Raw genomic sequence first — 56,260 nt, forward strand, 5'->3', positions numbered from 1 at the left:
GCCCGGTCCGGCGGTGTCCGATTCGCCGGTCCGGCGGTGTCCGAATCGCCGGAGCCGCCGGTGTGCGCGACGCCCGCCTCCGAAGTTCCGCGGCGCGGGTCCGCCAGGCGGCGCCGACGAATCAGCCGACGGTCAGCGGCAGGGCCGACACCTGGTGTTTCGGTATCCCGTAGGTAGTGGTGCGCTCCCGCACCGGGCGACCGATCCCGGCGCCGATCTCGACCAGTTCGGCCACCGACTTCGCCGAGCCGTGCTCCGATCCGGCCATCCGGGAAATGGTCTCCTCCATCAACGTACCGCCCAGATCGTTGGCGCCGCCGTTGAGCATCACCTGGGTGCCGGTGATGCCCAGCTTCACCCAGCTGGTCTGGATGTTGGCGATGCGCCCGTGCAGCATGATGCGGGCCAGCGCGTGCGCGGCGCGGTTGTCCCGGATCGTCGGCCCCGGCCGCGACGCGCCCGCCAGATACAGCGGCGCGCTCTGGTGTACGAACGGCAGCAGCACGAATTCGGTGAACCCACCGGTCTCGTCCTGGATGCCGCGCAGCACCCGCAGGTGGCCGACCCAGTGCTTCGGATTGTCGACGTGGCCGTACATCATCGTCGAACTCGACGGAATGCCGAGTTTGTGGGCGGTGGTGATGACGTCGATCCACGCCGAGGTGGGCAGCTTGCCCTTGGTGAGCACCCAGCGCACCTCGTCGTCGAGAATCTCCGCCGCGGTGCCCGGAATCGTATCCAGCCCGGCCTCTTTCAGCGCCGAGAGCCAATCGTGCACGCTCTGCCCGCCGCGCGAGGCGCCGTTGACGATCTCCATCGGGCTGAACGCGTGCACATGCATCGACGGCACCCGCTTCTTGACCGCCCGCACCAGATCGGCGTACCCGGTGACCGGCAGGTCGGGGTCGATGCCACCCTGCATGCACACTTCGGTCGCGCCTTCCACATACGCTTCCCAGGCGCGTTCGGCGACCTCGTCGGCGGAGAGGGTGAAGGCGTCGGCATCGCCCTTGCGCTGCGCGAACGCGCAGAACCGGCAGCCGGTGTAGCAGATGTTGGTGAAGTTGATATTGCGGTTCACCACGTAGGTCACGTCGTCGCCGACGGTGTCGCGGCGCAGCTGATCGGCCAGCGCGGCGATGGCGTCGAGTTCCGGGCCGTCGGCAGTGGCCAGCGCCAGGTACTGGTCGTCGGTGAGCCCGGCCGGATCCTTCTCCGCGGCGCGCAGGGCGCTCAACACGTCGGTGTTGAGCTTCACCGGCGCGCTGAGTGAAAGTACTTGTTCCCGAACGGTTTCCCAGTCGCCGAAGGCGCCGAGGCCGTCGCTGTCGAGCCCGGAATCGCTGCGCGACTCGGTATTGCGGCCCTCGGTGTCGATGGCGGTGTTGAGATCCACCCGGCCCAGCGACTCCCAGGACTGGTCGGGTTCTTGCCACGGTCGACCGGACGGATACACGTCGCGGGCCAGTCCGGTGCGCGAATCCGCCAGTGCGCCGACATGTCCCAGCACGCGCGGGTCGATCCAGGGATTGCCGGCGAGTACATATTTCGGATGGGCCGTGAGCCGCTCGGTCAGCACATAGCCGGCCTGCGCGGTCACCTCGGCGAGCACCTCGAGGTTCGGCCACGGCCGCTCCGGATTCACATGGTCCGGGGTCAGTGGCGACACCCCGCCCCAATCGTCGATACCGGCATCGATCAGGGCCCGGCACTCGTCGAGCGACACCAGATTCGGCGGGGCCTGAATCCGCATCTTGGGCCCCAGCAGCAACCGGGTCACCGCGATGGTGGCGCGGAACTCCGCGAGATCCGCATCGGGGGTGTCGCGCATGGCGGTATCGGACTTGGCCAGGAAGTTCTGCACGATCACCTCCTGCACATGCCCGAAAGCCTTGTGCGACTTGCGGATCGCCAGAATCGAGTCGACGCGCTCGGCGTAGGTCTCACCGATGCCGACGAGGATGCCGGTGGTGAACGGGATGCTCAGCCGTCCGGCATCGGTGAGGGCGCGCAGCCGGACCTGCGGATCCTTGTCCGGGCTGCCGTAATGCGCCTGACCGCGCTCGGTGAACAGGCGCTCGGAGGTGGTCTCCAGCATCATGCCCATCGACGGGGCGACCGGCTTGAGTCGCGACATCTCCGCCCAGCTCATCACCCCCGGATTCAGATGCGGCAGCAGGCCGGTTTCCTCGAGCACCCGGATCGACATGGCGCGCACGTAGTCGAGAGTGGAATCGTAGCCGCGCTCGTCCAGCCACTGCCGCGCCTCCGGCCAGCGGTCCTCCGGGCGATCGCCCAGCGTGAAAAGCGCTTCCTTACAACCCAATTCGGCGCCCTTACGGGCGATCTCGAGCACCTCGTCGGGTTCCAGATACATGCCGTGGCCGTCGGCGCGCAGCTTGCCGGGCACCGTCACGAATGTGCAGTAATGACATTTGTCGCGACACAGGCGGGTGAGCGGAATGAACACCTTGCGGGAATAGGTGATGGGCAGGGTGTCCCCCGAATACGTCTCCCGCAACCCGGCATCCCGCACCCGCGCCGCGGAGGCGGCCAGATCCTCGAGATCCGCACCGCGCGCGTGCAGCAGCACCACGGCCTCGTCGAGATTGAGCGTCGCCCCGTCGCGCGCACGCCGCAAGGCTCTGCGCATGGCCGAAGAACTCGGCGGAACGGGCGGTACACCAGGAGTCGGTAGCCCAGTGTGCGGTTGTTCGTTCACGCCGTCGATCATGCGCCAACCATCCGAGTGTTCTCCCTTCGGTGCCCTGTGACGTGAGACAACCCGGGGGCCTTCACGGGTTATTCCTGCTTCGGGCGACCAGTTTGCGCCCGGAACGACGCCGCCGACGAGTGCGCTGGTGAGAGCGTCGACAGGTGGCGGGCGCGTTAGGCTGCCGGTCACACCGGATACATACGAGGCGGCGATGCCATGCGATTCGGGTTACGCGGATTGGGAATCGGCTCCGGCTCCCGGCCGGAGATCGTCCGGGCGACCGCCCGGCATGCCGAACGCCGCGGTTTCGCGACACTGTGGTGCGGCGAGCACGTGGTGATGGTCGACGACTCGTCGTCTCCCTACCCCTACTCCGACGACGGCCGGATCGCCGTCCCGGCCACTGCCGACTGGCTCGATCCGTTCGCCTGCCTGACCTACGCCGCCGCGGTCACGTCGACCATCCGCTTGGCCACCGGCATCGTCCTGCTGCCCGAGCACAACCCGGTGATCATGGCCAAACAGGCCGCATCACTGGACCGGCTCAGCGGCGGCCGATTCGGTCTGGGCATCGGAATCGGCTGGTCCAGGGACGAGTTCGACGCACTCGGCATCGCATTCGACGGGCGAGCGGCCCGCACCGCCGACTACGTGCACGCCCTGCGAACGCTGTGGCGCGACGACCCCGCGACCTACGACTCGCACTACGTCTCCTTCCGCAGCATCCGCGTCAACCCGAAACCGACCCAGCCCCATCTGCCGATCCTCGTGGGCGGAAACAGCGACCGAGCGCTGCGGCGGGTCGCCGACTGGGGAGACGGCTGGTACGGCTTCAACCTCGACGGCGTGTCCGCGGTTGGCAACCGGCTACAACTCTTGGCCCGGTTCTGCGCGGACGCCGGACGCGATATCGCCGACCTGTACCTGGCCGTGGCCCTGCGAAACCCGGCCCGCGCCGACGTCGCCCTGCTCGGCGATCTCGGCATCACGGAACTGGTGCTCGTCGACGCCCCACCGGACAGCGCCGAGGAATGTCCCGTTTGGGTCGATCGGCTCGCCGACCGATGGATCACCTGAAACATGTCACGATGGCTGGTATGACCCGGTCGCCGGAAGTCTCGCCCGCGCGCACGATATCGGCCGCTCCGGCGTGGCGGGCCAGTCGGCGGGCACCGCTGTTGTGGGCGGCCGGGCCGGCGATCTTCTGGGCGTTCGTGCTGGTGGGTGAGCTGGTGTGGGTGGTGCTGGACGGCTCGCATCGGGCGTGGGCGCTCGCTCTGGTGGCGGCGACGGTGGTCGCTGCCGGGTTCGGCGTCGGGGTCGTGCCGGTGTGGCGATACGCGGTGCATCGGTGGGAGGTGACCGACACCGCGGTCTACACGCGGACGGGGTGGTTCAACCAGGAGAGCCGGGTCGCGCCGATTACGCGGGTGCAGACGGTGGATACGCATCGGGGGCCGTTGGAGCGGATGTTCGGGTTGGCGACGGTGACGGTGACCACGGCCTCCTCGGCGGGCGCGGTGCGGATCGCGGCGCTGGATCTGGAGGTCGCCGAGCGCACCGTGAACCGGCTGACCGATATCGCGTCGATTCATCGGGAGGATGCGACGTGAGTGATCCGCAAGTGGGGGCAACCGCCGACTGGCGCCGGCTGGATATGCGGATGCTGCTCGTGCATCCGGTGCGGGAATTGTTCAAATACATTCCCGTGCTGCTGGGCGCGGTGATCGTGGGGACCCAGAGCGGCGGGCCGGCGTGGAGTCCGGTGGCGGTCGCGGTGGTGATCGTGGCGTTCGCGTTGACGCGGTGGTTCACCACCAGTTACCGGATCGGCGCCGACTCCGTGCAACTGCGCCGGGGCTTGCTGCAGCGACGGACCCTGACCGTGCCGCGGACCCGGATTCGGTCGGTGGACGTGCACGCGGACCTGATGCATCGGCTGCTCGGATTGGTGGTGCTCGTCATCGGCACCGGGCAGCACGCCGATCGGGAGAAGCGGTTTCACCTCGACGGGGTGGATGCGCGGCAGGTTCCCGAACTGCGGGCCTTGCTGTTGCGGCCGGCCGAGAACACGGAGCCGGGCACCGGTGCGGCAACCGGCACGCCGAACGCGAATCCCGGGTCTTTCGGTCACACGGCCGACAGCGGATCGGCGACCGAACCTAGGATCCGTGCCCATTCGAATACGCCCGCACATCAAGGCACTTCGGTCCACAACGGGATCACCGCCGGCCGGTCCGCACTCCAGCGAGCCCTGAGCGGCGATACCGACGATCTCGCGGACGAAGCGATCGAGATCGGGCATTGGCAGCCGCGCTGGGTTCGGTACGCACCGTTGTCGCTGACCGGCCTGGCCATCGTCGGGCCGGTGATCGGCCTGGCCGCGAAGGTCGGGGTCGCCGATGTGCTGGTGCGTTCGCACGCCGTGCAGGACTTGACCGAGCACAGTGCGGTTTTCATCGCCCTCGCCGTGACGGGGGCGGTCACGGTGCTGCTGGTGATCGCCGCGATCGCCGCCTGCGTCCGCTACCTCACCACGTATTTCGGGCTGCGGGTACTCGACGACGGCGCGGCGCTGCATATCCGCGGCGGCCTGTTCACCACCCGTCAGACCACGCTCGACCTGTCCCGACTGCGCGGTGCGACGGTCAAGGAACCGCTGCTGCTCCGGCTGGCCGGTGGCGCCGAACTCGAGGCCATCATGACCGGCACCAGCCCGCGCCAGAAGCTCCTCCCCCAAGCGCCGCGCGCCGCCGTCGACCGCACCCTCGCCCAGCTCCTCACCAGCGGATCCCGCCGCACCGACGCCACCCCGGCGGGCGGCGCTGCGATCACGTCCGCCGCCGCCCCCGCGTTGGTGGCGCTCGAACAGCACGGCCCGCGCGCACGGCGCCGGCGCTACACTCGCGCTTTCATGCCCGTGTGGGTCCTGCTCGCCCTCCTGGTCGCGATATCCCTTGCCGGACTTCATGTTCCGCTGTGGGCCTGGATTCTCCTCGCGGTCGTCGCGCTCTTCGCGGCGGCGCTGGCACACGATCGATATCGCGGACTGGGGCATGCGGTGATCCCGTCGGACGGCGCGCGTCCGGTCTGGCTGATCACCCGGCGCGGATCGCTGGATCGCGACCGTGACTGCCTGGAGGCGCCGGGTGTGATCGGGTGGACCGTGCGGCAGACCTTTTTCCAGCGGCGGGCGGGACTGGCGACCGTGATCGCGGCCAGCGCGGCCGGGAAGAAGAAGTACGGCATCGTGGATCTGCCCATCGAACGGGCGTGGGCGCTGATCGACCAGGTGACGCCCGGGCAGCTGGGCGTGCGTGCGGAACACGAGACGACGCCCGTTCCGACACCGGACCACACCGTCGCGAAACTGCGTGCAACCTGACGCCGATGCTGCTGCGCGGCACCGATCACCGAACTGCATGTGACCGGCAGTTCTCCCGTCAAAACTCGGCGTCGCACCCGGAAAATGAGCCATATCTGCGTGTATGTGGCAGATAAGTAAGCGCGGATTCACGCATCGTGATACAACTCACCCCAGTGTTGTGAAAGGTGAGCTTTTATGGATCCGACAGCGAAGCAGCGCGCAGCCCTGGGCCTGATCTGCGATACGTTCACACCGGGCGACGGGCTGAGTTTGCCGTCGGCGACCGAATTAGGTTCCGTGGCTACGGTTTTCGACATCCTGAGCCGCAACCCGCGCCCCTCCGAGGCGAAACAGCTCGCCACCCTGCTCGATCTGTGGGATTCCCGATTGGCGGGGGTACTGCTCGGCAACCGGGGCCGGCGCTTCTCGGCGCTGACCGCCGACGAGCGCGAGCGCACCCTGCTCCGCCTCGGCGATTCCCGAATCGCGCTGAAGCGCAAGCTGTTTCAGGCGCTCAAGCAGGCCGCTCTGCTGTCCTACAACGTCACGCCGGGCCCCACGGGTAGCCACCCGCTGTGGAAGGCCATCGACTATCCGGGCCCGCCCGGCACGCTCGCCTCGGCGCCGGCGCCCGCCCTCTCCGTGCTGCGTCCGACCGCAGCGACCACACTGACCTGCGATGTCGTCATCGTCGGTTCGGGGGCCGGCGGTGGCACCGCCGCCGCCGTACTGGCCGAGGCGGGTCTCGACGTCATCGTGCTGGAACGCGGAAACTATTACGACGACCGGGATTTCGGCACCGGGGAACTCGACGCCCTGCTCAATCTGTACGCACCCGGCCCGCCCGCCACCAGCGAAGGCCAGATCACCCTGGTCGCGGGCACCTGCCTGGGCGGCGGCACGGTGGTCAACTGGAGCACCTCGCTGCGCACGCCCGACGAGGTGCGCGCCGAATGGGCCGGACTCGGTGTGCCGCAGTTCGCGCAGGACGAATTCACCGCCGCCCTCGACGCGGTGACCGGCCGTCTCGGCGTCAACGACCGCCACTCCCCGCTCTCGGCGCGCGACAGCGTGCTGGAACGCGGCGCCACCGCTCTGGGCTGGCATATCGACACCCTGCCCCGCAATGTCGGCGACGCGTGCGACGCCGGGGTCGAATGCGGTCGCTGCCCCTACGGCTGCCGCATCGGCGCCAAGCAGTCGGTCACCAAGACCTGGCTCGCCGATGCCGCCGAGCACGGCGCCCGGTTCGTCGTCGACGCGAATGTGCGGCGCATCCTCGTGAACAACGGTCGCGCAGAGGGAGTCTCGGCCGTGAGCTCGAACGGCGCCCCGATCGAGGTGCGGGCCCGCGCCGTGGTCGTGGCCGCCGGTGCGGTGCAGACCCCGGCGCTGCTGAAGCGATCGGGTCTGGGCAACAAGAACATCGGCGACTATCTGCGACTGCATCCCGCCGCGGCGGTCTTCGGTGTCTTCGACGAGCCGATCCGGCCGTGGGAGGGCGGTATGCAGGCCCGGATCAGCCGTCAGCACCGCGATCTGGACGGCAACGGCTACGGCGTCATCTACGAGACCGGTCCCATCCATCCCGGCATGGGCGTCGGTTTCATGAACTGGCGCGGCGCGGCGGCCTACCGGACGAATCTGCTGGAACTGAACAAGTCGGTGGCCCTCGGAGTGATCACCCGCGACCGCGACCACGGCAGTGTCGGCGTCGACAAGAACGGTGAACCGGTGGTCTCCTATCGGCTCTCCGACCACGATCGCGGCCATCTGCACACCGGAATCCTCGGCGCCGCACAGATTCTCGAGGCCGCCGGGGCACGCCGCATCTATTCCGGCCAGCAGGCCGGCCCCGCCTACGAGCCCGGACGCACCGGGTCGCACGCCGAATTCGCCGCCGCGTGCGCCGCCGCCGGCTACGAACCCGGGCAGTGCGCGATGGGCGCGCTGCACATCATGGGTTCGGCGCGGATGGGCGGCTCCCCGGACATGTCGGCGGCCGACCCCGACGGCGCCACCTGGGACGTGCCGAACGTCGTCGTCGCCGACGCGTCCTGCTTCCCCACCGCGTCCGGGGTGAATCCGATGGTCTCGATCGAGGCGATCGCCCATATGAACGCGAAACGCCTTGCGGCGCGGTTGCGCTGAGCAGTGCCGGCGGTACTCCGCCGTGTCAGAGCCCGCGAATACCGTCCAGCAGCGCCTGCAGCAGGCCTACGTCGGATGCCTCGTCCTGACGAGGCTGGCGGTATTCGAGGCGGCCGTCGTCGATGAGGTCGCCGATGAGCACCTTCGTCATTGTCAGCGGAAGTTCCAGCCGCGCAGCGACTTCCGCGACCGACTGCGGTGTGCGGCACAACTCCACGATGGCGGCGTACTCGGGTTCGTGGCGGCGCAGCGCCGCGCCCCGGCCGATATCGACCACCAGGGTCAGCATGTCCAGCTCCGGCCGGTTGCTGCGGCCACGCCCGTGCGTGACCGCGTACAACCGGACCAGCGGTCCGGCCTCGTCGTCGAACCAGGCGTCACCGTCGTTCACGGTGACTCATCGTCGGTCGACGGCGAGATGTGAACCGACCCGCTGCACGGTCTGGTTCATCGCATACGCGACCATGCCCAGATCGGCGTTGTCCGCGGCCAGCAGGCCCAGGCAGGCGTTGTCGCCCGCGGCGGTGATGAACAGCACCGCCCGGTCGAGTTCCACCATGGTCTGGCAGACACCGCCGGCGTCGAAATGGTGTCCGGCGCTGCGGGCCAGGCTGTGCAGCGCGGAAGCCATCGCACAGAACCGCTCGGCATCGGAGTTCTCGAGCTCCGAGGAGTTACCCAGCAGCAGTCCGTCGGTGGACAGCAGGACCGCGTAGCGCACGCCGGTGAGACCCTTCACCAGATCATCGAGCAGCCAGCCGACGTCACTTCGGTTGGGATTAGCCATCTTCACCCTCGTCTGTGTCGAATTGTGATGCCGTGGAGCCGGTTTCGGCAGCGGGTCGGCGGCCCTGCCGAGTGCCCTGCTCGACGGCGCTGATCAGGTTGCGAGCTTGATCGGCGGTGCGTTGCCGAACGGTATTCGAGCCGGCCGCGGGCGTATCGGCGCGATCGGCCGAACGCACCCGGCGCGGCAGCGGCGGGCGGCCCTCACCGGCGCGAACCACGCCCGGAGTGGTCACGGGCGCACCGAACACCCCGGTCGCGGGCGCGGAATCGATGTGCTCGGAGGCCGAGGTGAACCAGGCCGAGCGTCGTGTGCCCGGGTCCGGATCGGTCGCCGGTGGCGTGGACACTTCGGTCACCGGAACATCCTCGGCGACAACCACTTCGGCACGGACGGCGGAAGCGTTGGTCGCCGGTCCGAGCACGGCGAACTCACCGGTGGCGGGTCCCGGATCCTCGAACTCCGTACCGTTCACGTCGCCGGCTTCCAGCACCGGCGTTCCGATCAGCACCACCGCGCGCACGCCGCCGTACACCGATTCGCGCAGCTTCACCGAAATACCGTGGCGGTTGGCCAGTTTCGCGACCACGAACAGTCCGAGCCGGGTGTCGCTGGAGAGTGCGGCCACACTGAACTCCGGCGGATGCGACAGCATCTCGTTGCGCCGGTCGAGCTCGTCGGCGGTCATGCCCAGGCCCTGGTCGACGATCTCCACCGCTACCCCGCGACCCACCACCGCGGCATGCACCTCCACCCGCGCCTGCGGCGGCGAATACGAGGTGGCGTTGTCCATCAGCTCGGCCAGCAGGTGGATCAGGTCGGCGACCGCGGTGCCCATCACCCGGGTGCGTGGAATGCGGCCGATGCGAATTCTGGTGTAGTCGAGGCTTTCCGCGACCGCGCCGCGAATCACCTCGATCAGCGGCACCGGATTGCGCCAGCGCCGGCCGGGCTGCTTACCGCCGAGGATGATCAGATTCTCGGCGTTGCGGCGGGCGCGCGTGGCCAAATGGTCGAGCTGGAACAGCAATTCGAGCTGGTCGGCATTCTCCTCGCGCCGCTCGGCCTGGTCCAGCAGCGCCAGTTGACGATGCACCAGCGCCTGGCTGCGATGGGCGATATCCAGGAAGATCGTGTTGATACCGGCGCGGGTATTCGATTCCGCGACCGCGGCCGATACCGCCGCCACCTGTGCCCGGTTGAACGCCTGCGCGACCTGGCCGAGTTCGTCGGAACCGAAGTCCAGCCGCGACACCTCCAACGGGGCATCCACCGTCTCGCCCGCCGACACCCGGCGCATGATGTCGGGAAGCCGTTCATCGGCCAATTCCAGTGTGTCGCGGCGCAATCGGCGCATCCGGCCGATGAACCGGTTCGCCAGCACCAGCGAGGCGAGGAAGGCCAGAACCGACACCAGCAACACCGCACCGCCGCCGGCCAGCGATCCGATGGCGGTGCGGTCACCCTGATCCCGCGCCTCGGCATGCGCGTCCCGGCTCTTGTCCTGCCACAGTGTCAGCAGTCCGGACGCGATCTGCGCGGAACCGTCCTGCCAGGCCTGCAGGGTCATCGGCAGCGGTTTCGCGGTCTGCCGGGTCGTACGCGAACGCGTGGTGTCGCCGGCCCGGGTACTCGAGTCGGCATCGTCGGTGCCCGGTGTCGGACCGCGCGCGGCGATCGCATCGGCCATCTCGTTGATCTGGGCCCACGCCGGGCTGTTCACGATCGCGTCGAGCTGATCCGCGCGTTGGCCCTTCAGCACCGAGAGCGAATAGGCGATCTGGCCGCGGTATTCACCCAGATAGTTGATGTACTGGGTCCACTGCGCGGGCGTCGACGTGTTCGTCACCAGGAACAATTCACCGAGTGTCGTGGCTTCGGACAGCGCCTCCGCGGCCCGCATCACCTGGACGGCATAGCCGAGTTGCACGGCGATGCCGGCGTCCGGTGCGACCCGGGCAGCCAGCATCGAGGCATCGATGATCGCCGCGGTGAAGCGGCTGAACAGTCCGAAAACCTGATCGGCCGGTGCCTGGCCGGAATCGATGCCGCGACGCACCAGCGGCAACTGTGCGAGCAGCTGGCCGTAGGCGGCGATATCGGCTCCGGAGTTGTCCGGATTCATCTTCTGCGCCTCGTCGCCCTTGGCGGTGAGGGCGGCCAGCGCCGCATCCGAGCGCTGCCGCGCCACCGTCAATTGTGCTGTGGCGCTGGGATCACCCGCCAGTTGCAGCATCGAGAGCCGGCGTTCCTCGCCGAAGGTCTCCATGATGGCGACCGCGGGAGCCGCGGTGCTGCTGGCGAGTTCGGCCCACTGCCGGGCATCGCGGCCCGACCGCACCAGATACGACGCCGCGCCCACGCCGATGGCGAGCAACGTGACGCTGGAGATCAGCACGATCGCGAGCAGGCGCACGCGCACACTGACCCGCCCGCGCACACCCCGGCTCATCAGGCCGAGCCAGCGCGAATCCTTTGTGTTCACAGGCAATCCAGGAAGCTTCGACCACTCAACCACGGGTGATCTTCCTGTTGTCGGGCGATGTCCGCGCGCATTCGGATCTCGGCGCACCCGAGCCAACCGGCCAGCTGAGCAACCGGCCCCCACTTCCTAACCACACCACCCGCCGGGCGGCAGAACCACAGATAACGCCTGAGAGACTAACCGACCCTCCGGCCCGCTACAGCCGTTCGCCGATATCTCTTTCCGGCAATGCCTTTCCCGCGACCGGCACCGGTTCAGAGCGTGGCGGGCGTGGCCTTCGGACGCAGGAACGCGCGGCGGAACAGATAGAAACCCACCGGCACGATGCCGCACGCCAGCAAGAGCGGAGAGGTCCACGAATCGGTCAGCAGCACATCGCCGCCGGGCCCGGTGGTCGAGCAGATCAGGAATCCGAACAGCCACGCGATCACCGGCAGCCCCATCGCGGCCGGGCGCGACACGACCACACCCATTCCCCGCACCAGCAGCACGTTCACCACCGCGGCGACCAGGGCCGCGATCGGGAACGGCGTGGCGCCGATGTAGAGCGGCAGATAGAGCACCTCGAGCACGACCGAGAGCAGCCCGTCGAACACCAGCACCGCCGCCAGCACGCCGCCGAGCACCGGCCAGGCATACTTCGACCCGCCGGGCACATACGCGGTCCGGCTGGTCGTCGCGGCCGTCACGGTACCGGCGGGAAGCCGAGCAGGGTCAACAGATGACTCTGCATATCGACGAATCCGTAGAGCACCGACAGGTACAGATCGTGCTGCGCCTGCCAGTTCGGCTTCTGGCTCTCGACGAACGCGACGATGGCGTCCTGCAGGCTCCAGTTGTACATGCCCAGCAGTCTAAGCCGAAGCACCCACGATCAGGCCAGCCCCGGTGCAGGCTCCCACGGTCGATCCAGCCCGGCGAACAGATCGTCCTCGTGTCCGTCCGGGCCCACCGGCCCGAGACGACCACGCACCAGCACGTAGTGCTCCTCCGGCAACACCGGCTGGGCGACATTGTTCGACAGCGCGAATTCGCGGCCCGAGGGCGCGACCGTCACCTGAGTCGCGTGCGCGCGCAAGGCGGCGCGCTTGGCCGCCAGCACATCCGAGACATCGACCGTGGTGGTCACGGTCTCACTCGACACACAGGCCAGCTCGCCCACCGCCGGCAACCGCCATCCGCTCGGCAGGGCCCCGGGCAGACGATCGACCGTGCGGCGGGCCAAGGCCTCGGTATGCCGGCGCAGCACGTCGGCGTCGGTCACCGTCCAGTACACCTTCGGTGTATCCCAACCCTTTTCGGCCGCCGCGGCCACCGCGTCCATGGTGACCCGATGGGCACGCATATGGTCGGGATGGCCGTAGCCGCCGCGCGGGTCGTAGCCGACCACCACGCGCGGGCGCAGCCGCAGCAGCACCTCGCTCAACTCCGCCACCGCGGCCGGCCCGGAATCGACGAAGGCACGCGGGTGCGTCGGCACCAAGGGCTTGGGGTCGGCGGTCGTACCGGTCATCCCGGAATCCCGCCAGCGACCCGCCCCGCCGAGAAAATGCGGCGCATCGACACCGAGGGCGGCCAGCGCTGCGGTCAGCTCGTGGATGCGGAAGCCGCCCAGCTGATCGGCGTGGGCGCTGGTCAGCTGTTGCCAACGCTCCCCGATGACCTCGCCCTCCTCGCCGAGCGTGCAGGTCACCACGGTCACCGGAACCCCACGGGCGCGGTAGTGCGCGATGGTGCCGCCGGTGGCGATCGACTCGTCGTCGGGGTGGGCGTGTACCAGAACCAGTCCGCCGGTTGCGGTCACGACAGCCGCCGCCAGGTACTCGCGCCGCCGAAGATTCCGACCTGAATCGAACCGCTCAGCGAAACCCCGTCCATCCGCGAACTCGCCGCGGCGACACCGGTGTCCTGCACGATCGGCAGCACGGTCGCCAGATCCCACAGCTTCGGCTCCGCATCACCGATCGCCTTGGGCACATCCACCCCGCGCAGCGCCGCGTCGATCTGCGGTTGCAGCGAGGGATCACAGATCCCGGCCACATTGCTCGGCGCCTTGCGGATGGCATCGATCTGCGAGGTGTCCTCCTGACCGGGCGCGGCGACCGGCGGACAGCCGTACCGCGAGGACAGGATCGTCGCCGGATCCTCACCGGCCCGCTCCCAGCCGACCACGGCATCGACGGTTCCGTCCGCGAGATCCTTGCCGTAGAGCTCATCGGCCGGCAGGCTGCGCACAGACGCATCGATTCCGGCGCTGCGCAGCTGGTCGGCGGCGGTGTTCGCGACGGCCAGCGTGGTCTGATCCTTGTCCACCGCGCCGATCCGAATCGTCAGGGTCCGGCCGTTCTTGGCGACCGGACGCGGCTGCGGCGCGGGCGAGGTCGTCGGATTACCCGCCGCGGGAGACTCGGGCGCACGGCCGAATCCGGCGTCGGCCAGCAGCCCGAACGCCTGGTCGGGAGACGGCCGCGGCGGGGCCGTCGGCGCGTATCCCGGATCCGAGGGCGCCAGGATCTGCGCCCGCACCGGATCCACCCACGCGCCGGTCTCGGCGCCCACCGAGGCCAGCAACGCCGGATCGAGCAGCCCCAGCACCGCATGGCGCACCCGCGGATCGGCCAGATCCCCTGACCGCCCGTTGAGCACCATCTGCATTTCCCGCGCCTGCGGCATGATCGCGGTGCGCACCTGCGGAATCGCGGCCAGCTGCGCCTGCGTCGCGACACCGCCGTGCACCAGCGCCATCTGGGCGTCCCCCGCGCGCAGCGATTCGGCCAGCTGCGCCGGAGTTCCGCCGCGCCGCAACAGAATCTGATCCGGCACCGCCGGAGTACCCCAGTAGCGGTCGTTGCGTTCGAGCAGGATCTCCTCGCGGCCCGCGTCGGCCTGCTTCACCCGGAACTGCCCGCCGGAGATCGGATTCTGATCGATCAGCCCACGTTCCACGGCCAGCGCCCGCTGGAAACCACCCGGTGCGTCCTTGAGCAGATGCGAGGGCAGCAGATCCGAAAACAGTTGCCGCCAAGCCGGATACGGCTGACTCATCGTCACCGTGACCGTCTTGCCGCCTTCCGAGGACTTCACATCGTTGATCAACCGGTAGCCCGCCGGATCCACCACCCCGGGCTGGCTGATCATCTGCTGCCACAGATAGCGGAAATCCTCGGCCGCGATCGGCGCCCCGTCCGACCACGACGCCTGATTCTGAATCTTGTAGGTCAGCGTGAACTGATCCGGCTGCGCCGGATCCGACGGCGTCACATCCGCCGACACCATCAACGCCGCATCCGGCACCCAATCCGTTCCCCCGGGCACGGTCGGCGACGGCACCGGACGAAACGGGCTCGGAAACACCATCGACGCAACGGCATTCGTCGCCGGCGACTGGTTCGACCGCAGATGCGGATTGAATCCGATCCCGATGTCGTCGACCGCCACCACCACCGTGGACTTCGTCGGCGTAGCCGGAGTCGTCTTCGGACTGTCGGTGCTCTCGATCGGCGGCGGCGGATTGGCGGTGCACGCGGTGAGCACTCCGAGCGCCAGCATCAGCACCAGTACCACGCGCCGCCCTGCACGCATACGAACTCCCGACATCACGAGACGTACTCTAGTGTTTTCGGCCTCCTACGCGTTCTGGGCGGCGCGGTCGCGGGCCTTGCGACGCGACGCCTCGCGGCCGCGTTCGGTGGCGCCCAGGATCACCTTGCGCACGCGCACGATCTCGGGGGTCACCTCGACGCATTCGTCGGCGGCGCAGAACTCCATGGCGCCCTCGAGGTCCAGCTGCAGCGGCTTGGCCAGGGTCTCGAGCACGTCACCGGTGGCCGAGCGCATATTGGTCAGCTTCTTCTCGCGGGTGACGTTGATGTCGAGATCCTCGGCGCGCGGGTTGATACCCACCACGTGACCCTCGTAGGTGTCGGCGCCCGGCTCCACGAAGAACTGGCCGCGGTCGGCGAGCTGAATCATCGCGAACGGGGTCACCGTGCCGGCACGGTCGGAGACCAGCGAGCCGGTGTGGCGGGCGCGAATCTCGCCGGCCCACGGCGCGTAGCCGTCGAAGACCGCGTTGGCGATACCGGTGCCGCGCGTCTCGGTGAGGAAGTCGGTGCGGAAACCGATCAGACCGCGCGAGGGGACGATGAACTCCATGCGCACCCACCCGGCGGAGTGGTTGCTCATCTGGACCATCTTGCCCTTGCGGGCGGCCAGCAGCTGCGTGACCGCACCCAGGTACTCGTCCGGGCAATCGATGGTCAGCTCTTCGAACGGCTCGTGCACCTTGCCGTCGACCTGTTTGGTGACCACCTGCGGCTTGCCGACGGTCAGCTCGAAACCCTCGCGGCGCATCTGCTCGACCAGGATCGCCAGCGCCAGCTCACCACGGCCCTGCACCTCCCAGGCATCCGGACGGCCGATATCGAGCACGCGCAGCGAGACGTTGCCGACCAGCTCCTGATCCAGGCGCGACTTCACCATGCGGGCGGTCAGCTTGTGGCCCTGCACCCGGCCGACCAGCGGCGAGGTGTTGGTGCCGATGGTCACCGAGATGGCCGGCTCGTCGACGGTGATACGCGGCAGCGCCACCGGGTTGTCCACATCGGCGAGAGTGTCACCGATCATGATCTCCGGAATACCGGCGATGGCTACGATATCGCCGGCCACGGCCTCCTCACCCGGCTTGCGCTCGACGCCGATGGTCTGCAGCAGCTCGGTGATCTTCACGGTCTTGACGCCGTCACCGTGCATCCACGCGACATTCTGGCCTTTGCGCAGGGTGCCGTTGTGGATGCGGACCAGCCCGATGCGCCCGAGGAACGGCGAGGCGTCCAGGTTGGTGACGTGCGCCTGCAGCGGGGCCGACGGGTCGCCCTTGGGCGCGGGCACGTACTTCAGCAGCACCTCGAACAGCTCGTCGAGGTTCTCCGCATCCGGCGCGCTGCCGTTCTCGGGGCGCTGGGTGGAGGCCTTGCCCTCGCGGCCGGAGGCGTAGAGCACCGGCAGATCCAGCGCCAGCTCGGCCGCCTCGGACGCTTCGTCGTCGAGGTCGGAGGCCAGATCCAGCAGCAGGTCGTGGCTCTCTTCGACGACCTCCTCGATCCGGGCGTCGGGACGGTCGGTCTTGTTCACGACCAGGATCACCGGCAGCGAGGCGGCCAGTGCCTTGCGCAGCACGAACCGGGTCTGCGGCAGCGGCCCCTCCGAGGCGTCGACCAGCAGTACGACACCGTCGACCATGGACAGACCGCGCTCGACCTCGCCGCCGAAATCGGCGTGACCGGGGGTGTCGATGACGTTGATCACAGTGACGCTGCCGTCGCCGTGATGACGATGCACCGCGGTGTTCTTGGCGAGAATGGTGATGCCCTTCTCGCGCTCCAGATCACCGGAGTCCATCACCCGGTCGACCGGCTCGGCACGCTCGGCGAAGGCACCGGACTGCCGCAACATGGCATCGACCAGCGTCGTCTTGCCGTGGTCGACATGAGCCACAATGGCGACATTGCGGAACTCGACAGACGACACGTTGAATCCTCCTGCTGAATGAATGGGTTGCGGCCGACCCGCGCCGTAGCGGGTCCGAACAAGGCAGGTGGACTGATCTCACCGGACATGCGGCCAGCTACACAGTACCGAAACCCGGTCGGCCACCGTTTCCGGCATCATGGTTGGTTACCCTGGGCCGCATGGGCAAGGTGAAGGCCAAGGAGGTCGCACACCTCACACCGAAGAAAAAGTGCTGCCGCAAGAAGAAGCGCTGCCTGAAATGCCCTGTCGTGGTCTCGAAAATGAAGAAGTGCCAGGCCGCCGGGGTCAAGGGCAAAGATCTCAAAAAGGCTCTCAAACTCGCGCGGGCGGCCTGAGCCACGACCGCTGGGGTAGAACCGAAAGTATGAGTACCCCATTGCTCTCCGACAGCGAGATCGCCACTGGGTTGCGCGAACTACCCGCCTGGACCCACACCGGCAGCAGCATCTCCCGAACCGTCGAGGCCCCGTCCTTCATGGCCGGCATCGAACTGGTGCGACGAGTGGCCGAATCCGCCGAGAAGGTCAACCACCACCCCGATATCGATATCCGGTGGCGGCGGGTCACCTTCACCCTCTCCACCCACTCCGAGGGCGGCATCACCCGCAAGGATCTCGCGCTGGCCGGCCAGATCGACCGCCTCGCCGATCAGAGCTGAACCGGCCTAACCCGCCACCGAACCCGCCGCGACCGCGGGCGCCGACACCGGTGTGCCCGGCCGCCCGCGCTGCGCGCCCGCCCAGATGATCCACAGATAGGTCGCGACCACGCCGAAAACGTAGATCGCACCCAGCCAGGCCAGGACGGCCGGGCGGGAGATCTCCCAGATCGTCGGCTGGAAGAAGGTCAGGATCCACGGAATGCCGACCAGCGTGGTCACCAGCCAGAATCCGGCCACCACCCGTGCCCCCGCGATCGAACGCAGCGGACCGTGCACCAGCCACATCATCAGCGGCAGCAACCACACCCAGTGGTGCGACCAGGAGATCGGCGACACCATCAACCCGAACAGCTGCACCACCAGCAGCACTCCGAGCCGATCGCCGAAATCGACCGCGCGCCAAGCGAACCAGGCCAGCACCACGGTCAGCAGCACCGCACCCAGCCACCACGGCCCGAACGGGATGCGGTGCCCCGCCACATACCAGGGCGCTCCCGCGTCGTGGCCGAGAATGCGGCTCAGCGCCCCGCGCAGCGACTGGTTGACCACCGAACCGACCGGGCCGATGCGGTTGGCGTCACCGATCAGCGGCCCGAAATAGGTCCGCGTCTCCGACGGCGAGATCAGATAACTCACTCCGATCGTCGCCGCGAACACCACCGCCGACCACACCGCGGCCGCCCACCGCCGCTGCGCCAGGAAATACAAACCGGTGATCCCCGGCGTCAGCTTGACGCCCGCGGCCACACCCACCAGCAGCCCCGACAGCCACCAGCGGGCGGAGTACGCCGCCGCCAGCCCGGCCAGGAGCAGGAACACATTCACCTGTCCGTAGTCCAGCGTCGTCCGCGTCGGCTCCAGCCACAGCCCCAGCGCGGTCCACAGCATCGCCGCCGCCCGCCGATCCGACTCCGCCGCCGAACCCGGCAAGAGCGCGAAAGCGATCCGCACCGACGCGTACAGCGCCACCACGATCAACCCGAACCACAGCAGCGTCACCAGCCCGAACGGCAGGAAATGCAGCGGATAGAACACCACGGCGGCGAACGGCGGATAGGTGAACGGAAGCGGGAAATTCGGAGTCTTGTCGGCATAGACGAAGTCGTAGAGATGCCCACTGCCCAAATTGGCCGCGCCCTCGACGTATACGCGCAGGTCGACCACGTCGAGCCCGTGTGGAAGCACGAACATCAGCACCAGACGGGCCACGACCGATACGGCCAGAACAGCCCCGGCCACGCGGATGTCGGCCAAACGGAGGTGTCGGGTCACGGGCGGTAATTCTGCCCTCGCTTCCCGTCGTGCGTAGCCCCGGGCATACGTCGACGACGTGTCCACCCTCAGCAGGTCTCGGCCCGCCTCGATTTTGGACTGACGGAGCGAAGGAGCGCAGCGACTGAGCGGAGGAGGGAAAAATCGAGGCCTAGGGGGCCGAGACCCCGCCGAAGCGAAGCGGAGGCCAAAGATACAGGTTATGTTCTGATAACGCGCCGGGCGCGGTGATCGGAATTGCCGGGCGGTGCAGGCAAGATCACACCCATGGCTGTACAACACGGCGGCACTGTCTTTAGAGTGTCGCGAAGCGATGCCCGCATCGCACGATGTTCTCGCATCACATGACGAGGTAACCCCGAGGTTAAGGACGGCAACACCAGTGCTTCGCACCAGAGGAACGCGGTTCGCATTGTCCGTGCTGGCCCTGACAGCCGGCGCGACACTCGCCGCGTCGACGATCGCGGTTGCCGAACCGGCACCGAAGGCCCAGGCCGTTGATGTTCCGCTGGTCCCGGAGGGCGTTCCGGTCGACGCGATCGCATCGCTGGCTCCGGCCATCGTCGGCGCTGCCGCCCAGGCGGGCAACATCGCCTCGCCGGGCGCTCAGACCATTCTCGATCAGGCGATCCAGCTGCTCGAGCAGTCCAATCTGCCGCCGCAGGTCAAGCAGACGTTGCAGGCCATCGTCGCCTTCCTCAACGGCAGCGGTGGCGGCGGTCCCGAGATCCCGAAGAACGGTCCTGCCATCGCGCAGTTCCTGTACCCGACCATCGGCAAGGACTGCATCGGCCCCGGTTCCGACTCGGTCGGCACCGCGCTCGCGGTTCCGGGTCCGGCCGAACTGCCCCCGCCCGGACCGGCCGCCGGTCAGGCCGGCTTCGTGTTCACCGCGCTGGGCACCAAAGGTCTGACGCCGCAGCAGAATCCGCCGATGACGGTCCAGTGGTACAACCTGGACAACCACCGCGGCGGCACCGTGGCGCTGACCGACGAGGCGCACATCAACCCCGACGGTCCGGCCACCCTGTCGGCCATCGTGGACACCGGCCCGGGTCGCGTCGTCTCGGTGATCGCGGGTTCCCTGACCACCCAGCCGGCCGCCGATCAGGCGCCGATCACCTGCTCGTTCCTGCCCACGCTGGGCCTGTTCACGGTGGCGTCGGGCCCCGCCCAGGCCGCGGCTCCGGTGAACCCGGCCGGCACGGTGCCCGCCGCGCACGCGGTGCAGCAGCCCGCAGCGGTACGCCCGCAGAACTGATCTCGAGCTCCCGACGGCCCGGAGATGTCGCGAAGGCGACACTCCGGGCCGTTTGCTGTCAATGCGCCGTGGGATGTCCCCGACTGTGGTAGACCGCTAGGTATGTCGACTGTCGATCAGCTCGAACGGTCTGCACCCGTCACGTCGGACACCGGCGCCGTCCCCCGCGGCCGGCGTGGGAAAGCCGGGCATTCGGTGATGTCGCGACGCTCCTACCGATCGGTGTTGTCCACCCGATCACATCGCTCGATCCTGTCGTTCCGATCCGAACGGTCGATCCTCTCGATCGGCTCGGCCTACTCCGTTTTGTCGATCGGCAGCGTCGGATCGGTGCTGTCGGTCGGTTCGGTGGGCTCGTTCTTCAGCCTCGGCTCGGCGTTCTCGGGCCTGTCGCGATGGTCGCTGCTGTCCTGGATGGGCGTGCGCGACGCACCCGAGGCGCGCCCGGCACTGACGGTCGTCCCGGACGAACCCGATCTGCTCGCCGACCCCACCTGCCACTGCCAAACGTAGGTAGCTGCCGATTCACCACGCGCTGGTGATCACCACTGCCCGTACTGCGCGGTGAGGATGTTGTTCACATCCACTCCCACCCCGTCGACCGTGCGATCGTCGATCTCGACCTGGTGCAGATTCGCTGCCGGGTGCACGAACCCCTTCGGCGTCCCCCAATTGTGTTGCCAGTACCAGGAACCCAGGCCGGCGACCTTGGCCAGTTCGATGGTCGGCGCATTGGCGTAGACGCCGACATTCTCGTTGCCGAGCACCGATTTCCAGCCCTCGAGGTACGGCGCGATGAGGGTGGCGAAATCGACCGGCGTCGGATTGTCGTCGATGGAGGCGTAGATCGGCACCCCGTCCGGGCCGCCGGCCTCGCGGTGCAACTGCAGACCGCGGTCGGCGTGACGCTTGCCGGCCTCGAGCCCGCCCTTCCAATCCGCGGTGGCACCCTTGCCGAACTGGTAGCACGACACCACGGTGAGCCCGGCCGCGTGCAGCGCGTCGACCTCGCTCGCGCGCAACGGCTTTCCCACCATCCATTCCGCGCCCGGGCGCCGGTCGGAGACATAGCGAATCGCGCCGGCATGTCCCGCGGCGCGGATCGCCGCCGCTTCGGGCACGCCGCCGGCATAGTCGAGCAGGGTGCCGAGGACGTTGTCGGCAGAGGCGGTCGGTGCGAGGACGGCGGGTGCGAGCGCGGCCAGACCGGCTGCGGTGGCGGCGGCACCGGCATATCCGAACAAGGTGCGGCGGGTCATCGGAACGGAACGCATCGAAAACTCCTTCGCGCTGCAGCGATATAGAGATCTCACCTGATGCCGGCCACCCCGCGGACCGGTGGAAATGCAAGCGTGTCCGGCGCGCCTTCCCCGACGACAACACTGCTGTCATCCACGCGCCGGAAGCCTCGAACGTGGACTCATTTCACCACATGCACATATGAACCGCTAGGCCAATCCGGTCACATGAACACCACAAGTAACAGGTGTCAGGAGGTGGCCGCATCGATCCGGCCGGCGACGTCGATGGTGCGGCCCCGAGGATCGGCCAGTTCCGCACGAATGACCTGGGCGACCTGCGCGGCGATCTGGCGGCGGATCTTGCCGACCGACCCCAGCACCTTCGCGCGCCATCCCTCGGCCTGCAGTTCGACGGCGACATCGGCGCTGCGCGGCGGGGTCACATCGATCACGATGAGCAGCGGTTCACCCGCCCGCGCCACCAGGAGCAACCCGACCTCCACCTCGGCGCGATAGCGATTCGCCTTGAGCACGTCGACGGTGATGTCGAGCCCGACCGGAATGGTCAGATCGAACGACACCGGATGGTCGCCGTCCCGCCGGGCCAGCCGCGGCATCCGCACGGCCCCCTGCACCTCGACCGTCGCCGCCTCACCGGGCCCGGTACGCAGCGGACCCACTTCGACCGCGCGACCGGCCAGACCTTCCACCACGTCGCGGACCCGATCCGGGGTGACGATGAGCGGGAAGAAACGCCGGCCGAACTCGGCGTAGTCGATCCATTCGAAGTCCGTGCGCAGCACATGCTCCGAACGCGTGCCGTTCATGATCGCCTCGATGTCGAACACCCGGCCGCGTCGAGCAGCGGGATCGGCGAGCATGGCGTTGAGCCGGCTCGCGACCTCACGCTGAACCAGAGTGGCGATCGGGTCGAGCAGTACGTCGACGGCGGCGCCGACCGCCTCCGCGCGGACGGCGAAACTCACGTCGCGCGAGCGCACCCGCGGAATGTCGATGACGATCAGCAGCGGATCGGCAGTTCGCGCGTGCAGGGTGAGGTCGATCTCGACGGTGGCTTCGATCCGGAACTGCTGCCCACCGAGAGTCACCGTGAGGTGCATCGACACCGGCACCCGGACCTCGAAGGTGACATGCGGTTCGCTGCGGGCGATCACCGGCTTGCCGACCTTGCCCTCCGCCACCAGCCCTGCCAGCCCCGCCGGACCGATCGAGAACGGCCCGATACTCATTCCCCGTCCGGCCATCCCGGACACCGCGGCCTCGATCCGATCCCGGTTGACCGCGTGCACCACGAAACGTTCACCGAAGTCGGAGTAGTCCATCCATTCGGTCTCGTCGTGCGCGCCGGGCTCTGCCATCTGCTCCCACTCCTCCACCGATCACCTGCACGCAGATCCCCGTCGATCGCCCAACGGTGGACGAAAACGTTTCACATCTGGCCGAACCCGACGATACCGCCAACCGCCGCCGGGTCGTAACGGTGAATGCGCAGCGAACCGCGCTCGTTACCGCCGATCGTGGTCAGGGTGTGGTCACCGGCCGCCAGCACGATATTCGTGTGCTGCCCGAACGGACTGCCGGGCGCATAGATCACCACATCGCCCGGGCGTGGCGAATATCCGGAACCCAGCGCCGAGAATCGGCCGTTCGCTTCGAAATACTCCTGCAGCGTCGCCACACCGGGAATCCGCCACGATCCGGAATTCGGATTGGACAGCGGCCGGCCGGCCTGACGCATGGTCCAGCTGACGAAATCGGCACACCACGGCTCATCCGCGCCCTGTGCGTATTTGGGTCCGTCGCCGGGGTGTGCGTATTCCGTGCGCAGGACCGCGACGATGCGACCGCGATCCGAATCCAGCGCGCTCACATCGATATCCGGGAAATCGTCGAGCCGCTGCCCGGCGATGGCGGCGGTGCGATCGTGCCACCAGGGCAGGGCCACCACGGCTCCCGCTGCCAGCACGCCGATCACCACCAGCGCCGCCGGCAACACCCAGCGAGTACGCCCGAGCCTTCGAGCACCTGTGGCACTCATGAATCCCTCCGTCCCCGACCGGAAATCGGCCTCCTGAGATATAGGACGTACGAGGGACGGTCAGGGTTCCGCCGCATCCGGCGCCGGTACACACACGCCGGTCTCGCTTGTTTCCTGCGCCCGCGCCGCGGGATCGATAGACTGCTCGGACGCCGCCGAGCTCTGGGAGGTCATCGCCCTGGATACTCTGTGGACCTTTCTGGTGGACCATCGCAGACAACTGCTCACCGATTCCTATCTGCATGTTTCGGCCGTCGTGCAGTCCGTGCTGATCGCGACCGCGGTGGCGGTGTGCCTGGGTGTCGTCGTCTATCGCAGCCCGTGGGGTTCGGCGGCGGCCACCGCGGCGGCGAGCATCGTCCTCACCGTGCCCTCGTTCGCGCTGCTGGGACTGCTCATTCCCGTGCTGGGCCTCGGCGTGCGGCCGACGGTCACCGCGCTGGTGCTGTACGCGCTGCTGCCGATTCTGCGCAACACGATCATCGGGCTGGCATCGGTGAATCCGGCGGTCTCGGACGCCGCGCGCGGGGTCGGCATGAACCGCGCCCGGATCCTCGCCCGGATCGAAATGCCGCTGGCGTGGCCGTCGATTCTGGCCGGAATGCGGATCAGCACCCAGATGAGCATGGGCATTCTGGCGATGGCCGCCTATGCGAAGGGGCCGGGCCTGGGCAATCTGATCTTCACCGGCCTGGCCCGGCTGGGCAGTCCGACCGCCGTCCCGCAGGCACTGTCCGGCACGGTGCTGATCATCGTGCTGGCCCTGCTGCTCGATGCCGTCCTCGTGGGCATCGGCCGGCTCACCACCTCGAGGGGAATCCGTGACTGATACCGCGACCGCCGACCGCACCGACCACGAACCCGCGGAGATCGTGCTCGACGCGGTGACCAAACACTATCCGGGCCAACGTGATCCGGCGGTGGACCGGATCTCGCTGACGATTCCGGCGGGTGAGATCGTGGTGTTCGTCGGCCCCTCGGGCTGCGGTAAGACGACCACGATGCGAATGATCAACCGCCTGATCGAACCGACCTCCGGCACCATCACCATCGCCGGGCGGGACGTGACCGCGGTGAACCCGGACCGGTTACGGCGCCGGATCGGCTATTCGATTCAGCAGGCCGGCCTGTTTCCGCATATGACGGTGGCCCGCAACGTCGCCACGGTTCCGGGACTGCTCGGCTGGGATCGTGGCCGGGTCCGGGCGCGCGTCGACGAGATGCTGAATCTCGTGGGACTCGACCCCGAGACCTTCCGCGGCCGCTATCCGCGCCAACTGTCCGGCGGCCAGCAGCAGCGAGTCGGTGTCGCCCGCGCGCTCGCGGCCGATCCGCCGGTACTGCTGATGGACGAGCCGTTCGGCGCGGTCGACCCCATCACCCGCGGACTGCTGCAGGACGAACTGCTGCGGCTGCAGACCGAACTGCACAAGACGATCGTCTTCGTCACCCACGATTTCAACGAGGCCGTCAAGCTCGGAGACCGAATAGCGGTGCTCGGCAACAATTCCCGCGTCCTCCAGTACGACACCCCGGCCGCGATCCTCGCCGGACCCGCCGACGAGACGGTCGCCGGTTTCGTCGGCGCCGACGCCGCACTCAAACAGCTCACGCTGGTCCGGGTCGCCGATGTGGAACTGGGCAGCTGCGCCACGGCCGCGCAGGACGATCCGGTCGACACGCTGCGCGCGGCGCTGGCCGCTCAGGAGTGGAAGTGGGGGCTGATCCTCGACTCCGACCGCCGGCCGCTGCGCTGGGTATCGGAACCGCAACTGGCGCAGGCACGCTCGCTACACGACGCCGGCGTTCCGGTGACCGGCACGGTCACGGCGGATTCGACGCTGCAGGCGGCACTCGAGACGCTGCTGGCCGAAAGCACCGCCAATGCCGTCGTGACCGGGCCGCGCGGTGAATACGCAGGCCTGGTCGCGATCGACACCCTGGTCGCACACCTGTCGCGCACCCGCGCCGAACACGAAGCGGCCGCGGCGAATTCGGGCGACCGGCCATGAGTCCCGTTCAGCGACACGAGCGCCGCGCCGACCGGATCCGGTTGTTCGCCCAGCCGGTGCTGGCCGTGGCCCTCGCGGCCGGCGTGCTGGTGTGGGCCTTCGACCGCACCCTCACCGCGACGCAGCAGGCCAGTATCAATCCCACCACGATCGGCACCGTGGTCCGCCAGCATGTGGCGATCACCGCGACCGTGGTGCTGATCGTCGTCGTGGTGTCGGTTCCGTTGGGCACGTTGCTGACTCGGCCACGCTACCGGCGCCTCACTCCCCTGTTCGTCGGCATCGCCAATATCGGTGCGGCGGCGCCGGCGATCGGTCTCATCGTGCTCACCTATCTGTGGACCGAGCAGACCGGCTTCTGGGTGGGTGTCGCGCCGATCGCCTTCTACGCGCTACTTCCGGTGCTGCGCAATACGATTCTGGGATATCAGCAGGTCGATCCCGCACTCGTCGACGCCGGACGAGGACAGGGCATGTCGGCGATGACGGTACTGCGCCGGATCGAATTCCCGCTCGCGGTGCCCTACATCCTGGCCGGGCTGCGCACCTCGCTGGTGCTGGCCGTCGGCACGGCCACGCTGTCGTTCCTGGTCAGCGCCGGCGGTCTGGGCATTCTGATCGACACCGGCTACAAACTGCGCGACAACGTGACGCTGTGGGTGGGAGCGATTCTCGCGGTGGCACTCGCACTGCTCGTCGACTGGCTGGGGGCGCTGGCCGAACAATTCCTCGGACCGCGGGGGCTGCGATGAAGCGGCGAGCACGGCACCTCGGACGCAGCGCGGCCACCGCGGCGGCGACGCTACTGGTCGCCGTGGTCGCCGCCTGCGGTCTCGAGGCCGGAGGCGCCGTCCCGCTGCCGGTCGGGCCGGGCAGTATCGAGCCGATTCCCGCCCTCGACGGTGTGCAGATCACCGTGGGCTCCAAGGATTTCACCGAACAGAACATCCTCGGCTACCTCATCGAATTCGCGCTCACAGCGGCCGGAGCTCAGGTCCGTGACCTCACCAATATCACCGGATCCAACAGCCTGCGCGATGCGCAATTGCACGGACAGGTGGATGTCGCCTACGACTACACCGGGACCGGATGGATCAATTATCTGGGTAACGAGACACCGATTCCGGACTCCACCCGGCAATTCGAGGCGGTGCGCGATACGGATCTCGCACAACACGGCATGGTGTGGGCCGATCCGGCGCCGATGAACAACACCTACACCATGGTCACCAATGCGGACAGTGCCGCCCGCACCGGCGCGAAGACGATTTCCGACTATGCCCGTCTGGTGAATACCGATCCGAGCACCGGATCGACCTGCCTCGGCACCGAATTCAGCGTCCGGCAGGACGGATTTCCGGGCCTGGCCCGCAAATACGGTATCGACCTCGGCAAGGTGCACAAGCAGATCATGCAGGATTCGCTCGTGTACTCGGCCACGGCGAACGGGACCTGTCAATTCGGCGACGTCACCGCGACCGACGGCCGCACCAAAGCACTGAATCTGGTACAGCTCGCCGACGATCTGAGCTTCTTCCCCAAATACAATGCGGCACTGGTGATGCGGAAATCGTTCGCCGACGCGCATCCCCAGGTGGCGCAGGTCATGGCGCCGATCTCCGCGCTGCTCACCAACGAGACGATCACCGAGTTGAACCGCAAGGTCGACGTCGACGGCGCCGAACCGGCCACCGTCGCGCGCGATTGGCTGATCCGGCAGGGATTCGTCACCGCGGGCTGAGATCAGGCGAGTGCCGTGCGCACCGCCAGCCAGCGGCCGCCCGGGTCGGCGTAGCCGTGGTACATCAGCGGAATCCGTTGGTCCACACCGAAATAGCGGAAGACCGCCAGCATCGCCTGCCGCACGGAGTAGTCGGCGAAATCGTCGATGCGGCGCGGGCCGATGGCACGTTCGGGCAGTGCGGCCAGTCGCGCCATCTCCTCCGGATCGCACACGTCGAGGCCCATCGGCCCGTCGGCGATGTAGTGATCATGGAAGATATGGCGCATCACCGAGGTATCGGAGCGTCGAGAAACGCAGGGCAACAACCGGATTGCCGCACCGGGCAGGCTGGGCGCTTCCAGGGCGGCGGTCAGCTCGGGATCCGCCGCCGGCACATCACGCACCGGAACCTGTTCGAGCAGATGCAGCATGGAGGCGCCCCGCACCCGCGGCTCGGGCACCAGGAACAGACTCACCATCGGGCCGGTATGGGCGGCATCGGTCAGGCATATCCGCGTATGGGATCGATCGTGCGCTCGCGGCGCGGCGGGGGTGGACGGGGGCGTGGGGATCCGGTCGGACATGCGGTCTCCTGGAGGGGAGGGCGATCGACCCTCCCGCGAACGCGCTGGTACGAGGTCCGAAGCATGCGCCGGCCGCCGAGTTACCCGACTCGGACCGATCTCCTCGACGTCCGACCGTTGTGCCATGAATTATAGGAGCCGGGGGCACGACGCGATATCCGGAATTCGCTATCCGGTTGCTTCCGGGGTGCGATCAGGCGTTCAGCAACCGGGGCAGACCGGCCAGCTCCGAGTCGATGCGCCGGCGCACCGCCGGCCATTCCTCGTCCAGGATGGAATAGAACGCGGTACTGCGCACGGTTCCGTCCAGACCGCGCGAATGCGCCCGGCGGACGCCGTCGCTGGTCGCCCCCAACCGCTCGATCGCCATGCGCGAGCGCACATTTCGCACATCGGCGCGCAGCGCGATCCGGCGGACCCGCCACACGTCGAAGGCGTGCTCGAGCAGCAACAATTTCGATTCCAGATTGATACCGGCGCCGCGCGCCTGCGAGCAGAGCCAGGTATTGCCGATCTCGGCGGCGTCGGGCACCGCGAGCAGCGGATCTCCGGTCGGCATACCATGCACGATCGGCCACACCAGCGGCCCCTGCCAGTAGTCGAAGCGGTTGAACCGCGTCGAGCCCAGTACCCGGTTGTCGGCCGTCGCGACGACCGCGAAGGCCAGCGCCGAACCCACGGCGTGCGCCGCCGCGGCCTGCGCGACGTAGTCCGCGGCCTCGGCCCGGCCGTGCGGTACGGGGGTGAACGCGAACGCATCGCGATCCTCGGCGCCCGCCTCGGCGAGCCCCGGAACATGGTGCGGTGCCAAAGGTTCCAGCCGCACGTGGCGGCCGGTCAGGATGACGGGTGCAGGCACGTTCCCTCGATCTTTCGGGACGGACTCCGGTAACGCCCAACGATCGTCACACCGGCCCACAACGCTCCGGATCGACGACCAGTCCTGGCGCGCCGGCAGCAGCATCGGACAGTGAGATGAACGATAACCGAACGTGTGCCGTCGAGAATGCAGGTCTGGCGTAAATTTAACGGGATTGCTCGCGTGTCGCTCGGCGCGTCGCAGACGGCCCGCCGGGGCGGTTCCCGAGGCGATTTTCGGTGCGTTCGCCCCGGTTATCGGGTCGACACGAAACCGTTGCCGCGAGTGGCGGACTCATCCGCAGGTGCCGTCGTAGCCTGGGATGAGCGAACGGGGGGCGTCATGACCGAAACATCACGGGCCGCGATCCTGCTCGATGTCGACGGCCCCCTCAATCCCTACCCCCGGCCCACGCACCCACCCCCGCACGGCTACCGGTCTTATGTGTTGCAGCACAGCATCATTCCCGCGATTCCGCCCATCGATCAGCAGGTGCTGCTCGACGCGGCCGTCGGCTCGCGGCTGCTGGAACTGGCCGACATCACCGATGCCGAACTGGTGTGGGCGACCGCGTGGGAATATGCGGCGAATACTGTCCTCGGTCCCGTCCTCGGCCTGCCGCCGCTGGAGGTGATCATCTTCGAGGACACCGGAATTCGGCATCGCGAGGGCCACCACGGCAAGCTTCCGACCATCGACCGCTGGGCCGGACGCCGGCCGCTGTGCTGGTTCGACGACGAATTCCAGCACGCCGACCAGGGCTGGGCCGAGCGCCGCACCGCCACCGTCGCCCCGACCCTGCTCGTCCCGGTCGATCGCCACACCGGCTTGACTCCCGACCACCTCGAGCTCGCCCGGGCGTTCCTGGAGCCGCTTCGCGGGCCGCGAACTCGCTAGAGCGGCGGCAGTCGCAGCAGCGCCGCCACCGCCTTGGAGGCGCTCTGAACAGCGCTTTCCATGGTGGCCGACCAGTCGGTGCTGGTCCAGTCCCCGGCCAGCATGAGAGTGGGCACCGAGGTGCGCTGATCGGGTCGCAGGCCGTCGGTGCCGAGGGCCTGGGAGAAGGTCGCCTTCGGCATCTTGACCACGTGGCCGTGCACTACCCGCGCATCGGCCGCCTCGGGGTAGTAGCGGCGCAGCAGGTCCATCTGCTCGTCGATGATGTCGTCGCTGCTCTTGTGGATCTGTTCGTAGGCGCCGCTGGTGGTCAGGCAGTACAGCCAGGTGCCGTTCGGTTCGCGGCCGTGCATGCGCTGCCGGTCGAACACCTCGTCGATCACTCCCGTCCCGCCGATGATCGCCTCCATCGCACTGCGGGTGCCGAGCGGCCGGTCCAGATACAGATTGGTGCTGACGATCGGCGTGGCACCCAATTTGTCTGCCGCGGCGTAGATTTCGGCGTGTTCGGGGAGATCGTCGAGCAGGCCGTGGATCCGGGAATTGGGTACCGCACAGATCACGGCATCGGCCGGGACCGTGGTGCCGTCCACCAGATCGACACCGGTCACCGCGCCGTCCACGATCCGGATCCGGTCCGCCACCGCGCGATAGCGGACCTCGACTCCGTGGCGGCGGAACACCTCCTCCGCACCGGTGATGTAGAGCGTATCGAGGTCGACGGTCGGATAGCCGATGGTGACCGCTCGCCGATCCCGCACTCCCAGCCGGATGCCGGTGGCCAGCACATCGGCGAAGACCTTCGCGCATTCCCGCTGCACCGGCTCGGCGGCGATGCCCAGCGCCAGCCAATCCCACAGCGCCTCACGCGCTTTCGCGGGCATACCGATACGCTCGAACCACTGCTCGGTGGTGATGTCGGCCAGATCCGCGGGCTGGAACAGACACTGCATACCCAACCGCATCGTCGCCCGCGCCGCGGCCAGCCGCTCGCCGAACCCGGCATCCGGATGTGCGCCCAGCAGTGTGCCGAAGGCTCGAATACCTCTGGTGTGCAACGCCGTTGCGCGTCCACCCGGCCAGCGCAGCGTTCCCCCGGTGGGAAATTCCAGATATTTCTCGGTGCCGATGCTCGCCAGATACCGGAAGAGGTGGTGGTAGCCGCTGGCGATCACGTGCTGACCATTGTCGGGCGTATCGCCGACCTCGGCGACCGTCATCGCCTGGGTGCGGCCACCGAGCCGGGCCCGGCGCTCCAGCAACGTCACCCGCTTCCCGGCCTCGGCCAGCCAGACGGCCGATGCCAGCCCGGCCAGACCACCGCCGATCACCACGAACCGACGAGCGTCGTTCATTCGAACCTCCGTGCGCGACAGCGGGTTTCGACCCGCGGCGACCTCGATCCGAGGGCCGAGCCGCACCGAGCCGGTTCCGATCACTGTAGGCAGCCGGGCATCGACGGTCAACGGTGAGTGAAGAGTCGTCACATTCTCTCGCCCAACTGATGGGAAGCGACGACGCCGGATGCCGCGGCACCGAGGCGAGAGAATGGTCGTCCGAACCGATGAACACCAGGAGGCACAGTGCAATTCATGGTTCTTTCCCGGCGCCGCACCGAATCGTTCACCGACGCGGATTTCGAGAAAGTACTACCGGCCGAAACCGAGCACGTCCGCAAGCTCTATCTCGACGGCGTCGTCCGCCAGATCTGGTTGCGCGGCGATATCGCCGGTGCCTGCTTCACGATCGAGGCGGCCGATGCCGAACAGGCGAACGCGATCGTCGCGGAACTGCCCATGGCCGCGGCCGGAGTCTCCGAATTCACCGTGATCCCCCTGAGCCCGTACCGGGGTTTCGGCGGGGCCTAGCCGAAGTCACCCCGGGGCAACTTTGGACTTGCTGGTCCAAAAAATCGCTCGTAGCTTCGGTCTCATGTCACGACTCTCGGGCCGAACAGCCCTCATCACGGGTTCCACCAGCAATATCGGACGCGCCATCGCGGTGGCCTACGCCGCGGCGGGGGCGCATGTCGTCGTCTCCGGCCGCGACGACGAGCGCGGTGCCGCGGTCGTTGCCGAGATCCGCGCGGGCGGCGGCCGCGCCGACTATGTGCACGCCGACCTCGACGGCAGTGCGGCCTCCGCCCGTGCGCTCGCGGATGCGGCCACCCGAGCGCTCGGTGGGCGCATCGACATCCTGGTCAACAATGCCGGGATCTTTCCGCCGGCGACCACGACGACCGCCGACGAGCAGATGTTCGACCGCGTCTACGCCGTCAACGTCAAGGCGCCGTTCTTCCTCACCCAGGCGGTGGCTCCGGCGATGGTCGAGGCGGGTGGCGGCGTGATCGTGAATCTCGGCTCGTGGGTGGCGCGGCTGAGCGTGCCCGTCGGCGCCCTCTACGCCTCGACGAAGGGAGCGGTGGAAACCCTCACGCGGGCGTGGTCGGCGGAGTTCGGCCCGAAAGGCGTTCGCGTCAACGCCATTTCGCCCGGCGTCGTGCTGCCGCCGGAGCGTGACCCCGCCGCCGGCGCCATGATGCACGGCACACCCGCCGGAAGGGCCGGAACCGCCGAGGACATCGCGACGGCCGCGGTCTTCCTGGCCTCCGACGAGGCATCGTTCGTGCACGGCACCGTCGTGGACGTCGACGGCGGCCGGACGGGTGTGGCCGTACTCGCCGGCACGCCTACTTGAGCATGCTGCCCGCGTCGACGGTCACCGGCAGGCCGGTGATGTAGCGCGATTCGTCCGAGGCGAGGAACAGCACCGCATTGCTGATATCCACCGGCTCGACCCAGCCGACCGGCAGGACGTGCATGAACTTCGCCACCGGTTCGAAATCCTCGACGCCCGGATTCTCCAGATCCGGGCGGAACATCTTCATCGTTCCCTCGTTCATGAACATCGGGGTGTTCACGTTGGTCGGATGGACCGAATTGACCCGGATCGAATTCGCGCCCAGCTCGACCGCGAAGGTCCGCATCAAGCCGACCACGCCGTGTTTGGCGGCGACGTAATGCCCGGTGTTCGGATAGGCCTTGAGTCCGCCCACCGAACTGGTGAGGATGATCGAGCCGCCGTTGCCGCCGGAAATCAGATGCGGCACACCGGCTTTCACGGTCTTCCAGACACCTTCCAGATTGATGCCGATCATCGTGTTCCAGTCCTGCTCACTGGTTTCGGCCAGGGTCGCACCCCCGTTGCCGATCCCGGCGTTCGCCACGATGATGTCGAGCCGGCCCAGCTGCTCGACCCCGTTGTCCACGGCGGCCTTCAACGCGTCGAAATCGCGGACGTCGACCTCGGCGGTGACGATGCGCCGGCCGAGACCCTTGACCAGCTCCACCGTCTCGGCCAGATCGGCCGGGGTCGAAGCCGGGATCAGATCGGTACCGCTCACCGGTTTACAGACGTCGACGGCGATGATGTCGGCGCCCTCCTCCGCGAGCCGCACCGCATGACTTCGCCCCTGGCCACGTGCCGCACCAGTGATGAAGGCGACCTTGCCCTCTACCCGCCCAGCCATAACGCACCTCGTTCATTGCCACTCGGGCACACCGATGCCCGATGCCGGATTCCCGACCACCCGCGCCGAGCGATCGCTCACTTGCTAATCGGATTCTCCAACATCGAGAATGAAATTTCCATACCTTGTGCCGGTGTGGTTCAGTGGCCGCCGCTCGCCTGCTGCCGGATCCATCGCAGCAGGGTGGGGTTACCGGAATCGGTGGTGATCACACCGGCCGCGGCGCGGACGAAACGGCCCTCGGTCACGGCGGCGAGCATGCTCGCGGCCAGATCGCTTCGGGCGGTGAAGATCCCGTCGGCGTAGTCCTCGACCATCGTGTAATCGGTGACGTCCGGGCGGTCGTAGAGTCCGCTCGGACGCACCACGGTCCACTCTCGATCGCTGTCGCGCAGCAGTGCTTCCATCCGCCGCATATCGTCGTAGAGCGTCTTGCCCGCCACCCGCGTCACATACGGCACCAGCAGCCGATTGAAGAGGAAGCCGCCCTCGCTGTAGGGGCGCGGATCGACGCCGGCCGAACTCACCACCACGATCCGGCTCACCCCGTGCCGCCGCATCGCCGTCACGATGTTCGACACGCCCTCGGAATACGTGGTGATCGGTTCCTTGCTCGGCGGCACCCCGAGCGCGGACAGCACCGCGTCGCACCCCTTCACCGCGGTGTCGACCGCGGCCGGGTCGAGCACATCGGCGCCGATCACGTCGAGCCGCTCATGGCGCAGCGGGAATTCGCCCGGCTGCCGCGTCACCGCCGCGACCTGATGTCCGGCGGCCAGCGACTGCGCGGTGAGCTGGCGGCCGGTGGGGCCGTTGGCCCCGAAGATGGTGATACGCATGACTTTTCCTTCGGACAGAGGAGGCGGACCGGCGGCGGGCGAGACGAAATCCGCCGCCGTCGCCGAGCCCCCTTCGTTGCGTGGACGCACACAAGACGCCCGTCGAGCCCGTCGCATGACAACCCGCGACAGTGATCTACATCACCGGTGCGCCACCGCTGAACCGCCGCGGCTATCCGGAGGTCAGGGCTTCGATGGCTCGGCCGATCAGCATCGTTCCCACGAGCAGCAGCAGCACCATCATCACGGTTCGGTCGTTGGCGACCAGCCAGGTTTTGGTGGCGGCCAGGGGTTGATCGAGCCGCTCGCCGGCGACCAGGTACGCGACGACCGGCGCGATGCACGAGGCCAGCGCGATCACGAGGAAGATCGCACCGGCGCCCACCGCTCTCGGCGCCGGCAGCCGCGCCTCGGCGATGTCGAGCCCGCCCATGACGGCGGGGACGAGGGTGCTGACGTCGACGACGACGAGCGCCACACCGAGCCCGAAGGCGCCCGCCGGAGTCACGCGGTCGACTCGGTCCCACAGTTTCCGCGGCTTCGCCTCGCCGCGCCCGCGCTGGAACCCGAACCACGCCGCGACACCGAGCAACCCGATCCCGCCGAAGAGGCGTATGAGCGAGGTCGCGGTCGAGGCGTGATGGGGATGCAGATGCCGGGCCGCGGACGCGCCGATCAGCCAGGCCACCGCGGTGACGAGCACCGCGAACCCGCAGATCCGGCCGAGCAGGTATCCACTGCTCTTCGCCCGCGCCTGCCCCGACACCAGCATCAGGACCGCCACGATCAGCGGCAGTGGACTCACCGCGATCGCGGCGGCCAAGGGCAGGGTCCTCCCGATCACGGTGCCCATCCGCCGTTCCTTTCGGCCGCACGAGCGATTTATTTGCCACAGGCTCGCTGTCATTCGGTCGCGAGTTCCGAGCCGCGACCGATTTCTGCAATCTACGTGGGGCTATAAGTAATTTCGAGGCACCATACCGAATTGCCGAGGATTCCCCACCTGGAGTTTCGAACCCTGCTCACAACCACACGGTGGACAACCACGCGGCGACGACGGCCAGCGCCAGCAGGACCACATTCAGGCCGATCAGCTTCACCTCGCCGCGCCGCAGATGCACCACGATCGCACCGACCTGCACCAGCGCCAATCCGATGGCGGCGACGAGCGCGAGAACCACGGCGATCCCGGTCAGCGGCGGCAGGATCAGCCCGGCCGCGCCGAGGACCTCGCTCGCGCCGATGCCTCGCACCAGGCCCAGCGGCACGGTGTCGATCCACCCCATCATCGGGCGCAGCCGGTCCTTCGACCGCAGCATCTTCATCCCGCCCGAGTAGAGGTAGAAGACCGCCAGCAGCGCGCCGACGATCCAGTACGCGATCTCCACCATGACCTCCGGTGACGACGAATGGTAAGCAGCATCATCCACCGGAATCGGACGGCGTACAAAAGGAACATCGACCGAGACTCACGGCGGACTGCGGGTCGCCGCTTTTGGTAGGCGGTCTTGCCAAAAGTCGATTTCTGGTAGAGGATCTTGCCAGATCTTCGACGAGGAGGACATCGTGACGCCGACCGTTCCGCTCCGGCACCCGAGCTCACCCCGGCCCGTCCCCGGGCCCGGTCTCGGCACGCTCGCCCGGATGCTCGGGCTCGGCGCACCGGGCCCGGCCGAATTTCGCGAACTGGGCGAGGCACTGACCGTCGGCGACCGGCCGATGGACGAGCTCGTGGACTGGATGTATCGCGAGGGCATGGCCACGACCCGGCCGCTGTTCGACCGCGCCCTGCGGGAGGGCATCGCCGCGGTACCGGATGCCCCGGCGCCCCTGCGCGAATTCTTCGAATACGTCGAAGCGGTACCCGAGTGGGTGGATCGGCGAAAGATCCGCCACGCGGAGCGCGTCTCCTGCCTGGGCGGCCGCGACGGGATCTACGTCGCCCGCGACATGTCGTTCCTGGGCGGATACCTGGCCTCCGGTTTCAACAAGACCCTGCTGCGCACCGGCGCCCTGGAAAAGGGCCCGGCCAAGCGATTCGCCGAGACCACGCAGTGGGCGATGGATGTCACCGCGGCCGGCGGAATGGCGCCGGGCGGCAACGGTTTTCGCTCGACCGTGCACGTCCGGCTGATCCACTCGCTGGTGCGGCGCCACGTGGCCGCCATGCCGGACTGGCGGGCCGAGGAGTGGGGACTGCCGATCAATCAGACCGATATGGCCGCCACACTGGTCGGCGCGCTGATCGCCCCGATGATCGGCGCCATCGGCATGGGCGTCGTCATCACGCCCCGCGACGCGGAGGCCATGGCCCACCTGGCCCGCTACGTCGGCTGGGTGATGGGTGTCGAGGAACGCTTCCTGCCCAACGACTTTCGCGACAGCGTCCGCATTCTCTACCACACGATGACCGCCATCACGAACCCGGACGACACCTCCCGCCAACTCGCGATCCCGATGCGTGACGAACCGCTCGGCTGGCACTACGACCGGCTGCCGGGACTGCGGCGGCGGATCGCCCGGTCCCAGCACCTGTCGATCGCGATGATGTATCTGGGCCCGTCCGCCATGAAGCGACTCGGCCTGCCCTGTCGCACCCTGCCCTGGTATCCCGTGCTGCGCATACCCGTCAACCTCGCGCGGTCGGCGCGGGCCCGGCTGATCCCGGGCCAGTTCGAGCGCGTCGTCGCCGAAGGCCGGGCCGCGCAACTGGCCTTCATCCGCACCCTCGCCGGACCCGATGCGGCTGTGATCGGCGGATCGGCCGAGCACATCACCCCGGCCGCCTGAACCGCCGCGCCCGACCGCTCCGGCTACTCCGCGACATCCGTCCACGTGACCGGAAGTTCGTGCACCCCATAGATATTCATATCGGTCCGCAACCTCACCGCATCGGCCGGGACGGCGAGGGCCAGGGTCGGGAAGCGGCGTAGCAGGCCGGCGAATCCGGCGCGCATTTCGATCCGTGCCAGTTGCTGACCGAGGCACAGGTGCATGCCGTGGCCGAAGGACAGGTGGCCGCGGGCCGTGCGATGCACGTCGAGAGTGTCGGGGTCGTCGAAGCGGCGCGGGTCGCGGTTGGCGGCCAGCAGCGAGACGACGACGGTCGAGCCCTTGCCGATGGTTTCACCGCCCAGTTCGATGTCGTCGGTGGCGTAGCGGTAGAAGATGTCGGCGACGCAGAGATAGCGCATCAGTTCCTCGACCGCATCGGGAACCAGCGCCGGATCCGCACGCAGTTCGGCCGCCTGCTCCGGATGCTCGAGCAGCGCGAATGTGCCGAGCCCCAACATATTTGCGGTGGTCTCGTGCCCCGCCAGCAGGAGCAGGAAGGCGATGCCGGTCAGCTCCTCGACGGTGAGGTCGTCGTGGCGGGCCAGGTCGGACAGGATGTCCTCACCCGGTTCGGCGCGCTTGCGGACGACCAGTTCGGCCAGATAGGACGTCAGCGCGCCGTAGGCCGCCATCTTCTCCTCGAGCGCCTGGTCCTTGACGAGGAACTTGGCCGAGTTGACCTGAAAGGTGTCGCGGTCCTCGTAGGGAACGCCGAGCAGTTCGCAGATCACCAGCGAGGGCACCGGCAGCGCGAACTCCGCCACCAGGTCGACCGGCGGGGTCAGCCGGGCCATCGCCTCCAGTTGCCGCTCGACGACGTCCACGATGTGGTCTTCGAGCTGCTTCATCCGTTTGACGGTGAAGGCGCCGACGAGCTTGCGCCGCAACCGGGTATGGTCCGGCGCATCCATTGCGATGAAGACGCCGGGGATCTGCGGCGACGGCTCGGTGGCGACCGGCATGCCCGGAATCTCGTACGGCACATGCAGAACGCCGATGTCCTGGCGCGAGCTGAAGCGCGGGTCGGCCAGCAGGCTGCGCACCTCGTCGTATCCGGTGACCAGCCAGCCCTCGTGTCCGTCGGGGAAGATCATCGGGCCGACGGGGTGAGCATCACGCAAGCGGGTGATCTCGCGGGGCGGATCGAAGGGGCCCGCATCGCGTTCCATGGGCAGGCCGTGCGGGACGGGAACCGTTCGGGTCATGGCGTATTCCTCTCGGGAGACGGATCGGCGGATATCGAGGGGAACTAGGCGGCGGACGCGTGCTGGATGACGACGTTGCCGAGGGCGCTGCGCGCATACACCCGCACGGTGTGCTCGTCGTCCTGCGCGCCGTCGACCGGCCCGAGCTGGTTGTGCACGGCGCCGCTCGCCACCGTGGTCTCCAGCCGCGCCGCGCTACCCGGACGGATACCGACCTCCAGATCGCCCACCGAGGTCTCCAGCCGCAGCACACCGCGGGTGGCCTCGCCGATCCGGATATTGCCCTGGGCGGTCTTCGCTGTCACCGAACCGAGCGGACGCTCGACGACGATGTCCCCGGCCGACACCTCCAGCACGCAGTCGCCGAGTTCGCCGGCGCCGAGGATTCGGCCCACACCGGCGGTGCCCCGGAAAGCGGAACCGGTCGGCACCTCGACGGTCACCTCGATCGACGGGTTGCCGCCGAAGGGAGTGTAGGTTCGCCAGTCCTTCGGCGTCGTGACGGTCAGGGCGCCGTCGGCGAAATCGACCCGCGTCTGCTCGGCGGCGCGCACGTCGGCCTTCTTGGCCGCGTCGGCGGGACGGACCGCGACGACGGTGTCGGTGCGGTCCGAGGCGATGACAGTGACAGTGCCGGACAGCACCTCGACGGCGACGGCGATCGGTTCCGGGGTCTGGAAGGTAGGCATGGTGTTCTCCTGGGCTCTGCTGGGAATCGGGCGGCGGGATCGGGGGATCCGGCCGGTGAACCGGTCCGCGGCGCGGATCGCTGTGCTGTTCACGAGAACTACTGTCGCCAACCCGGCTGATATCGGGCTGATGCCGGGCTGACATGCCCGCTGACATACTGTTTCCGCTGGTCACCCAGGTCGATTCCGGTTTCTCCGGTGTTCTTGTCAGCCGTGGACCGGGCGATCTCACACCGGCCGGCCGACCACGGCAGAATGATCCGGGTGCGAATCGGGATGCTTGGAACGCTCGACATCCGGGCAGATGACGGTGCAGTGATCGAGGTACCGGGCGCCCGGTTGCGGGCGCTGTTGATCGCCCTCGCACTCGAACCCGGCCGCGCGGTCCCCAAAGCGACGCTGGTCGACTGGATCTGGGGTGAGCAACCGCCCGCCGACGCGGCAAATGCGTTGCAGGCGTTGGTTTCCCGGCTGCGCCGGGTGCTGCCGGACGGTTCGCTCGACGGGCAGGCGGGCGGCTACCGGCTGGCGGTGGATCCGAACGCGGTCGACGCGTTGCGGTTCGAACGGCTCCTCGATCAGGCGCGTGGCGGCGACGTCGTCCGGCAGACGCACCTGCTGCGCGAGGCCCTCGTGCTGTGGCGCGGGGCGCCGATGCAGGACATCGATATGCGCGACAGTGCGGCGGTCGAGGCGGTGGTCACCCGCTTCGAGGGGCTGCAGCTGGCAGCGCTGGAAGACCTGTACGAAGCGGAGATTCGCCTCGGGCGCGGACCGGAACTGGTCGCCGAACTCACGGAGTTGGTGGCCCGGCATCCGGTCCGGGAACGACTGGTCGCCGCGTTGATGCGGGCCCTGGCCGCGGCGGGCCGCGGCGCCGAGGCCCTGCTCGTCTACCAGCGGGCCCGCGAAGCACTCGCCGACACCCTGGGTGTGGATCCCGCACCGGAACTGTCCGATCTACACGTGGCCCTGCTGCGCGGCGAAGCGGGACCGCGAGACAGCGAACGCAAGACCAACCTGCGGGCCGAATTGACCAGCTACGTCGGCACATACACCGACATCGCCGCCGTGCGCGAACTCATCGCGAACCACCGGCTCACCACCTTGACCGGTCCGGGCGGCTCGGGGAAGACCAGGCTGGCGCTGGAAACCGCACGCACCCTGCTCGACGATCTGCCGGACGGGGCCTGGCTGGTGGAATTGGCGTCCGTCGGCGCCGGCGGTGACGTGGCGCAGTCGGCGCTGGCCGCATTCGGGCTGCGCGACGCACTGCTCGGCGGCGCACCGGATGCGGAACCGGTCGACCGGCTCGTCGCGGCGATCCGCGACCGCGAGACGCTGCTGATCCTGGACAATTGTGAGCACGTGATCGACGCCGCGGCGGCCTTCGCCCACCGGGTGCTCGGAGAATGCCGGGGCCTGCGGATTCTCGCCACGAGCCGTGAACCGCTCGGCATCACGGGCGAGGCGCTGTGGCAGGTGGCGCCGCTGGCGCTGCCGGACGAGGACGCCGGACCGGCCGAGATCGAATCCTCCCCCGCCGTGCAGTTGCTGCGCGACCGGGCCGGCGCGGTCCGGACCGATCTGGATATGACGAATCCCGCCACCCTGTCGACCATCGCGCGCGTCTGCCGTGCCCTCGACGGCATACCGCTGGCCATCGAGCTCGCCGCGGCCCGGCTGCGCACCATGTCCCTGGACCAGCTCGCCGACCGCCTCGACGATCGGTTCCGCCTGCTCACCGGCGGCAGCCGCACCGCCATCCCGCAGCACCGTACGTTGCGCGCGGTGGTCGATTGGAGCTGGGAACTGCTCACCGACGCGGAGCGGACGGTGCTGCGCAGGCTGGCGGTCTTCGCGGGCGGTGCGAGTCTCGAAGCGGCCGAGCAGATCTGCGCCATCTCAGACGCACCGGGGGAAGTCGAGCAGTGGGAGGTGCTCGACTTGCTGACGGCACTGACCGAGAAGTCGCTGCTGCTCAACACGGCCGACAGCGAACCCCGCTACCGGATGCTCGAAACGATCAGACAGTACGCATACGACCGCCTGGTCGCGGCCGGCGAATCGGAACGCGTTCGCCGGCACCATCTTTCGTACTTCACGACCCTCGCCGACACCGCGGAGCCGCATCTGCGCCGCGCCGAGCAGCTGGAGTGGCTCGCCAGGCTCGAGGCCGAACACGACAATATCGCGGCCGCCCTGCGCGGCGCGCTCGCCGACGACGACACGGCGGGCGCGCTGCGGCTCGCGGCGGCCGCCGGCTGGTACTGGTGGCTCGGCGGGCACAAAGCCGAGGGGATGGAACTGATCACCGCCGCGGCACGAATCGGCGGGCACGAAGGCGGCAGCGAAGCATCACCACGCAGTGCCCTCGAGAGTGCCACCGATACAACCGCGCGAATCGGCGGGCACGAAGGCGGCAGCGAAGATTCACCACGCAGTGCCGGCGCCGCGGCGGAGACCGGCGACGACGAATTCCGGGCCAGGGTCTACGGCCTGATCGTGCATTTCATGAGTTCCGGCCCGAACGACGAGCACCAGGTCGCCGAATGGGTCCACAAGGCCTACCACCTCGGCCGGAACAGCGAATCCGACTATCCGCTTCTGGCATTCATCGGCGCCCTGCAACGCATGTTGCGCGGCGGAGACGAGTTCCTGACCGCCTTCGAACCGTTGCTCACCCACGACGATCCGTGGGTGCGTGCGCTGTCCCGGTTACAGGTGGGTAAGGCGCGGATCGCCCTCGGCTTCCCCGGCCGGGAGGCGGACGAGCATCTCGAGACGGCACTGGCCGAATTCCGCGCGCTCGGCGAGCGCTGGGGAATGTCGTTCGCCCTGACCGAGCTGGCGAACAGGATCGCCATGCGCGGCGAATTCGCCACCGCCTGCGCACATCTCGACGAGGCCATCGCGGTCGTCACCGAGGTCGGCGCCATCGAGGACGTCTTCCTGATCCGCGCGCGCCAGGCTCAATTGTATTGGCTGTTGGGCGATGCGGAGGCGAGCGCCGACGCCATGACCGAGGCGCAGCGGTACGCGGACCGGTCCGCCTGGCCGAACGCTCTGGCCGAATTCGCCTTCACCAAGGCAGAACTGGCCCGCTGGCAAGGCGATACGGAACAAGCCCGCCGGCAGATCGAGATCGCGACATCCATGCAGGGCGGCGACACCGACCGGAACTACGTCGACGCCTTGACGAACCATCAACTTGGTTGTCTCGCAACAGATTTGGATGTCGCACGCCCACTGCACGCCGCCGCGCTGCGAGCCGCGACCGGCGCCGGCTACGCACCGCTCACCGCCTTGATGCTGGTGGGAATCGCGGATCTGGCGTCGCGGGCCGGACAGGACGAACAGGCGGTCCGGTTGCTGGCGGCCAGTGCCGCGGTTCGCGGACTGGTCGACCGATCCCAGCCGGATGTGGAGCGGATCGAGCAGACAGCACGACGTCGCCTCGATGACCAGCGGTTCACCGAGGCGACGACGGAAGGGACACAAGCGAATTGGGAGGAATTGGCGGCGGCTACGCTCGCTTGTTGAACGTGGCACGCGACCAGAAGAATCCGACCACGGCGAATCCGGCGCACCAGGCGAGCGCGGCGGCGGTGTAGCCGCCGGACGGGTGTCCTTCGAGAAATCCGCGCAGTGATTCGATGATCGGCGTGAACGGCTGGTACTGCGCGAACTGCCGGATGCCCTGGCCCATCTTGTCGGCCGGCACGATCGCGCTGCTCACGAAGGGCAGCATGATCAGCGGCACCACGCTCATACCGGCGGATTCCGGCGTCTTCGCGGCCATTCCCAGCGCGACGGTGAGCCACGACGCCGCGAACGAGGTCGCGACCATGATGCCGATGGCGGCCAGCCAGTCCGTCGCACTCGCCGGCGCGCGGAAGCCCAGCGCGAAGGCCACACCGATGACGGCCGCGATGGCCACCAGGTTGGTCAGCATGGTCGCCGCCACGTGACCGATCAGGATCGCGCTGCGGGAGACGTCCATGACCTTGAACCGGTTGATGATGCCCTTCGCCATGTCGGAGCTCACCGACACCGCGGTGCCGGACAGTCCGTAGCTGATGGCCAGCAGGATCAAACCCGGTGTGGCGTAATCGATGTAGTGGCCGCCGACATCGAAGGCATTGCCGAAGACGTAGACGAAGATCAGCATCATCACGACCGGCATCAGTGCCGCGTTGAAGATGGTGACGGGAGTGCGGGCGATGTGGGTGAAGTTGCGGCCCAACATCATCGACGCATCGGACAGGGGTGCGGGCAGGGTGATCGTACTCATCGCGGGGAAACCTCCGTGGTCGCGTGACCGGTCAGGGAAAGGAAAACGTCGTCGAGATCGGGGGTGTGGACGGTGACCTCCTCGGCCTCGACCGAGGATTCGGCGAGCCGATCCAGCAGGTGGCGCAGCGATTTCGTGCCGCCGTTGCCGGGCACGCGCAGGGTCAGTGCGCTGTCGTCGCGGGTGGCGCCGGGCAGGCTGTGCGCCGCCGCGTCCAGTTCCTCGGGTTGTGCGAACCGGAGCTGGATGTGGCTGCCGGGCACCAGGCGCTTGAGGTCGTCGGGGGTGCCTTCGGCGACGAGGCGGCCCTGGTCGAGTACCGCGATCCGGTCGGCCAGCTGATCGGCTTCCTCGAGATACTGGGTGGTGAGGAAGATCGTCACACCCTCGGATGTCAACTCCCGCACGATGTCCCACATGGTGCGCCGGCTGCGCGGATCCAGGCCGGTCGTCGGCTCGTCGAGGAACACGATCTGCGGTTTGGTGACCAACGTCATCGCCAGATCCAGCTTCCGGCGCATACCGCCGGAGTAGGTCGCCGCCCGCTTACCCGCGGACTCCACCAGATCGAACCGCTCCAGCAGTTCGGCCACCACCCGCTTGCCGGCATCCCCGCGCAGACGATGCAGCCCCGCCATCAGCCGCAGGTTCTCCTCTCCCGTCAGCAGATCGTCGACCGCCGCGAACTGCCCGGTCACCCCGATCGCCGCCCGCACGGCCTTGCCCTCGGTGGCCAGGTCGTGTCCCGCGATCCGAGCCGTTCCCCCGTCGGCCTTCGCCAACGTGGTCAACACGTTCACGGTCGTCGTCTTCCCGGCCCCGTTGGGGCCGAGCAGCGAGAAGATCGTCCCGGCCTCGATGGTCAGGTCGATCCCGTCGAGGATCGTCTTGTCCCCGTACGCCTTCCGCAACCCGGAGGCGGCAATTGCTGTGCTGTTCATGGGGACAACTGTGCGGTGGCCGGCTGATACGCCCCTGACGTCGGCCTGACACGATCGCTGATATGGAGTTTGCGCTGGTCACCGCATTACATCGTGAGGACCATGCGGTAGCGGGCGCGGCCCTGCTCCATATCGGCGTAGGCCTGCGCCGCCTGCTCGAGCGGTAGTTCCTGAATGCGCGCGCGGACACCCGATCGCACCGCGAACTCCATCGTTTCCTCGACATCGCGCGCGGTGCCGGACGGATGGCCGATGACGCGCAGGCCGGGGACGATCAGCTGCATCGGGCTGATGGGCAGCGGATCGGCCGTGACGCCGATGGTGATCAGTTCACCGCGCGGCTGCAGCCCGCCGACCGTATCGGCCATGGCGGCGGAATTGCCCGCCGTCGCGAGGACGACCGCCGCGCCCCCGAGTTCCCGCAATGCCTCGCCGACCTCGACCGCGGTCGAGTCGATGTAGTGGTGGGCGCCCAGCGCGCGGGCGTCCTCGGCCTTGCCCGCACCGCGCGCTATCGCGATCGTTTCGAAGCCCATCGCACGCGCGAATTGAACGCCCAGGTGTCCGAGTCCGCCGATGCCGAGGATCGCGACGCGGTCGCCGGGCCGTGCCCTGCTCTCACGCAGGGCGTGGAAGGTGGTGACGCCGGCACACCCCATCGGCGCTGCCTCGCTGAACGACAACTCGTCGGGGATGCGGGCCGGCGCGTTGGCCGGGACCGTCACCGACTCGGCATATCCGCCGGGGTAGTGCCAACTGGGAACCCGCAGATTCACGCAATGAATGAAATCTCCCTGCCGGCAGGGAATGCACTCGCCGCAGTGCCCGCCGAACCAGCCCACCGCGACGCGGTCGCCGAGCGCGTAGTTGTCCACACCGTCGCCGAGTTCGGCGATGGTGCCCGCGATCTCGTGTCCCAGGGTGAGCGGCCAGGACATGCCGGGAAATCCGCCACCGGCGAACGCCCGATCCGTGCCGCAGACACCACACGCCGAGACCCGGATCCGCACATGGTCGCGGGGCGGCGCGGTGGTGTCGACCTCCACCACTTTCAACGCGTCACCGGCGGATCGGATGTGCACAGCCTGATGAGTGGACATCGGGAATCATCCTCACTTTCCTCGAAACGGTGATCAATGACAACGGCGCTCCTCGGCCAGTATCGCTGTTCACAACCGGTGGTTGCTCCACCGTTCGGGGTGAATCCGACGTCTTCCGGTGGTGTGTCCGCCGTCAGCCGATGTCCTCGGCCGAGCCGACGACGGTGCCCTCCGGACCGCGGACGAAGCGGTGTTCGTACTGCTCCCCGACGCCCGGCCTCGCGTAGAAATTATCGGTCGGAAAAGAGCGAACTCTCTGGGTTTCACCCTCGATTCGTTGGGTATGCCAAGCTGCCTGCAGTGGAAGATCCAAACCTTCGGACATGAGTAGCCTCCGCGAATTCGAAAATACGAATTTTATCCAATAAAAACCGCTGCTAGCTGGTCAGATACGTCATTTATGCACCGACGTGACAGCGTCGTCATAGCGGCGAACTCGAATATTGGACGCATGACCTAATTACCCGCTCCAGCGATCTGCAACTCATTTGATGTGATCCGAATCATTTTCACGAAACGCTGCTAACAGGTCGCGGAACCGGCCCGATAAACGCCATACAACTGAAAATCGTGTCGGAAAGAAATCATGTATCGACAACGACAGGAGAAGTCCTATGGACCTGTCCACCGCATTCAACCTCTTTCTCAGCTTGCTCGGCATCAACCTCGGCGCAGGCGGCCAACTCGGCGCCGGCACCGGGTCGTCCTGAGCGTCCTTGATCGAGCGAGGCCGGGCAGGGAGCCACTCGCCCTGCCCGGCCCGTTCTCTCCGGCTGAACGGTGCGAGTATCGCGGCCTCTATCCACCTGCCGCTCGGGTGAATCGGCTCGCGAGCGCCCTCAGGTGTTCCGCCAGTTCGGGGGGAGATTCGACCTCGAATTCCACATCGAGCATGCCGACCACCAGGGCCACCAAAGCGTAGGAGTCCGAACCCATTTCGAGTCGGCAGGTGTGCTCGTCGATGGGGGTGACCAGACCTTCGATGCGGCCGGCGAGCCGCTCGGCCGGGACATGGACGCGCATGACCGACCGGTACGGCCACATCGCGAAGCCCATGGTGCGGCGCAGGTAGGCCACCACATCGCCGTCGGGCGACGGCCGGTGCGCGAAGCGCGGGCCGTTGGGCGTCCGCAGCGACATGCGGTCGACGCGGAAGGTACGCCAGTCGGCCCGGTCGCGGTCCCAGCCGACGAGATACCACCGATGGCTCCAATGCGCGATGCGGTGCGGCTCGACGCTGCGCCGGGAGTCGTCGCCGGTGTGGCTGCGATAGTCGAAGCGCAGCGTCTCGGCGGCGCGGATGGCGGCGGATATGGCGGTGAGCTGACCGGCGTCGACGGCGGGACCGGGGTCGTAGCGAGGCGGCATCGCGACCACCGCGCCACGCAGTGTGTCGACGCGGTGGCGCAACCGGGCCGGAAGTACCTGTTCCATCTTGGTGAGCGCGCGCAGCGAGGTCTCCTCGATGCCGGCGACAGTGCCGGTGGTGTTGGTCTGCAGTCCGATCGTGACGGCGACCGCCTCGTCGTCGTCGAGGAGCAGCGGCGGCAGTGACGCACCCGCGCCGAGTCGGTATCCGCCGACCGGTCCCAGCACGCCGTGCACCGGATATCCCAACTCGCGCAGCCGATCCACGTCGCGACGGATGGTGCGGGTGGTGACGTCGAGTCGTTCGGCCAGCTCCGTTCCGGTCCAGTCTCGATGTGTCTGCAACAGCGACAGCAGCCGCAACAGCCGCGCCGGCGTGGTCTCGGGCATGAATCGATCATCGCGCATGTGTAGGACCGTTTCCGTCCTATACGGGACGGATGCTCTTCTCATGACCGATACGACGATCACCCCGTTCCGCATCGATATCCCGCAGGAAGACTTGGACGAACTGAATTTCCGGCTCGCCCGCACCCGTTGGACCGATGCCCTGCCCGGTGTCGGCTGGTCCTACGGCGTGGATCGCGACTACCTGATCGATCTGGCCGAGTACTGGCGCACCGGCTACGACTGGCGCGAACACGAGGCGAGGTTGAACAAGGTCCCGCAGTTCGTCACCGAAATCGACCGCCAGACAGTGCATTTCATGCATGTTCGCTCCCCCGAGCCCGACGCGACGCCGCTGATCGTCACGCACGGCTGGCCCAGCACGCCCGCCGACTTCCTCGACATCCTCGGACCGCTGACCGATCCACGCGCATACGGCGGGGATCCGTCCGACGCATTTCACGTGGTGGCGCCGTCGGTACCGGGATTCGGATTCTCCGGACCCACCCGCGAAACCGGTTGGGACGTACCGCGAGTCGCGCGCGCCTGGGCAACGCTGATGGCACGACTCGGCTACGAACACTACGGCGCCCAGGGCGGCGACTACGGCAGTCTCATCTCCCCGGCCCTGGGGCGGGTCGCACCGGACAAGGTGATCGGTGTGCATGTGAACGCGCTGGCCGACGCCGCGACCGCGAGCGGCTCCGGCCGCGAACTCGCCGACCTGTCGGAGGCGGATCGCGCGAAGGCGATCGCGAACCAGATGTGGTGGTACGGACACAACGGCTACGCGACCCAGATGGCCTTGCGGCCCCAGACCATCGCCTACGCCCTCAACGACTCACCCGTGGGCCAGCTCGCCTGGAATCTCGAATGGTTCGTCGATTGGGATCCGACTGCCACCGATCAATCGCCGATCGACCGCGACATGATCCTGACCGACGTCTCGACCTACTGGCTCACCGGCACCGCCGGCTCCGCGGCCCGCATCTACCGGGAGTCCGGGGCGTCGTGGGGCAGTAAACCCGAGCCCTCGGGCGTGCCCACCGGGGTCGCGAACTTCCGGGGCGATCGGGCCGTGCGGGGCCTGGCGGAGGCGGCCAACACGGTCGTGCGCTGGAAGGAATACCCCGTGGGCGGCCACTTCGCTTCGCTCCAGGCGCCGGCGGAGCTTGTCACCGATATTCGCGAATTCTTCCGTTCGGTCGCCGGCTGAACCCACCGGAGCCGATTCCGCGACGGCACGTAATCGCTTATCCCGCAGCGGAATCGGCCCCGGGCGCGACCGCCCACGCTCCCTCGATCATCGCGAAGATCTCGTACACCGCGGCATCCGGATCGGCCGACTCGCGGGCCAGAGAGTAGGCGTCGATCACGAATCTCGCGATCGTCCGGCAGGCCGTCGGCGTGCGGGCCGGTTCGGGGTCCGCGGCGATGGCCGTGGCCAGCGACTCGGCGTGCCGCAGCCGCATCGATTCCTCGTACTGCCGCAGGGCCGGCGATTCGTCGATCATGCGCCAGATCGGGTCGGCGCCCGCTGCCGTGCAATGTCGCACCAGCGCGAGGATCTCGCGACGCAGCGCGGGCACGAGCGGCTCATCCGCCGCCCGCTCGGCCACCGCCCGCGTAAGGCGCTGTTCGAAGTCGTCGTCGCGCTCGAATACCAGCGCTTCCTTCGAGGGGAAGTGGGAAAAGAGCGTGGTCACGGCCACATCGGCTTCCGCCGCGACATCCCGGATGCCCACCGCGTCGTACCCCCGCTCGAGGAAGAGCCGCAACGCGGTATCGGCGATCTTCTGGCGGGTCGCGGCCTTCTTCCGCTCACGACGTCCGGTCGGCGCAGTCACCTCTGGATGCTATCAACTATGAAAAACTAACGACTACAAAACACTAACGGTTAGTGTTATCGTCGCCGTATGAAGAGGGTGAGCTTCGCCGAGTTCGGCGGTCCGGAAGTCCTGCGACTCGTCGATGCTGAAGAGCTCCACGCGGGTCCCGGGCAGATCCGCATCGCCGTGCGCGCGGCAGGCGTGAACCCCGTCGACTGGCGGATTCGCGAAGGCCAGTTCCAGCAGGCCCATCCGCTCGAGTTGCCCGCCGGAGTGGGACAGGACGCGGCCGGCGTGGTGGACGAAATTGGCGAGGGCGTAACGGGTTTCGCGATCGGCGACCATGTCTTCGGCGAAGGTTCGAGCACCTACGCCGAGTTCGCGGTGCTGACCGCCTGGGCCAACATGCCCGACGGGCTGCCTTTCGACGAAGCGGCCGGCTACCCCTCGGTGGTCGAGACGGCACTGCGCGTCATCGACCAGGCGGGCGTGCGGCCCGGGCAGACCCTGCTGGTCAGCGGCGCATCCGGCGGCGTCGGATCGGCCGTGCTCCAGATCGCCCGCGAGCGCGGCATCACGGTCATCGGCACGGCCGGGGCGGCCAACCAGGACTATCTCCGCAGCCTCGGCGCCGTCGCCACCACCTACGGCGAGGGCTGGGTCGAGCGCGTGCGCCGACTCGGGCGTATCGACGCGGCCCTCGATCTGGCCGGTTCGGGCGTCCTCCGCGAACTCGTCGAACTGACCGGGGACCCACGGCGGGTGATCACCATCGCCGACCTCGGCGCACCCGAGTTCGGCGTCCGATTCTCCGGCGTAGCGGGAAGTATGCCGGATGCGCTCGGCGAGGCCGCCGATCTCATCGCGCGCGGGAAGCTTCATATCCCGGTGGAAAAGTCGTACTCGCTCGCCGAGGCGGCCGCGGCACACATCGACAGCCGGGCCGGCCACACTCGCGGGCGCCGGGTCATCTCCGTATGAGCGTTCGAGAATCTCAGCGGCTCGGACGATCGGCGGGCGTATCGTGGCGTGACCACGGGAATCGTTCCCCGACAACGCAATAGCTCACATCCGTACCGGTGACAGCGAGCTACGGTGCAGACAAGGGAGACCATGACTTCCAGGCACGACGGAGACACCTGGGATCCGGCGACGGGCGTCGGTTCGACCGCCACCATGGCTGCGGCGGCCCGGGCGATTGCGACGCGCGCGGATCCGGAGCTCATCGACGATCCGTTCGCCGCACCGCTCGTCCGGGCGGTCGGCATCGACCTGCTCACCCGGCTCGCGACCGGCGAGACGCCGCCCGGCGACTTGGTCGAACAGGTATGGACCAGCGCCGGCCTGCCCGACACCGCGAGGACCCGCTCGCCGGCGATCGTTGCGTCACCCACCGCGTCGTCTTGTACGATATCTTGTACAAGATAGACGAAGGGGCCGCCATGACCGCATTACCGATCTCCACCGTGCGCCAACAGCTGTTTTCTCTGGTACAGCAGGTCAACGACGACCACGACACGGTCACCGTCGTGACGAAGAGCGGCGAAAACGCGGTTCTGGTCGCGGAATCGGATTGGAATTCCATTCAGGAGACGCTCTACGTACTCGCGACCCACGGCGGGGTTCGCTTGCTGGAGTCGGCGCGCGAAGCGCAACGAGGCGAGATCGAAGCGCGAGAGTTGCTGGACCCGGATGCCTGACCGGAAGCTGGTCTTCACATCCTACGGCTGGGAAACCTACTCGTCGTGGCTCACTCGGGATCGAACGGTTTTGCGGGCGGCGAACAAACTGATCACCGCAGTCCTCGCCGACCCTTTCCGAGGTATCGGAAAACCCGAGCCACTCAAACACCAGCTCGCCGGAAACTGGTCGAGGCGAATAACCCGGGAACATCGCTTGATCTACTACGTGACCGAGACCGAGATCGTCATCATCGGTGTGGGCGGACATTACGACGATTGATCGCCCATCACGACGTCGAATTCTCGCCAGCACGGCAAGGCCGCGAACACCAAGATCGTGGGCATGACGGCGGATGTGATGACCACCTTGCGAGCGTTCTACGCGGCCGAAGCGGCCTATCTCACGGAGGGGCCGAGTTCGGGGAGATGGCTCGGCATCTGGCATCCGATGTCGTCATGTACCAGGCATCGAGCCTGCCCTACGGGGGCGAATGGCGCGGACACGACGGCTTCCGGCAGTTCATCGCCGCAATGGGCGACAGCTGGGACGGACTATGGTTCGACGACCAGCAGTTCCTCAGCGACGGCGACCGAGTCGTCGTCTACAGCCGGGGGCGCTTGCGGGCGCGCCGCACCGGACGCGAACTCGAAACCTCACTGCTGCAATGGATCAGCTTTCGAGACGGCCTCATCACCGAGTTCCGGCCGTACTATCACGACACCTCGGCGGTCCTGGCGGTGCTGGACGAGCAGGTGTAGGCCGCTCGTAGTCACCACGATTCGATCAGCGGGACATCGTGTTCCTGCCGCTGCCATTCCTCGGTAAGGCGACCGAGTCGCTGCCGGGCGGCGATACCGCGCACGCCCGCGATCTTGTCGTCGCGGACCTCCAGGATCAGCACACCCACAACGCGATCGTCGAGCGTGGCGAGCATGGCCGGACAGGCGTTGACCACAGCGGCATGGATGGCGGGCGAGCCGCCGGCGAGTTTGCGCTTCGCCGGAGTCGGTTTGAAGCCGGCCCGCACCGCACTGGCGATCCGCTGCGGCGTCGCGTACCGGATGAATTTCGCGGCCCATCCCAGACCGGCGCCGTCGGAGATGCCGGTCGCGTCGTCGGTCAGCAGTGCCACCAGCTGTTCGGTCCGGCCCGAGGAGGCGGCGGCGACGAACGCCTCGACGATCCGGCGCGCAGTTGCCCGGTCCGTTTCGGTGGTCGTGCCGGCGGCGGCGATTCGACGTCGCGCCCGGTGCAGATATTGCTGACTCGCGGATTCGGTGATGTCGAGGATTTCGGCTGTCTCGGCGTGGCTGTACGAAAAGGCTTCGCGCAGTACGTAAACGGCACGTTCGATCGGCGACAGTCGCTCCATGAGCATGAGCACCGCCAGGGTCACCGATTCGCGCTGCTCGACGGTATCGGCCGGGCCGAGCATCGGGTCGCCGTCGAGCAACGGTTCGGGCATCCAGGCGCCGACCGCGCGTTCGCGCCGCGTTGTCGCCGAACGGAGGCGGTCGAGCGCCAGATTGGTGACGACCTTGGTCAGCCACGCCTCGGGCACCTCGACGTACCCTCGGTCGGCGGCCTGCCACCGCAGGAACGCGTCCTGCACCGTGTCCTCGGCGTCGGCGGCCGAGCCGAGCAGACGGTAGGCCAGCGAGGCCAGCCGATTCCGACTGGCCTCGAAACTCGCCACGGTGGCGGTATCCATGGGCACGACTCTAGGCGGCGACCACCGGCGCCGAGTTCTCTCGGGTACCGGCCCAGCGGTACTTGTGACTCGGCTTCCCGAAGGTCGGATGGCTCAGACTCCACGCGGCGGTGTCGAGAATTTTCGACTTGACGACCGCGGCCGGCCGGCCACACAGAGCCCACGACTTCGCGTGCACGTCGCCGTCGACCAGCTGGAAGATCCCGTCCCTGCGACCGAGGCTGATGTGGTTGCCGACATACGACAGCGAGGTCGTCGGTATCTTGCGTCCGGTCCGGTCGCCGATGATCGCCGCGGTCGCCTGCATGCCGGTGAATCCGGCCGAAGCACAGGACATCGGCAACGGGCGGCCGTTCTCGCCGATGACGAAGACGCTGTCCCCGGCGACGTAGACGTCCGGATGCGAGACCGACCGCATCTGACGGTCGACGGTGATCTGACCGTTGGCGACCACCTCGAGACCACTGGCGGCAGCGATCGGGTGGACGGCGAAGCCCGCGGCCCACACCGTCGCGTCGGACGTGAAAACGGTGCCGTCGGTCGCGACCGCGGCGTCCTTCCCGACGCGCCCGATCGTTGTCTGCTCGTGAACCGTGATGCCGAAACGGTCGAAGGCGCGCAGCAGATGACCGCGGCCCTTCGCGCCCAGCCAGCCACCCAATTCACCACTGGTGACGAGGCCGACTCGAAGTCCCGGCCGTGATTCGGCCAGTTCGGTGGCGGCCTCGATCGCAGTCAGGTTACCGCCGACGACCAGCACTTTTCCGTCGTCGCCCAGCTCGTCGAGGCGGGCGCGCAGACGCAGGGCCGCCGGGCGCGCGGTCACGTGGAAGGCATGCTCGTGGACGCCGGGAACCCCTTGATCGGCGGCGGTACTGCCGAGCGCGTAGAGCAATGTGTCGTATTCGAGCCGATCGAGGCCGCAACCGTCGGCGACAGTGACGGTCCGGGCCTCGACGTCGACGGCGGTCACCCGTGCCACGCGCAACCGGACGCCCGTACCCGCGAATATCTCCGCCAGCGGCCGATGGCGCAGTTCCTGCCCGGCGGCGAGCTGATGCAGCCGCAACCGCTCGACGAAATCGGGTTCGGCATTGACGACGGTGATGTCGAAGTCGTCGGCGTGCAGTTGGCGGGCCAGGTATCCGGCGCAGAAGGTTCCGGCATATCCGGCCCCGAGAACGACGATGCGGTGCTTCATGATTCGCTCCTGTCTGGTTCGCGTGCTGCCTGAACGAGACAGAGCGCGAATTCCTGACAGGACCAGACAGTGATCTGCGTCACTCTCCGTCATCGCCGGGTGCGGGCATTTCACAGCGGCATTCGAAGTGGTCCCTTCGCGTGGCGAACTGGAGGCCGAGCACCGCCCGCAGCCGCCTCGGCGGTAGGCGGCTGCGGCGCGATCGTTGGTCAGTCCTTGCTCGCCGGTTCAACGGTCTTGCCGTCCCCGGCCGTCCGTTCCGCACGCTGCGCTTTGAGGTCGGCCTGCCACTTCTGGAAATCGGCCCGCATCGCATCGATCTGGCGTTCCAGGGCGTCCTGAGTGTCCGACCACCAACTCTGCGCGGCTTTCCGCAGGTCCGCCGCGGTCTTCTCGAACTCGTTTCCCTCGTTCTGAAGGGTCTCGCTCAGCTCCTCCCGCCGAGCCTGCAACGCGGTGCGACTCCGTTCCCGCGCGGCAGCAGACGACTCTTCGAACTGCTTCACCCGAGCCGCGAGATCCGTCAGCGATTCCGACAACGGCTTCATCTTCCTTGTCCTTTCGGATCGGTTCGACCCTCGACCGGGCCACCATTCGTCACTGTCGAGCGTGACGTCCCCGCCCGGCCCAACCAAGGGCAGAATGTCATCTGATATCCCGCGCTCGATACCGCTTCCGGTCCGGCCTGCATGCCGAAGCGCCCTCTCGGCGGCGAGCGCATGCTCCGGGCAGCACCGGGTATGCGCGAGACAAGAACAGTCGTCCGACGAGGAGTAATCCGATGTCAGGAGTTGCGGCCCACCTGGGACAGCGAATATCGGCAGCGGCACATTCGGCGTGGGCCATGGTCCACCACCCCCGCCGCGAACCGAACACCGATCTCGCCGCCGAACACCACTCGACCACGAGCGATCCCACCGGCGGCAAACAGCCCGGCGAACCCGAATCCTCGCCCCGCGGGCTCGGAGGCATGGACTTCTAGCGCCGCCGGCCCTCGGTGCTGAACAAATCGTGCAAACCGCCTCGCATTCGGCGGTTTTCGCGCATCAACGCGGAGGTTTGCACGAAAAGTTCGGGGCATGCCTGTTGTTGCGGTAGTCGCGAGTGAAGTAGTCGTCGAGGCTCTCGAGTCGCAACCGGTTGCCGTGAAAGGCCTCCGGACGGGTCTGGTGAACGCCCACGGCGGAGGAGGTCTCGCGCGGTGCCCGTTCCCACGCTCGATGGCGCTTACTTTCGGTATCGAGCAGAATCGTGCAGTGACCAGGAGGGTGAGCGCGTTTCGCGCACAGGCACATTCGAGAATGACCGCGCTGCGGGCGGCGTCGACCAAGGAATCCCGCGCGGCATTCAGCCGCCGGGCGGGACGAATACGGCTGTTCCCCGCGGTCACCGCAGCGCTGCTCGCCGGACTGGCTGTGGCCTTCGCGGCCTACGGATTCCTCCGCTGGCTCACGCCCGTCGATGAAACCAAGCAAGCCGCCGAAATCGATATCACTCGTGTCGCATTGACCGTTGTCGCCGGTGTCGGCGGCGTAGTCGCCCTGGTCATCGCCTACCGGCGTCAACGCGATCTGGAACAGAGCCGATTTGTCGAACGCTTCGGCGCCGCAGCCGCCCAACTCGGCGCGACGGATGTCGCGGTCCGAATCGCCGGGGTCTACGCGATGGCCGGTGTCGCCGACGAATCCGACGGCCTGCGCCGCCAGCAATGCATCGACGTGCTGTGCGGATACCTCCGCTTGCCCTACAGCCCGGAGCTCGGCGCCAACCACCAGAGCAAACTGGTCGTCAAACAGCACCGCGCGACGGCGGACAACACCCGCGCCGACGACCGGGAGCACCACCACGAATATCGGCACAATGACCGAGAAGTTCGCGCAACCATCCTCCGCGTCATTACCGACCACCTTCGGCCCAAGGCCGCATACAGCTGGTCGACAGTCGATTTCGACTTTCGCACGGCCTATCTCGAGAACGCCGACTTCAGCCGTGCACAGTTACTGGGTTCTGCGCGGTTCGGCGGCGCGACCTTCTCCGCCGACGCCCGGTTCGGTAGCGCTACCTTCTCCGGCAACGCCGAGTTCGACGACGTAACCTTCTCCGGCAATGCGTGGTTCGACAGCGTAACCTTCTCCGGCGACGCCCGATTCGGCAACGCAACCTTCTCCGGCAACGCCCGGTTCGACGGCGCGACCTTCACCGGCAACGCCCGATTCGACGACGCGACCTTCGCCGACCACGCCGCGTTCGCCGGCGCGAACTTCTCCGCCGACGCCCGGTTCGGCGGCGCGACCTTCGCGGGCGCCGCAGGATTCGGCGAGACGACCTTTTCGGGCAACGCCCGGTTCGACGGCGCGACCTTCACCGGCAACGCCCACTTCGACGGCGCCACCTTCACCGGCAACGCCCGGTTCCGCAACGTAACCTTTTCCGGCAACGCCCGATTCGACGGCGCGACCTTTTCCGCGAATGCCCGGTTCGGCGACGCGACCTTCGTCGGCGACGCGGGATTCGGCGACGCCACCTTCGCCGGCAACACAGGATTCGACAGCGCGACTTTTTCCGGTGACGCCGAGTTCGGCGAGGCGACCTTCTCCGGCAGCGCCGAGTTCGGTGACGCAACCTTCGCCGGCAACACAGGGTTCGGCGGCGCCACCTTCGCAAGCGACGCAGGATTCGGCGGCGCCACCTTCACCGGAAACGCTCGATTCGACCGAGTGAATTTCGCCGGCAATACATGGTTCGGCAGCGCGACTTTCGCCGCCGAGGCCCGGTTCGATCGTGTGACCTTCGCCGGCAACGCCCGGTTCGATGAGGCAGACTTCGGTAGCGGCACCATCTCGTTCGACGAACCGAGACAGTGGGGACCTCCGATACCTATATTCGACTGGAGCCAGGACCACAGTCGGAAGCCAACCAACATCGAGCCTCAGAATTGGCCGCCCGCGGTGGCGGCACCAACTCTCTCGGCAGGCTCAGCAAGCCGCCACCAGCAGCAATAGATGGGTCTCACGCACCATCGATGACACGCGGCCGATGTCC

At 67.8% G+C, this 56,260-nt stretch carries 55 protein-coding genes and 1 pseudogene; 25 read left to right on the forward strand and 31 right to left on the reverse strand.

Features of this window, described 5'->3' with window-relative positions; genetic code table 11:
- Window positions 1–121: 121 nt before the first annotated feature.
- Window positions 122–2,734, reverse strand: a complete 2,613-nt coding sequence (locus NN2_RS09765) for a bifunctional FO biosynthesis protein CofGH (RefSeq protein ID WP_082856869.1) — start codon at window positions 2,732–2,734, stop codon at window positions 122–124.
- Between the two features lie 198 nt (window positions 2,735–2,932).
- Between NN2_RS09765 and NN2_RS09770 the strand changes: the two genes are divergently transcribed.
- The 4 genes from NN2_RS09770 (at window position 2,933) to NN2_RS09785 (ending at window position 8,234) form a co-directional block, all read left to right on the forward strand.
- Complete coding sequence (locus NN2_RS09770; protein WP_063012381.1) at window positions 2,933–3,793, forward strand: LLM class F420-dependent oxidoreductase; 861 nt, start codon at window positions 2,933–2,935, stop codon at window positions 3,791–3,793.
- Window positions 3,781–4,329 (forward strand): PH domain-containing protein, encoded by a 549-nt coding sequence (locus NN2_RS09775; RefSeq protein WP_082856870.1) that lies wholly within the window; start codon window positions 3,781–3,783, stop codon window positions 4,327–4,329. The genes NN2_RS09770 and NN2_RS09775 overlap by 13 nt, the downstream gene beginning before the upstream one ends.
- A complete protein-coding gene (locus tag NN2_RS09780) occupies window positions 4,326–6,101 on the forward strand; it encodes a PH domain-containing protein (RefSeq protein ID WP_063910722.1) in 1,776 nt (591 codons plus the stop codon). Before NN2_RS09775 ends, NN2_RS09780 begins: the two co-directional genes overlap by 4 nt.
- A 177-nt stretch (window positions 6,102–6,278) precedes the next feature.
- The gene (locus NN2_RS09785) at window positions 6,279–8,234 is read left to right on the forward strand and encodes a GMC family oxidoreductase (RefSeq protein WP_063012383.1); all 1,956 of its coding nucleotides are present in this window, start codon (window positions 6,279–6,281) and stop codon (window positions 8,232–8,234) included.
- Between the two features lie 25 nt (window positions 8,235–8,259).
- On the opposite strand, the gene NN2_RS09790 is transcribed toward NN2_RS09785, so the two are convergent.
- The 8 genes from NN2_RS09790 to typA form a co-directional block, all read right to left on the reverse strand.
- Complete coding sequence (locus NN2_RS09790; RefSeq protein ID WP_063012386.1) at window positions 8,260–8,625, reverse strand: DUF742 domain-containing protein; 366 nt, start codon at window positions 8,623–8,625, stop codon at window positions 8,260–8,262.
- Between the two features lie 6 nt (window positions 8,626–8,631).
- Window positions 8,632–9,021 (reverse strand): roadblock/LC7 domain-containing protein, encoded by a 390-nt coding sequence (locus tag NN2_RS09795; RefSeq protein ID WP_030514865.1) that lies wholly within the window; start codon window positions 9,019–9,021, stop codon window positions 8,632–8,634.
- On the reverse strand, window positions 9,014–11,506 hold the full coding sequence (locus NN2_RS09800) for a sensor histidine kinase (RefSeq protein WP_227462867.1): 2,493 nt from the start codon (window positions 11,504–11,506) through the stop codon (window positions 9,014–9,016). Before NN2_RS09800 ends, NN2_RS09795 begins: the two co-directional genes overlap by 8 nt.
- Before the next feature lie 254 nt (window positions 11,507–11,760).
- Window positions 11,761–12,195: a hypothetical protein gene (locus NN2_RS09805; protein ID WP_227462866.1), complete on the reverse strand. Its 435-nt coding sequence runs from the start codon at window positions 12,193–12,195 to the stop codon at window positions 11,761–11,763.
- Window positions 12,192–12,350, reverse strand: a complete 159-nt coding sequence (locus tag NN2_RS37690; RefSeq protein WP_167331885.1) for a hypothetical protein — start codon at window positions 12,348–12,350, stop codon at window positions 12,192–12,194. The genes NN2_RS09805 and NN2_RS37690 overlap by 4 nt, the downstream gene beginning before the upstream one ends.
- Window positions 12,351–12,380: 30 nt before the next feature.
- Window positions 12,381–13,310: an N-acetyl-1-D-myo-inositol-2-amino-2-deoxy-alpha-D-glucopyranoside deacetylase gene (gene mshB, locus NN2_RS09810; protein ID WP_227462865.1), complete on the reverse strand. Its 930-nt coding sequence runs from the start codon at window positions 13,308–13,310 to the stop codon at window positions 12,381–12,383.
- Window positions 13,307–15,088, reverse strand: a complete 1,782-nt coding sequence (locus NN2_RS09815; RefSeq protein WP_245007556.1) for an ABC transporter family substrate-binding protein — start codon at window positions 15,086–15,088, stop codon at window positions 13,307–13,309. Before NN2_RS09815 ends, mshB begins: the two co-directional genes overlap by 4 nt.
- A gap of 45 nt (window positions 15,089–15,133) precedes the next feature.
- Window positions 15,134–17,035: a translational GTPase TypA gene (gene typA, locus NN2_RS09820; RefSeq protein ID WP_063012390.1), complete on the reverse strand. Its 1,902-nt coding sequence runs from the start codon at window positions 17,033–17,035 to the stop codon at window positions 15,134–15,136.
- A 161-nt stretch (window positions 17,036–17,196) separates the two neighbouring features.
- On the opposite strand from typA, the gene NN2_RS37695 reads away from it, so the two are divergent.
- Window positions 17,197–17,373 (forward strand): hypothetical protein, encoded by a 177-nt coding sequence (locus NN2_RS37695; protein ID WP_086006963.1) that lies wholly within the window; start codon window positions 17,197–17,199, stop codon window positions 17,371–17,373.
- Window positions 17,374–17,402: 29 nt separating this feature from the next.
- Window positions 17,403–17,696, forward strand: coding sequence for a 4a-hydroxytetrahydrobiopterin dehydratase (locus NN2_RS09825; protein WP_030514860.1), 294 nt, complete (start codon window positions 17,403–17,405; stop codon window positions 17,694–17,696).
- Between the two features lie 6 nt (window positions 17,697–17,702).
- Here the strand turns inward: NN2_RS09825 and NN2_RS09830 are convergent, their stop codons facing one another.
- Entirely contained in the window at window positions 17,703–18,971 is a 1,269-nt protein-coding gene (locus NN2_RS09830; protein ID WP_063012392.1) for a mannosyltransferase, read from the reverse strand.
- Window positions 18,972–19,353: 382 nt separating this feature from the next.
- On the opposite strand from NN2_RS09830, the gene NN2_RS09835 reads away from it, so the two are divergent.
- Complete coding sequence (locus NN2_RS09835; protein WP_227462863.1) at window positions 19,354–20,232, forward strand: Rv1157c family protein; 879 nt, start codon at window positions 19,354–19,356, stop codon at window positions 20,230–20,232.
- A gap of 198 nt (window positions 20,233–20,430) precedes the next feature.
- Window positions 20,431–20,745 carry a hypothetical protein gene (locus NN2_RS09840; RefSeq protein ID WP_063012524.1) on the forward strand — a complete coding sequence of 105 codons (315 nt, stop codon included), beginning with the start codon at window positions 20,431–20,433 and terminating at the stop codon, window positions 20,743–20,745.
- Window positions 20,746–20,774: 29 nt separating this feature from the next.
- On the opposite strand, the gene NN2_RS09845 is transcribed toward NN2_RS09840, so the two are convergent.
- From NN2_RS09845 to NN2_RS09855, 3 genes are all read right to left on the reverse strand, one after another.
- On the reverse strand, window positions 20,775–21,506 hold the full coding sequence (locus NN2_RS09845) for a DUF1906 domain-containing protein (protein WP_063012394.1): 732 nt from the start codon (window positions 21,504–21,506) through the stop codon (window positions 20,775–20,777).
- A gap of 215 nt (window positions 21,507–21,721) precedes the next feature.
- Window positions 21,722–22,852 carry a hypothetical protein gene (locus NN2_RS09850; protein ID WP_030514855.1) on the reverse strand — a complete coding sequence of 377 codons (1,131 nt, stop codon included), beginning with the start codon at window positions 22,850–22,852 and terminating at the stop codon, window positions 21,722–21,724.
- A 71-nt stretch (window positions 22,853–22,923) separates the two neighbouring features.
- Entirely contained in the window at window positions 22,924–23,532 is a 609-nt protein-coding gene (locus NN2_RS09855) for a CHAP domain-containing protein (RefSeq protein ID WP_063012396.1), read from the reverse strand.
- 178 nt (window positions 23,533–23,710) lie between these two features.
- On the opposite strand from NN2_RS09855, the gene NN2_RS09860 reads away from it, so the two are divergent.
- The 4 genes from NN2_RS09860 to NN2_RS09875 are packed head-to-tail and all read left to right on the forward strand — an operon-like array spanning window position 23,711 to window position 27,285.
- A complete protein-coding gene (locus NN2_RS09860) occupies window positions 23,711–24,361 on the forward strand; it encodes an ABC transporter permease (RefSeq protein ID WP_082856882.1) in 651 nt (216 codons plus the stop codon).
- Window positions 24,354–25,544 (forward strand): ABC transporter ATP-binding protein, encoded by a 1,191-nt coding sequence (locus NN2_RS09865; protein ID WP_063012400.1) that lies wholly within the window; start codon window positions 24,354–24,356, stop codon window positions 25,542–25,544. The genes NN2_RS09860 and NN2_RS09865 overlap by 8 nt, the downstream gene beginning before the upstream one ends.
- Complete coding sequence (locus NN2_RS09870; RefSeq protein ID WP_063012402.1) at window positions 25,541–26,296, forward strand: ABC transporter permease; 756 nt, start codon at window positions 25,541–25,543, stop codon at window positions 26,294–26,296. The genes NN2_RS09865 and NN2_RS09870 overlap by 4 nt, the downstream gene beginning before the upstream one ends.
- Window positions 26,293–27,285 (forward strand): glycine betaine ABC transporter substrate-binding protein, encoded by a 993-nt coding sequence (locus NN2_RS09875; protein WP_063012404.1) that lies wholly within the window; start codon window positions 26,293–26,295, stop codon window positions 27,283–27,285. The genes NN2_RS09870 and NN2_RS09875 overlap by 4 nt, the downstream gene beginning before the upstream one ends.
- A gap of 2 nt (window positions 27,286–27,287) precedes the next feature.
- On the opposite strand, the gene NN2_RS09880 is transcribed toward NN2_RS09875, so the two are convergent.
- Both NN2_RS09880 and NN2_RS09885 read right to left on the reverse strand, forming a co-directional pair.
- Window positions 27,288–27,851: a hypothetical protein gene (locus NN2_RS09880; protein WP_227463024.1), complete on the reverse strand. Its 564-nt coding sequence runs from the start codon at window positions 27,849–27,851 to the stop codon at window positions 27,288–27,290.
- 193 nt (window positions 27,852–28,044) lie between these two features.
- Entirely contained in the window at window positions 28,045–28,710 is a 666-nt protein-coding gene (locus NN2_RS09885; RefSeq protein ID WP_063012406.1) for a GNAT family N-acetyltransferase, read from the reverse strand.
- 342 nt (window positions 28,711–29,052) lie between these two features.
- On the opposite strand from NN2_RS09885, the gene NN2_RS09890 reads away from it, so the two are divergent.
- The gene (locus NN2_RS09890) at window positions 29,053–29,607 is read left to right on the forward strand and encodes an HAD domain-containing protein (RefSeq protein WP_063012408.1); all 555 of its coding nucleotides are present in this window, start codon (window positions 29,053–29,055) and stop codon (window positions 29,605–29,607) included.
- Here NN2_RS09890 and hpnE read toward each other — a convergent pair.
- Window positions 29,604–30,962, reverse strand: coding sequence for a hydroxysqualene dehydroxylase HpnE (gene hpnE / locus NN2_RS09895; RefSeq protein WP_063012527.1), 1,359 nt, complete (start codon window positions 30,960–30,962; stop codon window positions 29,604–29,606). The two genes, NN2_RS09890 and hpnE, sit on opposite strands and share 4 nt — an antisense overlap.
- A 237-nt stretch (window positions 30,963–31,199) precedes the next feature.
- Here hpnE and NN2_RS09900 point away from each other — a divergent pair, with 237 nt between their 5' ends.
- Window positions 31,200–31,475, forward strand: coding sequence for a hypothetical protein (locus NN2_RS09900; protein WP_197521648.1), 276 nt, complete (start codon window positions 31,200–31,202; stop codon window positions 31,473–31,475).
- Between the two features lie 64 nt (window positions 31,476–31,539).
- Window positions 31,540–32,304, forward strand: a complete 765-nt coding sequence (locus tag NN2_RS09905) for an SDR family NAD(P)-dependent oxidoreductase (protein ID WP_063012412.1) — start codon at window positions 31,540–31,542, stop codon at window positions 32,302–32,304.
- On the opposite strand, the gene NN2_RS09910 is transcribed toward NN2_RS09905, so the two are convergent.
- The 4 genes from NN2_RS09910 to NN2_RS09925 all read right to left on the reverse strand — a co-directional run bounded on the left by NN2_RS09910 (window position 32,297) and on the right by NN2_RS09925 (window position 35,366).
- The gene (locus tag NN2_RS09910) at window positions 32,297–33,136 is read right to left on the reverse strand and encodes a mycofactocin-coupled SDR family oxidoreductase (RefSeq protein WP_063012414.1); all 840 of its coding nucleotides are present in this window, start codon (window positions 33,134–33,136) and stop codon (window positions 32,297–32,299) included. The two genes, NN2_RS09905 and NN2_RS09910, sit on opposite strands and share 8 nt — an antisense overlap.
- 140 nt (window positions 33,137–33,276) lie before the next feature.
- Window positions 33,277–33,975 (reverse strand): NAD(P)-dependent oxidoreductase, encoded by a 699-nt coding sequence (locus tag NN2_RS09915; RefSeq protein WP_063012416.1) that lies wholly within the window; start codon window positions 33,973–33,975, stop codon window positions 33,277–33,279.
- A gap of 172 nt (window positions 33,976–34,147) precedes the next feature.
- Window positions 34,148–34,828, reverse strand: coding sequence for a GAP family protein (locus NN2_RS09920; RefSeq protein WP_063012418.1), 681 nt, complete (start codon window positions 34,826–34,828; stop codon window positions 34,148–34,150).
- A 169-nt stretch (window positions 34,829–34,997) separates the two neighbouring features.
- On the reverse strand, window positions 34,998–35,366 hold the full coding sequence (locus NN2_RS09925; RefSeq protein ID WP_197521647.1) for a DoxX family protein: 369 nt from the start codon (window positions 35,364–35,366) through the stop codon (window positions 34,998–35,000).
- A gap of 175 nt (window positions 35,367–35,541) precedes the next feature.
- Here NN2_RS09925 and NN2_RS09930 point away from each other — a divergent pair, with 175 nt between their 5' ends.
- Complete coding sequence (locus NN2_RS09930) at window positions 35,542–36,765, forward strand: oxygenase MpaB family protein (protein ID WP_063012419.1); 1,224 nt, start codon at window positions 35,542–35,544, stop codon at window positions 36,763–36,765.
- 23 nt (window positions 36,766–36,788) lie between these two features.
- Here the strand turns inward: NN2_RS09930 and NN2_RS09935 are convergent, their stop codons facing one another.
- A complete protein-coding gene (locus tag NN2_RS09935; protein ID WP_063012421.1) occupies window positions 36,789–38,015 on the reverse strand; it encodes a cytochrome P450 in 1,227 nt (408 codons plus the stop codon).
- 44 nt (window positions 38,016–38,059) lie between these two features.
- The gene (locus NN2_RS09940) at window positions 38,060–38,797 is read right to left on the reverse strand and encodes a DUF4097 family beta strand repeat-containing protein (RefSeq protein WP_245658638.1); all 738 of its coding nucleotides are present in this window, start codon (window positions 38,795–38,797) and stop codon (window positions 38,060–38,062) included.
- 222 nt (window positions 38,798–39,019) lie between these two features.
- Here NN2_RS09940 and NN2_RS09945 point away from each other — a divergent pair, with 222 nt between their 5' ends.
- The gene (locus tag NN2_RS09945; protein ID WP_501193549.1) at window positions 39,020–42,247 is read left to right on the forward strand and encodes an ATP-binding protein; all 3,228 of its coding nucleotides are present in this window, start codon (window positions 39,020–39,022) and stop codon (window positions 42,245–42,247) included.
- Here NN2_RS09945 and NN2_RS09950 read toward each other — a convergent pair.
- The 5 genes from NN2_RS09950 to NN2_RS09970 form a co-directional block, all read right to left on the reverse strand.
- Window positions 42,231–42,998 (reverse strand): ABC transporter permease, encoded by a 768-nt coding sequence (locus NN2_RS09950; RefSeq protein WP_063012426.1) that lies wholly within the window; start codon window positions 42,996–42,998, stop codon window positions 42,231–42,233. The two genes, NN2_RS09945 and NN2_RS09950, sit on opposite strands and share 17 nt — an antisense overlap.
- Window positions 42,995–43,939: an ATP-binding cassette domain-containing protein gene (locus NN2_RS09955; RefSeq protein ID WP_063012428.1), complete on the reverse strand. Its 945-nt coding sequence runs from the start codon at window positions 43,937–43,939 to the stop codon at window positions 42,995–42,997. The genes NN2_RS09950 and NN2_RS09955 overlap by 4 nt, the downstream gene beginning before the upstream one ends.
- An 86-nt stretch (window positions 43,940–44,025) precedes the next feature.
- Window positions 44,026–45,039, reverse strand: coding sequence for an alcohol dehydrogenase catalytic domain-containing protein (locus NN2_RS09960; RefSeq protein WP_063012430.1), 1,014 nt, complete (start codon window positions 45,037–45,039; stop codon window positions 44,026–44,028).
- A gap of 133 nt (window positions 45,040–45,172) precedes the next feature.
- Entirely contained in the window at window positions 45,173–45,364 is a 192-nt protein-coding gene (locus tag NN2_RS09965; protein WP_063012432.1) for a hypothetical protein, read from the reverse strand.
- A gap of 473 nt (window positions 45,365–45,837) precedes the next feature.
- The gene (locus NN2_RS09970) at window positions 45,838–46,797 is read right to left on the reverse strand and encodes a helix-turn-helix transcriptional regulator (protein ID WP_063012434.1); all 960 of its coding nucleotides are present in this window, start codon (window positions 46,795–46,797) and stop codon (window positions 45,838–45,840) included.
- A 61-nt stretch (window positions 46,798–46,858) separates the two neighbouring features.
- On the opposite strand from NN2_RS09970, the gene NN2_RS09975 reads away from it, so the two are divergent.
- Complete coding sequence (locus NN2_RS09975; protein ID WP_156511291.1) at window positions 46,859–48,010, forward strand: epoxide hydrolase family protein; 1,152 nt, start codon at window positions 46,859–46,861, stop codon at window positions 48,008–48,010.
- Window positions 48,011–48,047: 37 nt separating this feature from the next.
- On the opposite strand, the gene NN2_RS09980 is transcribed toward NN2_RS09975, so the two are convergent.
- Window positions 48,048–48,641, reverse strand: a complete 594-nt coding sequence (locus NN2_RS09980; protein ID WP_063012436.1) for a TetR/AcrR family transcriptional regulator — start codon at window positions 48,639–48,641, stop codon at window positions 48,048–48,050.
- A 69-nt stretch (window positions 48,642–48,710) separates the two neighbouring features.
- On the opposite strand from NN2_RS09980, the gene NN2_RS09985 reads away from it, so the two are divergent.
- The 5 genes and pseudogenes from NN2_RS09985 (at window position 48,711) to NN2_RS10005 (ending at window position 51,064) form a co-directional block, all read left to right on the forward strand.
- Window positions 48,711–49,604, forward strand: coding sequence for an NADP-dependent oxidoreductase (locus NN2_RS09985; RefSeq protein ID WP_063012438.1), 894 nt, complete (start codon window positions 48,711–48,713; stop codon window positions 49,602–49,604).
- Between the two features lie 132 nt (window positions 49,605–49,736).
- Window positions 49,737–49,991 (forward strand): annotated as a pseudogene (locus tag NN2_RS39065) (class I SAM-dependent methyltransferase); the annotation flags it as partial.
- 74 nt (window positions 49,992–50,065) lie between these two features.
- On the forward strand, window positions 50,066–50,323 hold the full coding sequence (locus NN2_RS09995) for a type II toxin-antitoxin system Phd/YefM family antitoxin (protein ID WP_063012442.1): 258 nt from the start codon (window positions 50,066–50,068) through the stop codon (window positions 50,321–50,323).
- On the forward strand, window positions 50,316–50,585 hold the full coding sequence (locus NN2_RS10000; protein ID WP_063012445.1) for a Txe/YoeB family addiction module toxin: 270 nt from the start codon (window positions 50,316–50,318) through the stop codon (window positions 50,583–50,585). The genes NN2_RS09995 and NN2_RS10000 overlap by 8 nt, the downstream gene beginning before the upstream one ends.
- Window positions 50,586–50,731: 146 nt before the next feature.
- Window positions 50,732–51,064, forward strand: coding sequence for a nuclear transport factor 2 family protein (locus tag NN2_RS10005; RefSeq protein ID WP_156511292.1), 333 nt, complete (start codon window positions 50,732–50,734; stop codon window positions 51,062–51,064).
- 11 nt (window positions 51,065–51,075) lie between these two features.
- Here the strand turns inward: NN2_RS10005 and NN2_RS10010 are convergent, their stop codons facing one another.
- The 3 genes from NN2_RS10010 to NN2_RS10020 all read right to left on the reverse strand — a co-directional run bounded on the left by NN2_RS10010 (window position 51,076) and on the right by NN2_RS10020 (window position 53,766).
- Window positions 51,076–52,017, reverse strand: coding sequence for a sigma-70 family RNA polymerase sigma factor (locus NN2_RS10010; RefSeq protein WP_063012447.1), 942 nt, complete (start codon window positions 52,015–52,017; stop codon window positions 51,076–51,078).
- Between the two features lie 10 nt (window positions 52,018–52,027).
- Window positions 52,028–53,218, reverse strand: coding sequence for an NAD(P)/FAD-dependent oxidoreductase (locus tag NN2_RS10015; RefSeq protein ID WP_063012449.1), 1,191 nt, complete (start codon window positions 53,216–53,218; stop codon window positions 52,028–52,030).
- A gap of 209 nt (window positions 53,219–53,427) precedes the next feature.
- Window positions 53,428–53,766, reverse strand: coding sequence for a hypothetical protein (locus NN2_RS10020; RefSeq protein ID WP_063012450.1), 339 nt, complete (start codon window positions 53,764–53,766; stop codon window positions 53,428–53,430).
- A gap of 233 nt (window positions 53,767–53,999) precedes the next feature.
- Between NN2_RS10020 and NN2_RS37070 the strand changes: the two genes are divergently transcribed.
- Window positions 54,000–54,200, forward strand: a complete 201-nt coding sequence (locus tag NN2_RS37070; RefSeq protein WP_146098637.1) for a hypothetical protein — start codon at window positions 54,000–54,002, stop codon at window positions 54,198–54,200.
- A gap of 274 nt (window positions 54,201–54,474) precedes the next feature.
- Window positions 54,475–56,220, forward strand: a complete 1,746-nt coding sequence (locus NN2_RS10025) for a pentapeptide repeat-containing protein (RefSeq protein ID WP_169812391.1) — start codon at window positions 54,475–54,477, stop codon at window positions 56,218–56,220.
- Window positions 56,221–56,260 lie beyond the last annotated feature (40 nt).

Origin of the sequence: Nocardia nova NBRC 15556 (assembly GCF_001613005.1) — a bacterium.
Lineage (GTDB): Bacteria > Actinomycetota > Actinomycetes > Mycobacteriales > Mycobacteriaceae > Nocardia > Nocardia nova.

What these genes read in the sequence shown, in the direction of transcription:
- NN2_RS10010 (WP_063012447.1), bottom strand. Translation starts at nt 52,017, where the DNA reads ATGGATACCGCCACCGTGGCGAGTTTCGAGGCCAGTCGGAATCGGCTG.
- NN2_RS09795 (WP_030514865.1), bottom strand. Translation starts at nt 9,021, where the DNA reads ATGGCTAATCCCAACCGAAGTGACGTCGGCTGGCTGCTCGATGATCTG.
- NN2_RS37690 (WP_167331885.1), bottom strand. Translation starts at nt 12,350, where the DNA reads ATGTACAACTGGAGCCTGCAGGACGCCATCGTCGCGTTCGTCGAGAGC.
- NN2_RS09925 (WP_197521647.1), bottom strand. Translation starts at nt 35,366, where the DNA reads ATGGTGGAGATCGCGTACTGGATCGTCGGCGCGCTGCTGGCGGTCTTC.
- NN2_RS37070 (WP_146098637.1), top strand. Translation starts at nt 54,000, where the DNA reads ATGTCAGGAGTTGCGGCCCACCTGGGACAGCGAATATCGGCAGCGGCA.
- NN2_RS09970 (WP_063012434.1), bottom strand. Translation starts at nt 46,797, where the DNA reads ATGCCCGAGACCACGCCGGCGCGGCTGTTGCGGCTGCTGTCGCTGTTG.
- NN2_RS09870 (WP_063012402.1), top strand. Translation starts at nt 25,541, where the DNA reads ATGAGTCCCGTTCAGCGACACGAGCGCCGCGCCGACCGGATCCGGTTG.
- NN2_RS09815 (WP_245007556.1), bottom strand. Translation starts at nt 15,088, where the DNA reads ATGCGTGCAGGGCGGCGCGTGGTACTGGTGCTGATGCTGGCGCTCGGA.
- NN2_RS09765 (WP_082856869.1), bottom strand. Translation starts at nt 2,734, where the DNA reads ATGATCGACGGCGTGAACGAACAACCGCACACTGGGCTACCGACTCCT.
- NN2_RS09995 (WP_063012442.1), top strand. Translation starts at nt 50,066, where the DNA reads ATGACCGCATTACCGATCTCCACCGTGCGCCAACAGCTGTTTTCTCTG.
- NN2_RS09915 (WP_063012416.1), bottom strand. Translation starts at nt 33,975, where the DNA reads ATGCGTATCACCATCTTCGGGGCCAACGGCCCCACCGGCCGCCAGCTC.
- NN2_RS10005 (WP_156511292.1), top strand. Translation starts at nt 50,732, where the DNA reads ATGGCTCGGCATCTGGCATCCGATGTCGTCATGTACCAGGCATCGAGC.
- NN2_RS09910 (WP_063012414.1), bottom strand. Translation starts at nt 33,136, where the DNA reads ATGGCTGGGCGGGTAGAGGGCAAGGTCGCCTTCATCACTGGTGCGGCA.
- NN2_RS09775 (WP_082856870.1), top strand. Translation starts at nt 3,781, where the DNA reads ATGGATCACCTGAAACATGTCACGATGGCTGGTATGACCCGGTCGCCG.
- NN2_RS09785 (WP_063012383.1), top strand. Translation starts at nt 6,279, where the DNA reads ATGGATCCGACAGCGAAGCAGCGCGCAGCCCTGGGCCTGATCTGCGAT.
- NN2_RS09845 (WP_063012394.1), bottom strand. Translation starts at nt 21,506, where the DNA reads ATGCGTTCCGTTCCGATGACCCGCCGCACCTTGTTCGGATATGCCGGT.
- NN2_RS09985 (WP_063012438.1), top strand. Translation starts at nt 48,711, where the DNA reads ATGAAGAGGGTGAGCTTCGCCGAGTTCGGCGGTCCGGAAGTCCTGCGA.
- NN2_RS09890 (WP_063012408.1), top strand. Translation starts at nt 29,053, where the DNA reads ATGACCGAAACATCACGGGCCGCGATCCTGCTCGATGTCGACGGCCCC.
- NN2_RS09950 (WP_063012426.1), bottom strand. Translation starts at nt 42,998, where the DNA reads ATGAGTACGATCACCCTGCCCGCACCCCTGTCCGATGCGTCGATGATG.
- NN2_RS09770 (WP_063012381.1), top strand. Translation starts at nt 2,933, where the DNA reads ATGCGATTCGGGTTACGCGGATTGGGAATCGGCTCCGGCTCCCGGCCG.
- NN2_RS09905 (WP_063012412.1), top strand. Translation starts at nt 31,540, where the DNA reads ATGTCACGACTCTCGGGCCGAACAGCCCTCATCACGGGTTCCACCAGC.
- NN2_RS09955 (WP_063012428.1), bottom strand. Translation starts at nt 43,939, where the DNA reads ATGAACAGCACAGCAATTGCCGCCTCCGGGTTGCGGAAGGCGTACGGG.
- NN2_RS09840 (WP_063012524.1), top strand. Translation starts at nt 20,431, where the DNA reads ATGTCGCGACGCTCCTACCGATCGGTGTTGTCCACCCGATCACATCGC.
- NN2_RS09960 (WP_063012430.1), bottom strand. Translation starts at nt 45,039, where the DNA reads ATGTCCACTCATCAGGCTGTGCACATCCGATCCGCCGGTGACGCGTTG.
- NN2_RS37695 (WP_086006963.1), top strand. Translation starts at nt 17,197, where the DNA reads ATGGGCAAGGTGAAGGCCAAGGAGGTCGCACACCTCACACCGAAGAAA.
- hpnE (WP_063012527.1), bottom strand. Translation starts at nt 30,962, where the DNA reads ATGAACGACGCTCGTCGGTTCGTGGTGATCGGCGGTGGTCTGGCCGGG.
- NN2_RS09825 (WP_030514860.1), top strand. Translation starts at nt 17,403, where the DNA reads ATGAGTACCCCATTGCTCTCCGACAGCGAGATCGCCACTGGGTTGCGC.
- NN2_RS09875 (WP_063012404.1), top strand. Translation starts at nt 26,293, where the DNA reads ATGAAGCGGCGAGCACGGCACCTCGGACGCAGCGCGGCCACCGCGGCG.
- NN2_RS09900 (WP_197521648.1), top strand. Translation starts at nt 31,200, where the DNA reads ATGGTTCTTTCCCGGCGCCGCACCGAATCGTTCACCGACGCGGATTTC.
- NN2_RS09855 (WP_063012396.1), bottom strand. Translation starts at nt 23,532, where the DNA reads ATGAGTGCCACAGGTGCTCGAAGGCTCGGGCGTACTCGCTGGGTGTTG.
- NN2_RS09850 (WP_030514855.1), bottom strand. Translation starts at nt 22,852, where the DNA reads ATGGCAGAGCCCGGCGCGCACGACGAGACCGAATGGATGGACTACTCC.
- NN2_RS10020 (WP_063012450.1), bottom strand. Translation starts at nt 53,766, where the DNA reads ATGAAGCCGTTGTCGGAATCGCTGACGGATCTCGCGGCTCGGGTGAAG.
- NN2_RS10000 (WP_063012445.1), top strand. Translation starts at nt 50,316, where the DNA reads ATGCCTGACCGGAAGCTGGTCTTCACATCCTACGGCTGGGAAACCTAC.
- NN2_RS09880 (WP_227463024.1), bottom strand. Translation starts at nt 27,851, where the DNA reads ATGTCCGACCGGATCCCCACGCCCCCGTCCACCCCCGCCGCGCCGCGA.
- NN2_RS09975 (WP_156511291.1), top strand. Translation starts at nt 46,859, where the DNA reads ATGACCGATACGACGATCACCCCGTTCCGCATCGATATCCCGCAGGAA.
- NN2_RS10015 (WP_063012449.1), bottom strand. Translation starts at nt 53,218, where the DNA reads ATGAAGCACCGCATCGTCGTTCTCGGGGCCGGATATGCCGGAACCTTC.
- NN2_RS09965 (WP_063012432.1), bottom strand. Translation starts at nt 45,364, where the DNA reads ATGTCCGAAGGTTTGGATCTTCCACTGCAGGCAGCTTGGCATACCCAA.
- NN2_RS09920 (WP_063012418.1), bottom strand. Translation starts at nt 34,828, where the DNA reads ATGGGCACCGTGATCGGGAGGACCCTGCCCTTGGCCGCCGCGATCGCG.
- NN2_RS09935 (WP_063012421.1), bottom strand. Translation starts at nt 38,015, where the DNA reads ATGACCCGAACGGTTCCCGTCCCGCACGGCCTGCCCATGGAACGCGAT.